Annotated in this window: 49 protein-coding genes and 1 tRNA gene (1 of these 50 running past the window's edge); 26 read left to right on the top strand and 24 right to left on the bottom strand. The window is 74.9% G+C overall.

Annotated features, from left to right (window positions below; translation table 11 throughout):
• Positions 1-67: 67 nt before the first annotated feature.
• Both ACFVVU_RS18980 and thrS read left to right on the top strand, forming a co-directional pair.
• Positions 68-799 carry a leucine-rich repeat domain-containing protein gene (locus ACFVVU_RS18980; RefSeq protein WP_387791043.1) on the top strand — a complete coding sequence of 244 codons (732 nt, stop codon included), beginning with the start codon at positions 68-70 and terminating at the stop codon, positions 797-799.
• Between the two features lie 219 nt (positions 800-1,018).
• Positions 1,019-2,290 (top strand): threonine--tRNA ligase, encoded by a 1,272-nt coding sequence (gene thrS, locus ACFVVU_RS18985; protein WP_380686810.1) that lies wholly within the window; start codon positions 1,019-1,021, stop codon positions 2,288-2,290.
• Positions 2,291-2,311: 21 nt separating this feature from the next.
• Here thrS and ACFVVU_RS18990 read toward each other — a convergent pair whose 3' ends face one another.
• The gene (locus tag ACFVVU_RS18990; RefSeq protein ID WP_387791045.1) at positions 2,312-2,920 is read right to left on the bottom strand and encodes a C40 family peptidase; all 609 of its coding nucleotides are present in this window, start codon (positions 2,918-2,920) and stop codon (positions 2,312-2,314) included.
• Positions 2,921-3,131: 211 nt separating this feature from the next.
• On the opposite strand from ACFVVU_RS18990, the gene ACFVVU_RS18995 reads away from it, so the two are divergent.
• Positions 3,132-3,536 (top strand): RidA family protein, encoded by a 405-nt coding sequence (locus ACFVVU_RS18995; protein ID WP_380686814.1) that lies wholly within the window; start codon positions 3,132-3,134, stop codon positions 3,534-3,536.
• A gap of 175 nt (positions 3,537-3,711) precedes the next feature.
• On the top strand, positions 3,712-4,416 hold the full coding sequence (locus ACFVVU_RS19000; protein WP_380686816.1) for a ScbR family autoregulator-binding transcription factor: 705 nt from the start codon (positions 3,712-3,714) through the stop codon (positions 4,414-4,416).
• 133 nt (positions 4,417-4,549) lie between these two features.
• On the opposite strand, the gene ACFVVU_RS19005 is transcribed toward ACFVVU_RS19000, so the two are convergent.
• Positions 4,550-5,617 (bottom strand): TIGR03617 family F420-dependent LLM class oxidoreductase, encoded by a 1,068-nt coding sequence (locus ACFVVU_RS19005; RefSeq protein ID WP_380686818.1) that lies wholly within the window; start codon positions 5,615-5,617, stop codon positions 4,550-4,552.
• 62 nt (positions 5,618-5,679) lie between these two features.
• Entirely contained in the window at positions 5,680-6,135 is a 456-nt protein-coding gene (locus ACFVVU_RS19010; protein WP_355361052.1) for a MarR family transcriptional regulator, read from the bottom strand.
• Between the two features lie 157 nt (positions 6,136-6,292).
• Between ACFVVU_RS19010 and ACFVVU_RS19015 the strand changes: the two genes are divergently transcribed.
• On the top strand, positions 6,293-7,759 hold the full coding sequence (locus ACFVVU_RS19015) for an MFS transporter (protein WP_387791048.1): 1,467 nt from the start codon (positions 6,293-6,295) through the stop codon (positions 7,757-7,759).
• 157 nt (positions 7,760-7,916) lie between these two features.
• On the top strand, positions 7,917-9,578 hold the full coding sequence (locus tag ACFVVU_RS19020) for an AMP-binding protein (RefSeq protein ID WP_380689523.1): 1,662 nt from the start codon (positions 7,917-7,919) through the stop codon (positions 9,576-9,578).
• 54 nt (positions 9,579-9,632) lie between these two features.
• On the opposite strand, the gene ACFVVU_RS19025 is transcribed toward ACFVVU_RS19020, so the two are convergent.
• Complete coding sequence (locus tag ACFVVU_RS19025) at positions 9,633-10,784, bottom strand: N-acetylmuramoyl-L-alanine amidase (protein ID WP_387791049.1); 1,152 nt, start codon at positions 10,782-10,784, stop codon at positions 9,633-9,635.
• Positions 10,785-11,069: 285 nt separating this feature from the next.
• Between ACFVVU_RS19025 and ACFVVU_RS19030 the strand changes: the two genes are divergently transcribed.
• Entirely contained in the window at positions 11,070-11,282 is a 213-nt protein-coding gene (locus ACFVVU_RS19030) for a hypothetical protein (RefSeq protein WP_380689519.1), read from the top strand.
• Between the two features lie 96 nt (positions 11,283-11,378).
• On the opposite strand, the gene ACFVVU_RS19035 is transcribed toward ACFVVU_RS19030, so the two are convergent.
• The 3 genes from ACFVVU_RS19035 to ACFVVU_RS19045 form a co-directional block, all read right to left on the bottom strand.
• A complete protein-coding gene (locus tag ACFVVU_RS19035; RefSeq protein WP_387791051.1) occupies positions 11,379-13,583 on the bottom strand; it encodes a hypothetical protein in 2,205 nt (734 codons plus the stop codon).
• 348 nt (positions 13,584-13,931) lie between these two features.
• Positions 13,932-14,453 (bottom strand): hypothetical protein, encoded by a 522-nt coding sequence (locus ACFVVU_RS19040; RefSeq protein ID WP_387791052.1) that lies wholly within the window; start codon positions 14,451-14,453, stop codon positions 13,932-13,934.
• Positions 14,443-15,171 (bottom strand): 2OG-Fe(II) oxygenase, encoded by a 729-nt coding sequence (locus ACFVVU_RS19045; protein WP_387791053.1) that lies wholly within the window; start codon positions 15,169-15,171, stop codon positions 14,443-14,445. The genes ACFVVU_RS19040 and ACFVVU_RS19045 overlap by 11 nt, the downstream gene beginning before the upstream one ends.
• Positions 15,172-15,433: 262 nt before the next feature.
• Between ACFVVU_RS19045 and ACFVVU_RS19050 the strand changes: the two genes are divergently transcribed.
• Together ACFVVU_RS19050 and ACFVVU_RS19055 are read left to right on the top strand one after the other, a co-directional pair.
• Entirely contained in the window at positions 15,434-15,589 is a 156-nt protein-coding gene (locus ACFVVU_RS19050) for a hypothetical protein (RefSeq protein WP_380689648.1), read from the top strand.
• Between the two features lie 40 nt (positions 15,590-15,629).
• On the top strand, positions 15,630-15,983 hold the full coding sequence (locus tag ACFVVU_RS19055) for a VOC family protein (protein ID WP_380689650.1): 354 nt from the start codon (positions 15,630-15,632) through the stop codon (positions 15,981-15,983).
• Between the two features lie 151 nt (positions 15,984-16,134).
• On the opposite strand, the gene ACFVVU_RS19060 is transcribed toward ACFVVU_RS19055, so the two are convergent.
• The 4 genes from ACFVVU_RS19060 to ACFVVU_RS19075 form a co-directional block, all read right to left on the bottom strand.
• The gene (locus ACFVVU_RS19060) at positions 16,135-17,046 is read right to left on the bottom strand and encodes an ornithine cyclodeaminase family protein (protein ID WP_387791056.1); all 912 of its coding nucleotides are present in this window, start codon (positions 17,044-17,046) and stop codon (positions 16,135-16,137) included.
• 81 nt (positions 17,047-17,127) lie between these two features.
• A tRNA-Glu gene (locus tag ACFVVU_RS19065) sits at positions 17,128-17,199 on the bottom strand.
• Between the two features lie 70 nt (positions 17,200-17,269).
• Positions 17,270-19,879, bottom strand: coding sequence for a class IV lanthionine synthetase LanL (lanL, locus tag ACFVVU_RS19070; RefSeq protein WP_387791058.1), 2,610 nt, complete (start codon positions 19,877-19,879; stop codon positions 17,270-17,272).
• 149 nt (positions 19,880-20,028) lie between these two features.
• Entirely contained in the window at positions 20,029-20,196 is a 168-nt protein-coding gene (locus ACFVVU_RS19075; protein WP_380687141.1) for an SflA family class IV lanthipeptide, read from the bottom strand.
• Between the two features lie 191 nt (positions 20,197-20,387).
• Here ACFVVU_RS19075 and ACFVVU_RS19080 point away from each other — a divergent pair, with 191 nt between their 5' ends.
• From ACFVVU_RS19080 to ACFVVU_RS19095, 4 genes are all read left to right on the top strand, one after another.
• On the top strand, positions 20,388-20,786 hold the full coding sequence (locus tag ACFVVU_RS19080; protein WP_380687139.1) for a DUF4440 domain-containing protein: 399 nt from the start codon (positions 20,388-20,390) through the stop codon (positions 20,784-20,786).
• 112 nt (positions 20,787-20,898) lie between these two features.
• On the top strand, positions 20,899-21,372 hold the full coding sequence (locus ACFVVU_RS19085) for a DUF3093 family protein (RefSeq protein ID WP_380687137.1): 474 nt from the start codon (positions 20,899-20,901) through the stop codon (positions 21,370-21,372).
• A gap of 54 nt (positions 21,373-21,426) precedes the next feature.
• Positions 21,427-21,765 carry a hypothetical protein gene (locus ACFVVU_RS19090; protein WP_387791059.1) on the top strand — a complete coding sequence of 113 codons (339 nt, stop codon included), beginning with the start codon at positions 21,427-21,429 and terminating at the stop codon, positions 21,763-21,765.
• Between the two features lie 102 nt (positions 21,766-21,867).
• Positions 21,868-22,710 carry an inositol monophosphatase family protein gene (locus tag ACFVVU_RS19095; RefSeq protein WP_387791062.1) on the top strand — a complete coding sequence of 281 codons (843 nt, stop codon included), beginning with the start codon at positions 21,868-21,870 and terminating at the stop codon, positions 22,708-22,710.
• 51 nt (positions 22,711-22,761) lie between these two features.
• On the opposite strand, the gene ACFVVU_RS19100 is transcribed toward ACFVVU_RS19095, so the two are convergent.
• A complete protein-coding gene (locus ACFVVU_RS19100; RefSeq protein ID WP_387791064.1) occupies positions 22,762-26,652 on the bottom strand; it encodes a tetratricopeptide repeat protein in 3,891 nt (1,296 codons plus the stop codon).
• Positions 26,653-27,175: 523 nt separating this feature from the next.
• Here ACFVVU_RS19100 and ACFVVU_RS19105 point away from each other — a divergent pair.
• The 4 genes from ACFVVU_RS19105 to ACFVVU_RS19120 all read left to right on the top strand — a co-directional run bounded on the left by ACFVVU_RS19105 (position 27,176) and on the right by ACFVVU_RS19120 (position 30,757).
• Positions 27,176-27,253 carry a tryptorubin family RiPP precursor gene (locus ACFVVU_RS19105; protein ID WP_350540985.1) on the top strand — a complete coding sequence of 26 codons (78 nt, stop codon included), beginning with the start codon at positions 27,176-27,178 and terminating at the stop codon, positions 27,251-27,253.
• A gap of 116 nt (positions 27,254-27,369) precedes the next feature.
• A complete protein-coding gene (locus ACFVVU_RS19110) occupies positions 27,370-28,416 on the top strand; it encodes a cytochrome P450 (protein ID WP_380685818.1) in 1,047 nt (348 codons plus the stop codon).
• 181 nt (positions 28,417-28,597) lie between these two features.
• Positions 28,598-29,494, top strand: coding sequence for a glutaminase (locus tag ACFVVU_RS19115; RefSeq protein ID WP_355361529.1), 897 nt, complete (start codon positions 28,598-28,600; stop codon positions 29,492-29,494).
• Positions 29,495-29,686: 192 nt separating this feature from the next.
• A complete protein-coding gene (locus tag ACFVVU_RS19120) occupies positions 29,687-30,757 on the top strand; it encodes a phosphatidylinositol-specific phospholipase C domain-containing protein (protein ID WP_387791066.1) in 1,071 nt (356 codons plus the stop codon).
• A 67-nt stretch (positions 30,758-30,824) separates the two neighbouring features.
• Here ACFVVU_RS19120 and ACFVVU_RS19125 read toward each other — a convergent pair whose 3' ends face one another.
• Entirely contained in the window at positions 30,825-31,385 is a 561-nt protein-coding gene (locus ACFVVU_RS19125) for a GNAT family N-acetyltransferase (RefSeq protein ID WP_387791068.1), read from the bottom strand.
• 63 nt (positions 31,386-31,448) lie between these two features.
• Between ACFVVU_RS19125 and ACFVVU_RS19130 the strand changes: the two genes are divergently transcribed.
• The gene (locus ACFVVU_RS19130; protein ID WP_387791071.1) at positions 31,449-32,486 is read left to right on the top strand and encodes an LLM class flavin-dependent oxidoreductase; all 1,038 of its coding nucleotides are present in this window, start codon (positions 31,449-31,451) and stop codon (positions 32,484-32,486) included.
• A 269-nt stretch (positions 32,487-32,755) separates the two neighbouring features.
• Here the strand turns inward: ACFVVU_RS19130 and ACFVVU_RS19135 are convergent, their stop codons facing one another.
• Genes ACFVVU_RS19135 through ACFVVU_RS19150 form a run of 4 tightly spaced genes read right to left on the bottom strand, consistent with a single transcriptional unit; the run spans position 32,756 to position 36,265 of the window.
• Positions 32,756-33,733 (bottom strand): hypothetical protein, encoded by a 978-nt coding sequence (locus ACFVVU_RS19135; RefSeq protein WP_387791072.1) that lies wholly within the window; start codon positions 33,731-33,733, stop codon positions 32,756-32,758.
• The gene (locus ACFVVU_RS19140; protein ID WP_387791074.1) at positions 33,730-34,563 is read right to left on the bottom strand and encodes a hypothetical protein; all 834 of its coding nucleotides are present in this window, start codon (positions 34,561-34,563) and stop codon (positions 33,730-33,732) included. Before ACFVVU_RS19140 ends, ACFVVU_RS19135 begins: the two co-directional genes overlap by 4 nt.
• A complete protein-coding gene (locus tag ACFVVU_RS19145) occupies positions 34,560-35,372 on the bottom strand; it encodes a hypothetical protein (protein WP_387791076.1) in 813 nt (270 codons plus the stop codon). The genes ACFVVU_RS19140 and ACFVVU_RS19145 overlap by 4 nt, the downstream gene beginning before the upstream one ends.
• 41 nt (positions 35,373-35,413) lie before the next feature.
• The gene (locus ACFVVU_RS19150) at positions 35,414-36,265 is read right to left on the bottom strand and encodes a hypothetical protein (RefSeq protein WP_387791078.1); all 852 of its coding nucleotides are present in this window, start codon (positions 36,263-36,265) and stop codon (positions 35,414-35,416) included.
• Between the two features lie 342 nt (positions 36,266-36,607).
• Here ACFVVU_RS19150 and ACFVVU_RS19155 point away from each other — a divergent pair, with 342 nt between their 5' ends.
• Positions 36,608-36,775, top strand: coding sequence for a hypothetical protein (locus ACFVVU_RS19155; protein ID WP_355360977.1), 168 nt, complete (start codon positions 36,608-36,610; stop codon positions 36,773-36,775).
• A gap of 162 nt (positions 36,776-36,937) precedes the next feature.
• Here ACFVVU_RS19155 and ACFVVU_RS19160 read toward each other — a convergent pair whose 3' ends face one another.
• The 5 genes from ACFVVU_RS19160 to ACFVVU_RS19180 all read right to left on the bottom strand — a co-directional run bounded on the left by ACFVVU_RS19160 (position 36,938) and on the right by ACFVVU_RS19180 (position 42,457).
• Positions 36,938-39,133, bottom strand: coding sequence for an MMPL family transporter (locus ACFVVU_RS19160; protein WP_387791080.1), 2,196 nt, complete (start codon positions 39,131-39,133; stop codon positions 36,938-36,940).
• A gap of 136 nt (positions 39,134-39,269) precedes the next feature.
• Positions 39,270-39,659, bottom strand: a complete 390-nt coding sequence (locus tag ACFVVU_RS19165; RefSeq protein ID WP_387791082.1) for a DUF302 domain-containing protein — start codon at positions 39,657-39,659, stop codon at positions 39,270-39,272.
• Positions 39,660-39,739: 80 nt separating this feature from the next.
• Positions 39,740-40,021, bottom strand: a complete 282-nt coding sequence (locus tag ACFVVU_RS19170) for a metal-sensitive transcriptional regulator (RefSeq protein WP_387791083.1) — start codon at positions 40,019-40,021, stop codon at positions 39,740-39,742.
• A gap of 32 nt (positions 40,022-40,053) precedes the next feature.
• The gene (locus ACFVVU_RS19175) at positions 40,054-41,439 is read right to left on the bottom strand and encodes a rhodanese-like domain-containing protein (RefSeq protein WP_387791085.1); all 1,386 of its coding nucleotides are present in this window, start codon (positions 41,437-41,439) and stop codon (positions 40,054-40,056) included.
• A gap of 127 nt (positions 41,440-41,566) precedes the next feature.
• Positions 41,567-42,457, bottom strand: a complete 891-nt coding sequence (locus tag ACFVVU_RS19180) for an SDR family oxidoreductase (protein ID WP_387791086.1) — start codon at positions 42,455-42,457, stop codon at positions 41,567-41,569.
• Positions 42,458-42,506: 49 nt separating this feature from the next.
• On the opposite strand from ACFVVU_RS19180, the gene ACFVVU_RS19185 reads away from it, so the two are divergent.
• From ACFVVU_RS19185 to ACFVVU_RS19195, 3 genes are read left to right on the top strand one after another with little or no spacing between them, the layout of a single operon-like run.
• Positions 42,507-43,544 carry a zinc-binding dehydrogenase gene (locus ACFVVU_RS19185; RefSeq protein ID WP_387791088.1) on the top strand — a complete coding sequence of 346 codons (1,038 nt, stop codon included), beginning with the start codon at positions 42,507-42,509 and terminating at the stop codon, positions 43,542-43,544.
• On the top strand, positions 43,541-45,664 hold the full coding sequence (locus ACFVVU_RS19190; protein WP_387791090.1) for a beta-galactosidase: 2,124 nt from the start codon (positions 43,541-43,543) through the stop codon (positions 45,662-45,664). The genes ACFVVU_RS19185 and ACFVVU_RS19190 overlap by 4 nt, the downstream gene beginning before the upstream one ends.
• Entirely contained in the window at positions 45,661-46,629 is a 969-nt protein-coding gene (locus ACFVVU_RS19195; protein WP_387791093.1) for an ROK family protein, read from the top strand. The genes ACFVVU_RS19190 and ACFVVU_RS19195 overlap by 4 nt, the downstream gene beginning before the upstream one ends.
• Before the next feature lie 24 nt (positions 46,630-46,653).
• Here ACFVVU_RS19195 and ACFVVU_RS19200 read toward each other — a convergent pair whose 3' ends face one another.
• Positions 46,654-47,706, bottom strand: a complete 1,053-nt coding sequence (locus ACFVVU_RS19200; RefSeq protein WP_380684750.1) for a polysaccharide pyruvyl transferase family protein — start codon at positions 47,704-47,706, stop codon at positions 46,654-46,656.
• Complete coding sequence (locus ACFVVU_RS19205) at positions 47,703-48,830, bottom strand: hypothetical protein (protein ID WP_387791095.1); 1,128 nt, start codon at positions 48,828-48,830, stop codon at positions 47,703-47,705. The genes ACFVVU_RS19200 and ACFVVU_RS19205 overlap by 4 nt, the downstream gene beginning before the upstream one ends.
• Before the next feature lie 361 nt (positions 48,831-49,191).
• Here ACFVVU_RS19205 and ACFVVU_RS19210 point away from each other — a divergent pair, with 361 nt between their 5' ends.
• The 4 genes from ACFVVU_RS19210 to ACFVVU_RS19225 all read left to right on the top strand — a co-directional run.
• Positions 49,192-50,829 carry a carbohydrate binding domain-containing protein gene (locus ACFVVU_RS19210; RefSeq protein ID WP_387791097.1) on the top strand — a complete coding sequence of 546 codons (1,638 nt, stop codon included), beginning with the start codon at positions 49,192-49,194 and terminating at the stop codon, positions 50,827-50,829.
• A gap of 114 nt (positions 50,830-50,943) precedes the next feature.
• Entirely contained in the window at positions 50,944-51,285 is a 342-nt protein-coding gene (locus ACFVVU_RS19215) for a PadR family transcriptional regulator (protein ID WP_387791099.1), read from the top strand.
• Positions 51,282-52,184: a hypothetical protein gene (locus tag ACFVVU_RS19220; RefSeq protein WP_387791101.1), complete on the top strand. Its 903-nt coding sequence runs from the start codon at positions 51,282-51,284 to the stop codon at positions 52,182-52,184. Before ACFVVU_RS19215 ends, ACFVVU_RS19220 begins: the two co-directional genes overlap by 4 nt.
• 145 nt (positions 52,185-52,329) lie before the next feature.
• Positions 52,330-55,997, top strand: the 5' portion of a protein-coding gene (locus tag ACFVVU_RS19225; RefSeq protein WP_387791103.1) for a glycosyl hydrolase family 18 protein. 2,548 nt of this gene lie beyond the right edge of the window; only the first 3,668 of its 6,216 coding nucleotides appear in the window; its start codon is at positions 52,330-52,332; the stop codon falls past the right edge of the window.

The following is a 55,997-nucleotide window of genomic DNA, read 5'->3' on the forward strand; positions in this document are numbered from 1 at the left end:
GCGGCCGGGGCGGCCGGGAGGTGCGGACCGCGGCCGCGGGCGGGTACGGGTGCGGCAGGATGGCCGGGTGACCGACACCATCCTCAACCTCTGGCGCCACCGCCTCGACGCCGTGCCCGCCGACGTCTGGGACCGCACCGACCTCACGGTGCTCATCCTCGCGGAGACCGGCATCGCCGAAGTCCCCGCCGCCATCGGCCGGTTGCGGCGGCTGCGCACCCTCGACCTCGGCCACAACCGGATCGCCGCGCTCCCCGAGGAGATCGGCGGCCTCACCGGCCTCACCGACTTCCTCTACCTGCACGACAACGCGCTCACCGCGCTCCCGGCGGCCCTCGGCCGGCTCACCGCGCTGCGCTACCTCAACATCGGCGAGAACCGGATCGCCGAACTGCCCGACGCCCTCGGCGCGATGGCCGGCCTGGTGGAGCTCCGCGCCCAGCACAACGCGCTCACCGCACTGCCCGGCTCGCTCGGCGGCCTGCACGCGCTGCGCGAACTGTGGCTGCGCGGCAACGCGCTGACCGCGCTGCCGGACTCCTTCGCCGGCCTCACCGAGCTGCGCGAGCTCGAACTGCGGGAGAACGCGTTCCCCGAGGTGCCCGCGGTGCTGGCCGGGCTGCCGCGGCTGCGCCGGCTCGACCTGCGCGGCAACCGGATCACCGGTCTGCCGGACTGGCTGGCGGACCCGACGGCGCTGCCCGCGCTGGAGAAGCTCGACCTGCGCTGGAACGCGGTCGACCCGGCCCCCGCGCTGCTGGCGGCGCTGGCGGCGCGCGGCTGCACGGTGCTGCACTGAGCCCGCGCGGGCGGGTCCGTCCGGGGAAAACCGCTCGCCCGGCGGGTCGTTCGGGTGCTAGCGTCGATGACATGAAGCGCGCCGCAGCCGTCCTCACGACGACGCCGGAGAGAGTCCCGGCGCGCTGACTGCTGACCTAGTCCGAAGCCCCGGGGCGAGTGCCCCGGGGCTTCGCCGTACCGGTCCACTCGCCCGTCGAGCCGAGTGGAGACCACCGCCATGAGCAGCAACCCCGTCGGATCCCCGGCGGCCCCTGTTTCCCCCGCCCCCGCCGCCGACCACCGTCGGCTGGGCCGGGAACTCGAACTCTTCGACACCGACCCGCTGATCGGCTCCGGCCTCCCGTACTGGCTGCCCGACGGCGCCGCGATCCGGCACGCCCTGGAGGAGTTCATCCGCGACCGCGAACGGCGCGCCGGCTACCGCCACGTCTACTCGCCCGTCCTCGGCAAACGCGAGCTGTACGAGATCTCCGGCCACTGGCAGCACTACCGCGACGACATGTTCCCGCCGATGGAGCTGGGCACCGAGCAGGTCGTGCTGCGCCCCAGCCTCTGCCCCCACCACGCCCTGATCTACCGCTCGCGCGCCCGCAGCCACCGTGAGCTGCCGCTGCGGATCGCCGAGCTGGGCGGCATGTACCGCTCCGAACCGTCCGGCGTGCTCGGCGGGCTGACCCGGGTGCGGGCCATCCAGCTGAACGACGCGCACGTCTTCTGCACCCCCGCGCAGGCCGCCGACGAGGCGGTCGCCGCCCTGGAGCTGATCGGCGAGGCGCACCGCGCCCTCGGCATCCGACCGGTCCGCCACCGGCTCTCACTGCCGGGCGAGGGCGGCAAGTACGTGGCCGACCCGGCGCTCTGGGAGCGGGCCACCGCGCTGCTCACCGAGGTGCTGCGGCGCTCCGGGGTGCCGTTCGAGGCGGCGGACGGCGAGGCGGCCTTCTACGGACCGAAGATCGATGTCCAGATCGCCGACGCCGCCGGGCGCGAGTCCACCCTCTCCACCGTGCAGATCGACTTCCACCAACCGGAGCGGTTCGGCCTGCGCTACACCGGGCCGGACGGCACCAAGCACCGGCCGGTGATGGTCCACCGCAGCGTCATCGGCAGCGTCGAGCGGGTGGTCGCCCATCTGATCGAGCTGTACCGGGGGGCCTTCCCGGCCTGGCTGGCGCCGACCCAGCTGGTGCTGCTGCCGCTCTCCGAGGGGGAGCGGGAGCGGGCCGAGCGGGTGCGCGGGCGCTGCCTGGACCTCGGGCTGCGGGCCGAGGTCGCAGGACCGGAGCGGGGCAGCCTGGGCGCCCGGATCCGGGAGGCGCGGTTGGCGCCCTACCAGGCGGTCATCGGCCCCCGGGAGGCGGCGGACGACCTGCTCGCGCTGCGCCTGCGCGACGGCCGCCGGCCCGACCCGCTGCCGGTGGCCGAGGCGCTGGCCCGGATCCGCGCCCAGGTCGACGCCTGCTCCGCGCAGCTGTGGGACGAGGCGTAGGGACGGGCGTCCTCCGGACGTTCAGGGCGACGGCAACGGGCGGCGGGCGCCGGCGAACTCGCGGGCCCACCGGGGGACGTCGAACACGCCCTCCAGGCGGGCCACCAGGGTGCCGGTGTGCTCGGCGTGGATCATCGCGCCGTCCCCGGCCCACAGGCCGACGTGGTGCAGCGGCGCGTCGGGCCGGGAGAAGAACAGCAGGTCGCCGGGGATCAGGGCGGAGCGTTCCACCGGGGCGGAGCGGTGGAACTGGGCCACGGTGTAGTGCGCCAGCTCGACGGCGCCGGCGCTCGCCCGGTACCAGCAGTACAGCGACAGTCCGCTGCAGTCGTAGCCGACCGTGCTCTCGCCGAGGCACTGGCCGTCGAGGTAGCCGTTCTCCTCGTCGCAGAAGCCGAGGCTCGCGCCCAGCCGGTCCCCGCCGCCCCAGGCGTAGGGCACCCCGATCTGCGCGGCGGCCACGGCGGCCACCCGGTGGCCGAGCGCGAGGTCCCCGCCCTCGTCGTCGGGGCGGGCGGCGGCGCGGGCGGCGGCGGGCCCGGTGCCCAGGGCGGGGGCGAGGCCGGCCCCCAGGGCGAGTCCCAGCATCCGGCGGCGGCCCCAGACCCCGGTGAGGTGCGGAAGCGGCATGTGGACCCCTCGGTCGTCGACGAACCGGGCGAACCGGGCGAGCCACCAGGATCCCGGCCGGGGCGGGCGGCCCGCCATCACCCGCACCGGTGAATTCGCCGGCCGCCGGCCCCGATCCGCCCGGGTCGGCGCCCGGAAATCGGTTGACGCTCCCGCGGGCGGATCCAACGATGGGGCGCGGTAGGGCCGAACGACCGTCCGGGAGGGACCCATGAGCAAGTCCGTCAGGCTGATCCGCAACCACCGCCTCACCCAGGCGGTCGACTACGCCTACGCGGCGGCCGTCGACGCGCCGGTCCGCTCGCTCTGGCTGGCAGGCGCCTGTCCGCTGGACGCCGAGGGGCGCACCGTGGCGGTCGGCGACTACGCCGGCCAGGCCCACCAGGTGATGCGGAACCTGGTGACCGTCCTGGAGGACGAGGGCGCGGCGCTCACCGATCTGGTGCGGACCACGGTGTACGTCGCCTCCTCGCGGCAGGCGGACCTGGTGGCGGTCTGGAACGTCTACCGCGAGTACCTCGGCGAGCACGACGTGCCGAGCACCCTGCTCGGTGTCTCCGTGCTCGGGTACCACGACCAGCTCGTCGAGGTCGAGGCGGTCGCCGTGCTGAGCTGACCTCCGGGTTCCGGAGCGCCCGGGTGCCGGGCCGGGGCCGATCGTTCCGTCGGTATCCTCTGACACCGCGTGTCCGGGGCCGCTCCGGGGGAGCGCCCCCGGGTCGGCCCGGTGCCGCGGGTAAGATACGGGCTGTTTGGTTTTGTTTCGGTGTGTGTGGGCGGGGGTGGTCGTGGTGGCGCGACAGGAGCGGGCGTTGCGGACGCGGCGGCTGATTCTGGAGGCCGCGGCCTCGGTGTTCGACGAGTGCGGATACGAGCGCGCGACCATCGGCGAGGTGGTGGCGCGGGCCGGTGTGACCCGGGGCGCCGTCTACTTCCACTTCGCGTCCAAGCGCGAGCTGGCGCAGGGGGTCATCGAGGGGCAGTTCGAGGCCGAGGCCGTGCCGGAGCGCTCGTGCAAGCTGCAGGAGTTCGTGGACACCGGGATGGTGGTCACCCATCTGGTGCCCATCGACCCGCTGGTCAGCGCCGGTGTGCGGCTCTCGGTGGACCAGGGCGCGGAGGGCCATCTGGGGTTCGACGCCGCACCGGGGTGGATCGCCAGGCTGGAGCGGCTGCTGGTGACGGCGGGCGAGCGGGGCGAACTGCTGCCGCACGTGGTGCCGGCCGACACGGCGGGGCTGATGACGGCCTCCTGGGTGGGCGTGCAGCTCCAGTCGCAGCGCTTCACCGGACGGGCCGACCTCGCCGATCGGGTCGCCACGCTGTACCGGCACCTGATGCCGAGCATCGCCGTCCCCGGGGTGCTGGCCTGCCTCGACCTGGCCCCGGACCGGGGCGCGCGGGTGTACGCCGAGATGGTCGCCGCGCGCGGCGGCTCCGAGGCGGAGGGCGCCGCCACCCGCGAGGCCCGCGAGCCCGGCATAGCCGCCGAATGAGACCGCGCGTCCGGTTTCCCGTGCCCGGTGAGCCGTCCGGCGGCGGCTGCGGAGCGTAGCCGCTGCCGACGCTCGACGAGCCGTCAGTGGATGCCCGGCAGCGTGGAGTTGACGGCCCCCCGGCCGTTGGGCCTCAGCGCGGCGCGGGCCGCTCGATCGCGCGCAGGGCGTCCAGGACGTCCAGGCCGAGGTCCGGCGCCGCGTCCTCCGGGAGGCTGACCGAGACCCGGGTGGCCAGGCCCGCGTACCGGCGGTGGATCTCCCGCGCGGTCTCCTCGACCGTGCCCGTGACGGCGAAGGTGTCGAGGACCCGGTCGTCGATCAGCGCGGCCATCTCGGGCCAGCGGCCGCGCAGCGACAGCCGGTGCAGCGCCTCGTGCAGCTCCTCCCAGCCGTGCTGGGCCAGTACCGGGCGGTAGGCGGGCGTGGAGGCGTAGAAGGCGAGCCGCTCGCGGGTGGCCGCCAGGTTGGCGCGCAGCTCCTCCTCGGTGCGGCCGGTCGCGGTGAGCACGCTGCCGACGACCTCGAAGGGCCGCCCGGTCCACGCCGCGCCCTCGGCCTCGGCCCGTCCGCGCTCCTCGGCGAGCGCCGGAAGCACCTGTCGGGTCAGGTAGTCGACGGAGGTGAACGGGTGGCTGAGGAAGCCGTCCGCCACCGCGCCCGCCGTGCGCACCATCAGCGGACCGACGCCGGCCAGCAGGATCCGCGGCACCCCGGCCGGGACCGGATCGGGGGAGAAGACCGGCGTCATCACCGTATGGGTGTAGAAGTCGCCCCGGAAGCGCAGCCGTTCGCCGGTCTGCCAGCTGTGCCAGATCGCCCGCACCGCGTGCACGTACTCGCGCATCCGTGCGGCGGGCCGGTCCCAGGGCATCCCGAAGCGCTTCTCGATGTGCGGCTTGACCTGCGAGCCGAGCCCGATGACGGCCCGTCCGCCGGAGGCCGCGTGCAGGCCCCAGGCCTGGTAGGCGAGGGTCATCGGGGTCCGGGCGAGGGCCACCGCGACCCCGGTGGCCAGCTCGATCGAGCTGGTGCGGTCGGCGGCGCGGGCCAGTTGGAGGAACGGGTCGTAGGCGGTCTCGGAGACCACCAGCCGGTCCGCGCCCCGCCGTTCGGCCTGCTCGGCGGCGTCCAGGATGCCGGTCGGATGGGCGGGGGCGAGGGCGTCGAGGAGGAGGGCGGGGGCCTGCGGGCGGTCCATCTGTCGGGCTCCTGGAGGGCGGCGGGGCGGCGGGTGCGGCGGGGCGACGGTACCGCGCGGTGTCAGGGCCGGGGCCAGGGCCGTCCGTCGAGCCGCTCGATGCCGGTGTTGAAGCGCCGCAGGAACCCGGCGAAGGCCTCGACGTCCTCGTCGGGCCAGTCCTCCATCACCAGGCCGAGGGCGTGGGCGTGCGCCGCGCGGTCCTCGTCGAGCCGCCGCTCGCCCTCCTCGGTCATGCGGAACTTGCGCGCCAGCCCGCCCTCCGGGTCGGGGATCCGTTCGACCAGCCCGGCCCGGGTCATCGCGGCGGTCTGCCGGTTGAGGGTCGAGGCGTCGAGTCCGAAGGCGTCGCTGAGCTCGCCGATCGACATCGGGCCCTGCATCCGGATCCGGCTCAGCAGGATGTAGGCGCTGCGGTCGAGGCCGCTGCCGTGCGGCCGGACGCCGACCGGGCTGAGGTAGTGGTGCCGGCTGAGCACCATGTACTCGAACGCCACCTCGTCCGTGGGTCCGCTCATGACGTCGTCCTTCCCGCCCCTGGCGTCGGTGCCCTGACCTGCGATGTTTGCGCACAGTATGGCAGGTGTGCGCCCGTCGGAGTCGTTATGCATCATGCATATCATGTGTAGGATGCATATCCGTCGACCGTCGTACGGAACCGAGGAGCCCCCGCCCATGGCCGCCCCACAGACCACCGCCCCCGACCGGACCGGGAGGATCGTCGCCACGCTCGCCCTCACCGGTACGGTGGCCGCGATCATGCAGACCCTGGTCACCCCGCTGATCGGCGAGCTGCCGAAGATCCTGGACACCTCCGCGTCCAACGCCTCCTGGGTGATCACCGCGACCCTGCTGTCGGCCGCCGTCTTCGTGCCGATCAGCGGTCGGCTCGGCGACCTGCTCGGCAAGCGGCGGATGCTGCTGGCCTGCTGCGCCCCGCTCCTGGTCGGCTCGGTGATCTGCGCGCTGACCTCCTCCGTCCTGCCGATGATCGTCGGGCGCGGACTGCAGGGCATGGGCATGGGCGTGGTCCCGCTCGGCATCAGCCTGCTGCGCGAGGTGCTGCCGCCCGAGCGGCTCGGCTCGGCGATCGCCCTGGTCAGCGCCTCGATGGGAATCGGTGGCGGCCTCGGCCTGCCGATCTCGGCGGCGGTCGCCCAGTACGCCAGCTGGCGCGCGCTGTTCTGGGGCGCGGCGGTGCTCACCGTCGCGATCGCCGCGATGATCCGCTTCCTGGTGCCCGCCCCCGCCACCCCGCCGGCCGGCGGCCGCTTCGACGGCCTCGGCGCGCTCGGCCTGGGCGCGGGCCTGGTCTGTCTGCTGCTGCCGGTCTCCAAGGGCGCCGACTGGGGCTGGACCGACGGCACGACGCTCGGTCTGTTCGCCGCCGCCGTGGTGCTGCTGCTCGGCTGGGGCGTCTGGGAGCTGCGGATCGCCGAGCCGCTGGTCGACCTGCGGGTGACCGCCCGCCCGCGCGTGCTGTTGACCAACGCCGCGTCCGTCCTGGTCGGCTTCGGGATGTACGCGCAGGCGCTGATCATCCCGCAGCTGCTCCAGCTGCCCGAGGCCACCGGCTACGGCCTGGGCCAGTCCATGCTGGCGATGGGTCTGTGGATGGCCCCCTCCGGCCTGATGATGATGGTCGTCTCGCCGCTCGGCGCCAAGCTCTCGACGGCGCGCGGCCCGAAGTTCACCCTGGTCGTCGGCGCCCTGGCGATCGCCGCCGGGTACGGGCTGTCGATGCTGCTGATCGGCTCCACCTGGGGCGTGCTGGTCGTGACCCTGGTCTGCAACGCCGGGGTGGGCCTGGCCTACGGGGCGATGCCGGCGCTGATCATGAGCGCCGTGCCGATGTCCGAGACCGCCTCGGCGAACAGCTTCAACACCCTGATGCGCTCGCTCGGCACCTCGGTCTCCGCCGCCGTGGTCGGTGTGGTGCTCGCCCAGCTGACCACCACCATGGGCGGCCATGTGCTGCCCTCCGAGACCGGCTTCCGGGTCGGTCTGCTGATCGGCTGCGGAGTGGCGCTGGTCGCCGCGGCGGTGGCCGCCACCATCCCGCTGTCGCCCGGCCCGGGAGCCCCGAAGGCCGCCCCCGGCGCCCCCGGGCGCGCCGCGCTGCGTGACGCCGCCTCCGCCTGACGGGCGGGGGACGCCGGGGCCGCCGGTGAGGCGGCCCCGGCGTCGCATCCGCCGCCCGTTGCCCGTCGGGAGGGGGTGGTGCGCAAGTGGGTGACGGGGCGGGACGTGCGGCGTAGAGTCGGTCGACCCGCGCCGGACGAGTCCAGGAGCCCTCACCATGACCTCGCCCTCCCCGTCTCCCAGCATCAGCACCGGCGACACCTCGGTGCCGCTGCTGGAGCACACCATCGGTGCCGCGCTCGACCGCGCCGTCGCCGCCTTCCCCGACCGGGAGGCGCTGGTGGACGTGCCGAGCGGCCGGCGGTGGACGTACCGGGAACTGGCGGCGGAGGTGGACCGGGTCGCGCTCGGGCTGCTCGGCCTCGGGGTGCGGACCGGTGACCGGGTCGGGATCTGGGCGCCGAACTGCCCGGAGTGGGTGTTCACCCAGTACGCCACCGCGCGGATCGGCGCGATCCTGGTGACCGTCAACCCCGGCTACCGCGCCCACGAGGTCGAGTACGTGCTGCGGCAGTCGGGGATCCGCACGGTCGTGGCGGTGCCCGCCTTCAAGACCTCCGACTACGCGGCGATGCTCGCCGAGGCCGGCCCGCGCTGCCCAGGGCTGCGGGACGTGCTGCTGATCGGCTCCGCCGGCTGGGACGAGCTGCTGGCGGCGGGGGAGCGCGGCGACCGCGACCGGCCGGCCGGGATCGGGGCCGGGCTGAGCCCGGACGACCCGATCAACATCCAGTACACCTCCGGGACCACGGGCTTCCCCAAGGGCGCCACGCTCTCGCACCGCAACATCCTCAACAACGGGTACTTCGTCGGCGAGCTCTGCGGCTACACCGAGGCGGACCGGATCTGCGTGCCCGTGCCCTTCTACCACTGCTTCGGCATGGTGATGGGAAACCTGGCGGCGCTCTCCCACGGGGCCTGCGTGGTGATCCCCGCCCAGGCCTTCGAGCCCGTCGCCACCCTGCGCGCGGTGGCCGCCGAGCGCTGCACCTCGCTCTACGGCGTGCCGACCATGTTCATCGCCGAGCTCAACGACCCGGGCTTCGAGGAGCACGACCTGTCCAGCCTGCGCACCGGGATCATGGCCGGCTCGCCCTGCCCGATCGAGGTGATGAAGCAGGTCGTCGACCGGATGGGCATGCGGGACGTCGCCATCTGCTACGGCATGACCGAGACCTCCCCGGTCTCCACCCAGACCCGCGCCGAGGACCCGCTGGAGCGGCGGGTCTCCACCGTCGGGAGAGTCGGCCCGCACCTGGAGGTCAAGGTGGCCGACCCGGAGAGCGGCGAGACCGTCCCGCGCGGCGCGCCCGGGGAACTGCGCACCCGGGGCTACTCGGTGATGCTCGGCTACTGGGACCAGCCCGACCGCACCGCCGAGGCGGTCGACGCCGACGGCTGGATGCACACCGGCGACCTCGCGGTGATGGACGAGGAGGGCTTCCTCACCATCACCGGCCGGCTCAAGGACATGGTGATCCGCGGCGGCGAGAACATCTACCCGCGCGAGATCGAGGAGTTCCTGTACACCCACCCGGACGTCCAGGACGTCCAGGTCATCGGGGTGCCCGACGCCAAGTACGGCGAGGAGCTGATGGCCTGGGTCCGGCTGCGCCCGGGCGCGCCCGAGCTGACCGCCGAGGCGCTGCGCGCGTACTGCGCGGGGCGGATCGCCCATTACAAGGTGCCGCGCTACGTGCACCTGGTGGACGAGTTCCCGATGACGGTCACCGGGAAGATCCGCAAGGTGGAGATGCGCGAGCGGGCCGTCGGCCTGCTGGGCCTGGACGGCGGCGCGGACGGAGTCGAGCGCGGCTGAGCGGTCGGGCCCGGCCCGGGGCGGCGGAGCCCGGGCCGGGCCGCGGCCGTGCCGTCAGAGCGCGGCGACCTCGGCCCGCAGGGCGGGCAGGGTGGCGTACATCGTGCCGCCGGGGCAGTCGGTGGCCAGCCAGTCGCGGTGGCCGCTGATCAGGTCGACCGGCTTGGTGACGCCGTTGACCGGGTTGACGAAGGTGACGTGCGCCTGCGGGTCGAGCCCGTGGGTGCGGGTCAGCAGGGCGAGCAGCAGGGTGAGCGAGTGGCGGGCCGCGGCGGTGGGCTCCTGGCCGGTCAGGGTGCCGAGCAGGGCGATGCCGAGGTTGCCGGAGTTGAAGCCGGAGGTGTGGAAGGCGGTCACCACGTTGCCGTTGGCGTCGTGCGCCGGGAGGCCGTCGTCGCCGGACCAGCGGCCCTCGTAGATCCGGCCGGCCTCGTCGATCAGGAAGTGGTAGCCGATGTCGCCCCAGTCCTGGGTGACGGCGTGGTACTCGTATATCGCCCGCACGGTGGCGGCCGGGTCGGCGTCCGCGTTCGGGGTGTCGGTGTGGTGCACCGTCAGGGTCTGCAGCGGGTAGTACTTGGCGGGGGAGTTCTCGACGCCGTTCTTGAAGCGCTTGGACTCGTCGGCGCCCCAGGCGGCGCGGCCGAGGTACTCGACGCCGCAGAGGGTGACCGGCGCGGTCGGCGAGAGCGTGGCGGCGCGGGCCGGGCCCTGGGTGGTGTCCAGGGCGGTGGAGCGAGGGTCGGTGGCGCCGTCGGGCAGCCGCAGGTCGTAGCCGACCGCGCCGCCGGCCGGGACCAGCACGGCCGCGCGCCGGGAGGCGTCGGCGCCGGCCGAGCCGGCCGGCAGGTCGGGGCCGCCCGCGCAGCCGGCGGTGAGCGGCTGCCAGGCGCCGGGGCCGGTGCCCTCGTGGTGGAGCCGGATCGAGCCGCCGCGGCGGGGGCCGTCCCAGCTGACGCCGACGTAGTGGATCGGGAAGTCGGTGCGTGCGGCGGTGGCCGCGCGACCGGTCGCCGAGCGGGCCCGGGTGGCCGGCACGGTGACGGTGCGGGCAGGGGTCCCGGCCGGCGCCGGAGCGGTGGGAGCGGCGGCCTGAGCGCCCGGCGCGGCGGCGTGGGCGGCCGGGGCGGTGGCGAGCGCGGCGGCGGTGGCGCCGATGGCGGTCACCAGGGTACGGCGGCTGACGGCGGAGCTGGGCTCGGTCATCGGGATCCTGTCTCGGTGCGTGCGGGGAACGCGGTCTGACTCCTCGGAAGTCGATCATGAATGTACCCACCTGCCCGTTTCCGGTGGCAGCCGCGGCGGATTCATCTGCCCGAACGGGCACGCGCCGCCCGCTTCACCCTCCCGGGGGAACTTCCCGCCCCGCCGCCCGCGTCGGGTTGCGAATACCTCCGGCTCCCCGTCTTCGTGTGCCAACGTGTGTGCCGCCCGGCCGTCCCACGCGACGGCCGGCGCAGACTGCTGACCAACCATCAAGGAGTACCTGAGATGTCGGTTCGTGGAAAGCTCCGCAAGTTCGCCGTGGTCGCCACCGTCGTGGCCGCCGCCGCCGTGATCGCGCCGACCGCCGCGGTGGCGCACGGTGGGGGCGAGGAGCCGCAGCCCTCCTACTCGGCGGGCCTTGAGGCCGGCAACGCCGCGGTGGGCCTCGTCGGCCCGCGTCTCAGCTGGCTGGCGGCCTTCGAGAGCAGCAACGGCTGATCCCTTCCGCCCCGCGCCCCGGAGCCGCCGGTTCCGGGGCGTTCGCGTGCCCGTACCCCGGCCGGCCCCGAGCGGGCCGGCCGGGGGCGCGCGGGATCAGCTCACGGTGATGCCGACGACCGAGTACTGCGCGACCGTCAGCGGCACGCTCAGCACCGCCCCGGTCACCGTGAACGGCACCGGCCGCGGCGCCGGATCGGTCCCGTCCGGGGTGGCCACCGTGACCGCCGCGACGGTGCGCCCGGCCGGGACGGCGTACGTCAGGGTGCAGGAGGCCGGCGTGGTGCGGAACGCCGTCGGGGTGTCCCCGAAGTTGCTGAAGTTCACCAGGTGGACGACGGTCTCCGCGCCCAGCCGGCGCGCCTCCAGGTGGATCCGCCGGTCGCCGGCGAGGCCGAGCGAGGGCGGTGCGGCCTCGCGGACCGGGGCCAGCAGCCGGTCGCCCGCGGCCTGGTCGGCGGTGCGCAGATAGGCGAGCCCCGGCAGTTCGCCGCCGAGGTACCAGCAGACGCCCGCGCCGAAGGCGGTGCGCCGGCTCGCCGGCAGCGGATCGGCCCGGCGCAGCCCCAGCACGTCGGCCAGCGCGTACTCGGCGCGGGCCGTGCCGTACTCGTCCAGGCCCGTCGGCGCGGGCCCGGTGAGCACGATCGTGCCGCCGCCCGCGACGTACCCGCGCAGCACCGCCGCCTCCGCGTCGGAGACCGCCTGGAGGTTCGGCAGCAGCACCACCTTGAACCGCGCCAGGTCCTCGGCCGCCAGCCCCGGGCTGGTCACCGTGTCGAACGGGATGTGCGCGTACACCAGGGCCTTGACGGTGCCGCGGAAGTCGCCCAGCCACGGCATCGTGGTGCAGCTCATCGCCGCGTCGTCGCCGCCCCACCAGTCGAGGATCCCGGCGGGCGCCGTCGCGTTGGCGTACATGCCGTTGCCCTCGCCCGGGCCGACGTAGTCGCGCGAGGCGCTGGAGTGGTAGACGCCGACCTCGGCCGCCGGGGCGGCGTCGTAGAGCCGCCGCTCGTTGGCCTTGACGAAGCCGAACATCCGGGTGCGCATCGCCGCGTCGGTGGTGTCGTTCTTGTACGGCGTCTTCACCTCGTACGGGTTGCAGCCGGCCGCGATCAGCTCCGCCATCACCAGCGAGGCGTCGTCGGCCTTCCAGCCGTAGGAGAAGGCCCAGGCCGGCTTGCTGCCGCTGGCCGCCCGCGCGTACTTGTACATCGAGATCAGGCAGGTCCAGTCGGTCGCGGTGGCGTGCCGCATGCCGTCCTCGTTGGCGAGGATGTCGACCTCCCAGACCTGGCTGACGTTGCCCGCCGCCTGCCGCAGGTAGGCGCCGTCCAGGCCGATCGAGGTGGCGTAGCGGTAGTCCATCGAGACGGTTTCGACGAAGGTGACCAGGTCGGGGTTGACGCTGCGCCCGGCGGCGGCGATGTCCAGCTGGAACTGGAGCAGGTTGCGGTGGCGCCATTCGACGTAGCGGCGGAAGACCGGGTCGTTGTAGTTCGCGGCCTTGGGCAGGGCGGGCAGTCCGGTGTCCGCGGTGAACGCGGCGGCGCCCCAGGTGGAGGCGTCGCACCAGGTGAGCACCCCGTCGAAGTAGATCGGCACGTCCGGCCAGATCCCGTCCACGCCGGTGCCGGCGAGCTGCTTGATCCGCTTCAGGTAGTAGTCCCGCCAGGGGGAGTTGGGGCTCACCCAGCAGCTCTCGTCGCCCGGGTCGACCCAGACCACCACGCTGCCGTAGAAGACGTTGGGCTTGCCGTCGAGGGAGCGCTGGACCCAGTTGCGGCCCTGGTCGTTCTTGTAGAACGAGCGGCCCTTCTCGCCGCCGGGCGAGATGACCTCCAGGGACGGGTAGTACATGACGACCTTCAGACCGGCCGCGTGCGCCTTGCCGGCGAAGGTCTTCACCAGCGCGGCGTGGGCGGTGAACTCGGCGTCGGTGTGCCAGTCGGACAGCACGGTGTCCAGCTCGATCACGCTGACGTTCTGGGCCTTGAGCGTGTCGATGGTGCCCTGCATGTCGGCGACCTCGTCGAAGGTGCCGTCGGCCAGCCGGGCGAACCGCGCCCAGTCCGGCCACGCGGCGGGGACGGCGGCCGGTGCCGGCGCGTACCCGCCGGCGGGCGGGCGGACGGCGATGGTGGGCGCGGCGCCGGCGGCCGTCGCGGGAAGCAGCCGGACGGCGGCCAGCGCGCCGCCGGTGGCCAGCCCGGCGCGCAGCAGGCGCCGGCGGCCGATCCGGGAGACGGGGAGCGGGTCGCCGGGGGTGCTCGGCGAGGGGTCGGTGTACTCGGGCATGACAATCCCTTCGGCGTGCTGTGGTGCCGGGGCCGCCGCGCGGGCCGTCCCGGGGTGACGGAGCGTCGGAGAGCGAGGAGCAGCGGTGAACGTCCGTGGGCAGCGGTGGACATCCGTGAGCAACGGTGAACGTCCGTGAGCAACGGTGAACCACGGTGCCCGGGGCGGCCGTACCGTGACCGATCGCGAGAACGACGGCCGCACCGGGGACGGCTCCGGCGCGAACCCCCACCCGCGCGGCCGTCCCGGGGCCGACCCTATGTCACGATCCCGGCCCGCCGACCGCCCCGAATCGGCCGACTGTGACCGGCGTTTCCGTCGGGGCGGCCGTCGGGGCGGCCACGCCGCTCAGAGCTCCGGCGGAGCGGGAGGCCCGCCGTGGCTCCCGCCGCCGCCCACCTGCCAGGTCCGGCCGTCCGCGGTGGCGCCGCGCAGGCCGTCCAGGGTGCCCGGACCGGCCAGCGCGAGCGCGAGCGCGCTGCCGGTCGTGGCGAAGCCGACGGTCCGCGCCGGGTCCCAGTCGGTGCTGCGCCGCAGCCGCCGGCTCATGCCCGCCCAGCCGCGCGGTCCGGCGGCCACCACCCAGGCGTCCGGCGCGGGGGCGGTGAACCGGCGGGCCTGGCGCAGCCAGGAGGCGGCCTCCTCGGGCCAGTCGACGACGTCGAGCACGCTCCCGCCGCAGGCCCGCCGACGCTCGGCGAGGACGCGGGCGAACGCGCGGGCCGCCGCGACGGAGGCCTCGTCGCGGCCGTGCCCGATCACCACCGCGGCGCCCGGGGCCAACAGGCCCAGTACGGCGTCGAGTTCGGCCGCCGTGTGCGGCTCGGGCCAGGGGGTGGCGGGGCCTGGAGGGCGGGCGTCAGGCGGCATCGTGGAACACCAGGCCGAGCGTGTGCCGCAGTCCCGAGCGCACCGTGCTGACGCCGTGCCGGACGGGGGCCGCCGACCAGCCGCGGGCGGAGCGCACGGGGCGGTCCCGGGTGGTGAAGACCAGGCCGTGGCCCTGGGGAAGGGCGACGGAGCTGCCGCGCGACTGGGCCCGGGGGCGCTGCTCGACGGTCAGGAACTCGCCGCCGGTGTAGTTGACCCCGGGGGCGTCGAGGCCGATCACCACCTGGAGCGGGAACACCAGGTCGCCGTACAGGTCGCGATGGAGCGCGTTCCAGTCGCCGGCGCGGTAGCGCAGCAGGATCGGCGTGGGCCTGGTCTGCCCGGCGGCGTGGCACTGCTCCAGCCACTCGGCGAGGCCGTCCGGCCACGGCGCGGGCCGGCCGAGCCTGGCCGCCCACTCCCGGGCGATCGGCAGCAGCCGCGGGTAGAGCGCCTCCCGCAGGGCGGCGACCGGCGTCGGGAACGGCTCCCGGAAGTACCGGTACTGCCCGGAGCCGAACCGGTGCCGCGCCATGTCGACGGTGCTCCGGAAGCGCTCCACCTCGTCGTAGAGCCCGGCCACCTCGGCGCACTCGGCGGGGTCGAGCAGCGGCGGCGTCAGCGCGCTCCCGTGTTCCCCGACCTCCTCGCCGATCGCCGCCCAATCGGCGCCGCCGACCCGCTGCTCGGGGGTCCTGCTCCTGGTGTGCACGCTCACGTCCGCTCTCCGGTCACTCGTCCGACCCGTCCCACGCCTCCCACTCTGCGCTCCCGCCCCGGGGCCGGGCTGGCGGAAATCGGCCCTCGCGTTCCGCCCCGTCCGGGGCCGCGGGATCGTCGTGGCCGTGATCGGGGCATGGGTGAGGAGGACGGCGGCGCCCCCGCGCCGGCCGGGCCGGGGGGCGTGGAGATCCTCCGGCCGCGGATCGGGGCCGGGCGCCCGGAGACGTGGCCGACCGGTCCGGCCGGCCGTTCGGGCGATGGTGGTCCCGCTGGAGGGCGAGGGCGACCCGGACGAGCACGCCGCGTACCCCGACCGGGACACCGCTCCGCTCGCCGAGGCGCTCCGGATCGTCGGCCACATCGTGGCCACCGGCTCCTGGCCCCCCGACACGCCCCGGGTGGCCGACCGTTGACCGATCGCTGACCGATCGCCGTCCTGGCAGGATGGCGGGCATGGAACGTGTGCTCGGAATCGGCGGCTACTTCCTGCGCGCCGGCGACCCGGCGGCGCTGAGCGCCTGGTACCGCGACTGCCTCGGCCTGGACGCCGACGACAACGGCCTCTGGCGGCAGGACGCCGGCCCGACGGTGTTCGCCGCGTTCGACTCCGGGACCGACTACTTCGGCTCCCGCGAGCAGCAGACCATGCTCAACTTCCGGGTCCGCGACCTGGACGCGATGCTCGCCCAGCTCCGGGCCAGGGGCGCGGCGGTGGACGAGCGGACGCAGGAACTGGCGGGGATCGGTCGTTTCGGCTGGGTCACCGACCCAGAGGGCCACCGGATCGAGCTCTGGCAGCCCGCCTGACGGCCGGGCGGGGTCCCCGCCGGGCGGGACGCGGCGCGTGGCGGGTCGGCGTGTCGGGTCCGGGGTGTCGGTGTCCGCCCCGGAAACGGTAGCCGTCGGGGAGGCGCTCCCAGAAGTACGCCTCCCGGGGACGACCCGGGCCGGGGGCCGCTCAGTGGAAAGTGAAGGAGGGTGACGCGGCGTCGGACCGGGCGGCGAGGTAGACGGGCCAGGCGAGGGCGAGGTCCTGCCAGGGGAGGCCGACCGGGGCGTAGACGGTGGGGCGGTCGTCGGGGCGGGCCGGGGCGGTGCCGCGCAGGACGTCGGCGAGCGGGGTGGCGAGGGCCGGGTCGACGGCGGCGCCGTGCAGGACGCCGGAGGTGGCGGCGAGCACGGGGTCGTCCACCACCAGGCGGCTCGCGCGCAGCAGGGCGGGGGAGAGCTCGGTCTTGCCGGGCTCGTCGAAGCCGAGGGCGGTGAGGTGCAGGCCCGGTCGCAGGACGTCGGCGTCGAGCAGTGGCTCGCGTGACCAGGTCGCGGTGAGCACGATGTCCGCGGCCATGGCGGCGGCCCGTGCGCTGGGCATCACCGTGCCGACGGCCGCGGCGCGCTCCGGGTCCAGGTCGTAGGCGTACACCTCGTCGATCGGCCGCAGGGTGCGCAGGGCCCGGAGCGCGGTCCGGTTCTGGGCGCCGGCGCCGATGACGGCGACCGTCCGCGCGTGCCGCGGCGCGAGCGTGTGGGTGGCCAGCGCGGCGGCCAGCCCGGTGCGCCAGGCGGTGACGGAGGCGGAGTCGAGCAGTGCGAGCAGTTCGCCGTCGGCCAGGGCGTGCAGGCAGACGATCCCGCGCAGGGCGGGCGTGGCGGCCGGGAACTTGGCGTTGACCTTCACGGTGTACGCGGGCACGTCGGGGAGCAGCCCCGGGATCAGGCACATGGCGGTGCCGGGGCCGGGCAGGCGGGCGCCCACCCGTTGGGCGGCCGGGAGCCGGTCCGCCGTGCGGAAGCCCGCGTCGAGGGCGGCCACGACGGCCGGGATGTCGAGGGCGGCTTCGATGTCCGTCCGGGAGAGCAGAAGGGTCACGGGGAGCGGTCTCCTCCCGGCACGGGGGCGTGGGAAACGGACCGGGGGTGGCATCCGTCATACGGATGCCACCCCCGAGGATGGAGCGCCGGGCCCGAATCGAACGAACTCTTCCCGCTGAAAGCGGGCGTGCTGCCAATGCACCACCGACGCCTGGCCGACCGGGCTTTCCGCGTCCTGCGCGGCCCGCCCTCTCGACGAGGAAGAAACTACCAACGGATGATCAGAAACCAAAATCGTCGGGTCGGGCCGGGAACAGTCGGCCCGGACGCGGTCCGCCCCCGTGGTGCAGGCGGCGCAGGAAGGCGAGCACGCCGGGCGTGCCGACGGCCCAGGCGTGGGACTCGGCGGTGGGATCGGCGCCGGGCAGCAGCGGACGGCCCCGGTGGCCGCCGGCGCGGGCCAGGATCAGGCCCGCGACCTCCTCGGCGGCGTGCCGGTGGCGTTCGTCCCCGGTGGCCGCGGCCAGGTCGACCAGCAGTTCGCCGACGCCCGCCAGCCCGCAGCACTGGCCGGTCATGCCCATTCTCGGCGCCAGCGCGCGGCAGGCCCGCGCCGCCACGGCGGCGGGGGCGAGCAGCGCCGGGTCGCCGAGGCGGTGGGCGGCCTGGACGAGCACGGTGCCGATCCCGGCGAGCCCGCGGCACCAGGAGCCGTAGCGGCGCGTCGCTCCGGGGGCACCGGCGGCCGCCGCGAGCCGGGGGACGTCGGCGGCGAGGCCGTCGACCAGGCACCGGGTGGCCTCCGCGGGCTCGCCGGGCAGGTCGAGGAGGAAGTGGGCGAGACCGGCCCGGCCGTGGGCGAAGCCCTCGACGAGCGCCGCCGTACCCGGGTTGGGGGTCTCCCGGGGGTCGGTGGGGCGGCCGTCGGTCAGCCGGCGGGCGCACTCGGCGGCGACGGCCAGGTGCCGCTCGGCCTCCTCCGGGCGGCCGTCGGCGCGGGCCGCGCGGGCCAGCAGCAGCCGGGCGGTGCCGACCCCGGCGGCCCCGGAGATCTGGTCGGCCGGAAGGTCGTCGCCGAGTGGTTCGCCCCGCGCGGCCGGTCGTTCGGTGCCGAGCGGGCGGGCGGCGTGGGTGAGGAACAGCTCGACGCCGGCCCGGCCGTCGTACAGCCCCGGGCCGAGCCGGCCGAGGGCGGGGTGAGCGGCCGTCCAGCGGGCGAGGGCGGTGGCGGCCGCGCGGGCCCGCGGCCGGTCCGGGTGCTGGAGCAGTTCGAGGCCGAGGCCGGCGGCACCGTCGTAGAACGACAGCAGGGTGCGCGGCTGCCCGCCCCGGGGGTCGGCGTCGACCAGCTCGTGGGCCATCCGGACACAGCGGTCGAGGGTGTGCCGGACGGCCTCGTCGAGCAGGTCCCCGGTCACCGTCGGCGGCCGGTGGGCCCGGCCGGTGGAACGGGTGGCGGGCCGAGTGATGCGGCCGCGCCGCAGCTCGGCGGCGGCCGCAGTCCGCTCCCCGGCGTCGAGAGCGAGCAGCCCGGCCACCACCGTCACCACCGCGTCCGCGTCCGCCGGCGCGTCCCCGGGGAGCGCGCCGGCCAAACAGGCGAGGGTGCGCTCGCGGTTGACGGCCGGGTCCGGGTCGATCACCACGGGGTCGAGTCCGGTGGCGGCCCAGTGCAGGGTGCTGCCGAGCGCGTAGTAGTCGTCGGCGGGCCGTGCCTCGCCGGCGGTGGGCAGGCCGTAGCCCAGGGTGGCGCCCTCGGGCCGTTCACCGGCGAGGGCGCTGACGCCGAAGTCGACGAGCGAGCAGCCGCCCGAGCCGTCGAGAACGACGTTGGCGGGCTTGAGGTCGCACACCACCACGCCGCGCGCGTGCACGGCGTCCAGGACGGTCAACAGCCCGTGCGCCAGCGCCCACCAGCCCCGGCCGCTCGCCTCCCCGGCGCCGACGGGGTACGGGCCCGCGGCGAGGACGTCGCGGCGCAGGTCGTGCGGTCCGCGGACGGTGCTCACCAGGTACTCGTCCTGGCCGTGCCGGAAGTAGTCGACCGCCCGCGGCACCCCGGGCACCCCGTCGAGCGCGTCGAGCACCCGCCGCTCGTGCCGGAGCCGGCCGCGCGCGTCGGTCCCGGACGGGTCCTCGGCGACGAACGCGCGGGCCTGCTTGACCACCACCGCCCGCCCGGTGGCGAGTTCGACCGCCCGGTAGACGTGCCCGTTCGGTGAGCGGGTGATCCCGGCGGTGATCCGGTAGCGGCCGTCGCCGACCCGGGTGGTCGTCTCCCGGCGCGCGGCGCCGGCGGCGAACGGGTCGGCCGTCCACGGCGGTTGGCGGTAGGCGCCGTCGGCGAGGCCGGGGAAGGCCTCCCCGTCGGGGCCGGTCATGACGAGGTCGGGGTCGTCGCCGGTGACCCGGAACGGCCCGTAGCGGTAGTAGACGGGGGCGTCCGCCCGCAGCTGCCGGTCGCTGACCACCCGGGGGCCGGGGCGGCCCGCCAGCACCTCGGCCAACTCGGCCGCCAGCGCCTCGATCCCGCCCGGGGCCGGGTAGACCGTGACCGCCTTGCCGACGGCGGCGGCGCCGCGCAGCCCGGAGTTGAGCCGGCCCAGTACGGCGGCGTCGGCGGCGAACTTGGCGTCGCAGCGGTGCCGGAGCAGGACGGGGAGCACCAGGTCGACCAGGTCGGGCAGGTGCTCGGGGCGGGCGGAGAGGTGGAGCTTCCAGCCGTGGGCGAGGGCCGGCATCTCCGGGTCGTGCAGGTACAGCCAGCCGTCGCCGGCGTGCAGCCGGTGGTGCGCGCCGTCCGACGCGGCCAGCCGGGCCGCGATCCGGGAGCGCACGTCCTCGGCCGTCCCGTGGCCGGGCTCCCGGCCCGGTGGTGCCGCTGTCGCCATGGTCTTCGCCGCTTTCTCCCTGATCCGCCGTGCCGGGCGGTCCCCGCCGGTGTCGTGCCGGGCCGGGAACCGTCCTCCCGGCCCGGCACACCGCAACCGCCGGGCGGGCGCCCACCCGGCGGCCGGCTACGCGGACTGCCCGGTGGAGGTCAGAAGTCGAGCCCGCACTCGAACCGGGTGGGGACGTAGGTGACCCACGGGTCGTCGATACACGCCACCGGCGTGAGGTCCGCGTCGAACTCGTCCTCGAAGGCGATGGTCTCCTCGTCGATGTCCAGCGGGCCGGCGTCGCGGATCTCCAGGACCTGTGCGCTCATGGTGGGCTCCTCCCGTAGAGGGTCGGCGGATACCTTTCGACGGCATGTTCATGCTAGCCAGCGATTCGCGTTCACCATAGGGGCGCGACATCGTCACATCCGGAACACCCGGAACGGGGACCTCCATTGACGGTGCGTGACCGTTCACCGCGGCGCGGACCGGCGGACCGCCCGGTGCTACGGTCGGGCCCATGTCCAAGACCGAGATCGACCAGCTGACCGCCGAGTTCTTCGGCGCCTTCGACAACCGCGCCGGCCAGGGCGCCGACGTGGCCCGGCTCCGGCGGCTGATGCTCCCGCAGGGAGTGATCGTCTGCACCGCCCCGACGTTCACGGTCTACTCCGTCGAGGAGTTTGTCGAGCCGCGCGAGCGCCTGCTGAACGACGGCCGGCTGGTCGGCTTCTCGGAGTGGGAGACCTCCGAGCGGACCGAGATCGTGGGGGCCGTCGCCTCGCGCACCGGCGAGTACCGCAAGTCCGGCACCCTGGACGGCGAGCCCTACGGGGGCGGCGGGACGAAGACCTTCCAGTTCGTGCGCACCCCCGAGGGCTGGCGGATCGCCGCCTTCTCCTGGTACGACGAGGCCTGAGCCCGCGCGGACCGGTGCCCGGCGGCGAATCCGGCGCTGCCGCGCCACGCCCGCACCGCCGCCGGGCGGCCCGGCTGCCGGGACCGGGCGACGGCGTGGCAGCATCCCGGATGTGGTGATCTACGACGAACGACTCTCCGTCCCGCTGCGCTGGTGGCTCGCCGCCCTGACGGCCGCCACCGCGCTCTCCTGCGCCCTGGCCCCGCTCGGCCCGCTGCCCGCGCTCGCCGCCGGCGCCCTGCTGCTGGCGCTCGTGGCCCCGGCGCTGAACGGCTACGGCGCGGTCCGGATCCGGGTCTGCGACGGCGTCCTGGTGGCCGGGCCGATCGTGCTGCGCGGCGAGCACACGGGCGCCGTCGAAGTCCTCGACCAGGCCGCCGCCTTCGCCTGGCGCACCCGGCTGGCGGGCCCCCGGGCCCGTCTGCTGATCCGTAGCTACCTCCCGCGCGCCGTCCGCGTCGAGGTCGCCGAGCCCTCCCTGCTCTGCCCCTACCTCTACCTCTCCACCCGCCGCCCCGAGGCCCTCGCCGCCGCCCTGGCCGAAGCCCGCGACCACTGCTCGCTCCCGGCCGCCACCGGCCGCTGACGCCCGGTACGGTACGGGCGGGCCGGGCACACGACGCACAGGGGAAGAGCCGCCATGACACGGAGGACCGCCGAGCGGACCGTCGAACGGACCGCCTGGGGAGCGCTCGGGATCCTGCTGCTCGCCTGGACCGTGTTCGAGGCGGTCGAGCACGCGGGCCTCACCGCCCCGCTCGCCGTGCTCGGCCTGCTCGTGCCGTGGACGGACGCGCTCGCCCCGGGGCGGCCGGTCGTCCGCCGGGCGCTGCAACGCGTCTGGACCCCGCTCGCCGTCATGGTGGTCTGCTCACTCGTCCCCGGCCCCGCCGACGACACCGCCGCGCCGTTCACCTTCGGCATGGCCTGGCTGACCCACCTCGCGCTGCGCCGGGCCCTGGGCCGCGCCCCGCGCTGACCCCGCAGAGCGGCGTCGGAGGGGCCGGACGGACCGGGTCTCCAGGCCCGTCCGGCTGTTCGGTCGGGACCCGGAGAGCCCAAGCTGTGATGTGATGGACAGATGATCGACGAACGATTCGCCGCGGACTGCCTGGGCCCGGTGGAGGAGGCGGTCCGGCGGGCGGCGGCCGCCGAGATCATGCCGCGCTTCCGCGCGCTGACCGCCGACCAGGTGGCCGAGAAGCACGGCCCGCACGACCTGGTGACCGTCGCCGACCGGGGCGCCGAGGCGCACCTGACGACGGCTCTGACGGCGCTGCTGCCCGGCTCGGTCGTGGTGGGGGAGGAGGCGGTCGACGCGGACCCGGGTCTGTACGCGGAACTGGCCGGCGACCGCCCGGTCTGGATCGTCGACCCGATCGACGGCACCCGGACCTTCGTCCGCGGCGACGAGGGGTTCTGCACACTGGTCGCCCTCGCCCACCGCGGGGAACTGCTGGCCTCCTGGACGTACGCCCCGGTCCACGACCGGATGGCGACGGCCCTGCGGGGCGGCGGCGCCCGCCTGGACGGCGTCCCGCTGCGGACGGGCTCCCCGGCCGACGGCGCGCCGCTGGAGATCGCCGCGTCCTTCCCCTTCCACGCCACGCCCGCGGCGAAGCGCGCGCTGCTCCACCTGCGGACCGAGGGCGTGCACACCCGGCCGTGCGCGGGCTCGGCGGGCCTGGAGTACGTGGCGATCGCCCGCGGCGTCCTCGACGCGACCGTGTTCGCCTGGGAGAACGCCTGGGACCACGCGGCCGGCCTGCTCCTGGTCGCCGAGGCGGGTGGCGCCCACGCCACCCTGGACGGCTCGCCCTTCCGCCTCGCCGGGGACAACCTCCTGCCGTTCACCACGGCCCGCGACGTGGCCACCGTCGGCCGGATCCGCCGCCTCCTGCTCGGCGACCGTCCCGTCCGGTAGCCGCGGGCCGCTCCCCTCCCACGGCCCCGACAAGGATCCACCAGGCAGGCCCTAACCGCCGACGTGGTCCCGGACGGCGTCCGGCAGCCGACGGCCGGTGACGGAGCGCCAGGCCCGCTCCACGGCCCGCGGCCCGAGGTCCCGGGCCAGCAGCCCCAGGTTGACCACGCTCGGCCAGGTCAGCGGGTGCGGGAACTCCTCGAAGCAGGTGATGCTGCGCACCAGCCACTCCATCGCCTCGCGGGGCCGCCCCTGCTCCGCGGCGAACAGCCCGAACTGGCCGAAGGTCCGCGCCAGCCCCGGGGTGTCGCCGATCCGGTGCGAGACGTCCAGCGCCTTGCGGTACCGGGCCTCGGCGTCCACCGCCCGGCCGCCGGTCTGGGCGGTCACCCCGAGCTGGTGATAGCTGACCGCCACCCCGGCCTGGTCGCCCAGCTCCTCCCGGACCGTCAGGGCCCGCGCGTGCCAGGCCTCCGCCCCGTCCAGGTCGCCGAGCCGGGCGGCGACGACGCCGAGTTGGTGCTGGCTGGCGGCCGTGCCGGGCCGGTCGTCGAGGTCCTGGCGGATCTCCAGCGCCTTGCGGTGCCAGGTCTCGGCCTGTTCGAACCGCTCCTGGGCCGTGGCCAGCACGCCGAGCTGGTGGTAGCCGCGGGCGGTGTCGGGCAGGCTGCCCGACACCTCGGCGAGGGCCAGCGCCTCCGTGCACCACTTCTCGGCCGCGGCGAGGCGGCCCAGTTCGGCGGCGACGGCGGCGAGCCGGTGGTGGAGGTCCGTCGCGAACGGCCGGTCGGCCGGCTGGTCGGCGTCGGCCAGGGCGCGCCCGTACCACAGGTAGGCGTCCTCGAAACGGCCCTGTTCCTGGGCCAGCACGCCGAGTTGGTGCCGGCAGGCGGCGGCCCACCGGGACTCGCCCTGCTGCTCGAAGGCGTCGAGCGCCTCCCTGGTCCGGCGCTCGGCGTCCGCCGGGCGGTCGAGGCGGTGGGCGATCACCCCCAGCTGGTGGCGGCCGATGGCGATGCCGTGGGCGTCGTCGAGCCGCTCCAGGAGCGCGAGCGCGTGCAGGTACCACTGCTCGGCCTCGGCGAACTCGCCCCGGTCCACCGCGATCCGGCCGAGGTGCTGGTAGCCGTCGGCGAGGTCGTCGAGCTGGTCCGGATCCGGGGTCTGCCGGTCGACGGCGTGGTGGATCTCCCGGAAGGTCCGCTCGGCCTCCTCGGTGCGCCCGGCCCGCACCAGGCGCCGGGCGTCGGCGCCGAGCACGGAAAGCCAGAGCGCGCCGGCCGGGGTGCCGGCCGTCGGCGGTCCGCCGTCGACGGCCTCCAGGGCGGTCCGCACCCGGTCGGTCCAGCCGCGCGCCTCGGCGTCCAGCCCGTGGGCGCTCCAGTGGGCCTGCAGCGGCCGCACGAGCGCCAGGGCCTGCAGCCACCGCCCCTGCTCGACGGCCCGGCCGAGCAGGCCGCCGATGGTCCGGCGCTGGAGGTCGAGCGCGGTCAGGACGAACTCGGTGCTGCCGCTCCGCAGTTCGCGGGTGAGCAGGAGGCAGAAGTTGACCTGGGCGCCGAGCAGGGCCTCCTCGGCGGCGGCCCGCTGCTCGGCGAAGCCGGGTTCCTCGGCCCGCCACCGGGCGGTGAGCACGGCGGCGATCGCCGGGTGGACCAGGAAGGCGGTGCCGGCGCGGGCGGTGAGCAGACCGAGGCCGGCCGCCCGCTCCAGTAGCCGCTGCCACTCCTCGGTGCCGCGGTCGCGGAAGCGCTCTGGAGCCGGCGGCTGGCGGGAGAGCAGGGCGAGCACGGTGGCGTCGGCGGTGCCCCGGAAGAGCGTGACGGCGGCCAGCGCCCGCCGGTCGGCGGCGGTCAGCCGGTCCAGCGCGTGGGCGGCGCTCACCGCGAGTGCCGTGTGCCCGTTTCCTTCCGGATGCGCCTCGGCGTCGCGGGTGAGGGCGTCCAGGGCGTGCCAGGGTTCGTGCGCGTCGAGCGAGGCCAGCACGAGCCGCAGGGCCAACGGGTGCCCGTCCGGCCACTCCAGCAACTGGCCGAACACCCGCAGCCCGCGTTTGCGGGCCGTTTCGGGGTCCCCGGGGAGGAACTGCTCGGCGTACTCGACGGCCTCCTCCGGGGCCAGGCCCGGTACCTCGATCCGCAGCGGCCCGGCGCCCAGCCAGTCCTCGGGGGTGCGGCTGGTGAGCACGACCGCACCGCGCCCGTGCCCGGCCACCCGGCCGAGGAACGCCCGCAGTTCGGCGCGCTCGTCCTCGTCCGGAGCGGGGGTGCCGCCCGCCGGGTCGTGCGGCGTGTGCAGGGACTCCACGCCGTCCCAGATCAGCAGCACGTCCCGGGCGGCGAGCTCCTGCTCGACGGCCTCCCGGCGCTCGGCGGGCGTGAGCGGGTCGAACTCCTCGGCGGCGAAAAGCCGGTGGCCGATCCGGTCGACCACCCCGGCCAGTCCGAACGAGGCCACGCCGGGCTCGAAGGAGTGCAGCACGACGGCGTCCGGCCCGTCCACCGCGCCGGTGTCCCGGCACCAGCGGCCGAAGGCCTTCGCCAGCTCGGTCTTGCCGACGCCCGCGGGGCCGTGCAGGACGACCACCCGGTGGTGCCGGGCGCCCGTGTCCAGGTCGAGCAGCAGGCCGTCCCGGCCGACGAACGCCCCGACGGGGGCGAGGCCCTCCAGACCGTCCCGGGCGTCGCGGTCCACGGTGCTCCCGTGCCCGGCCGTGCGGGCGTCGGGCAGTTCGCCGTGCTCCGGCGCGGACCGCTCGGCCGCCAGTCCGGGGAAGGCGACCTCGGTGCGGCGGTAGAGGGCGGGGACCGTCCAGTCGGCCAGCGGCAGCGGGCCCCTGGCGGAGGCGCGCCGGTCCTGTTCGGCGAGGTGCCGACGACCGGCCGCCACCGCTCGCGCGATCGGCTCGCCGCGGCGGAGGTGTTCGTAGACCACGGTCAGGAACGCCGTGGTGGCGGTGGGGCCGGGGCCGTAGGGCAGGGCGAGCACGGCGCCGGCGCCGTCCCGGAGCAACCGGAGGGCCGCCGCGGCCTCGGCCTGTCCGGCCGGGCTCCCCGACCGGTGGGGGCTCAGGACCACCAGCGGGACCGCGGCGGCGGCGAGCAGCCGGGCGACCCGCTGGACCGGTACGGGGTCCGGGCCCCCGTCCGGACGCTCGAACACCAGCACGTCGTCGGGGTCGTGGCCCCGGGAGGCCAGCGGACGGCGGGCGGGACCGTCGAGGTCGCCGGCGCCGGAGAGCACGCCGGAGCCGTCGAAGTGCACGATCTGGAACGGGCGGCCCTCCTCGCGTGCCGCACGGAGCGTCTCGCCGAGCGCGGCGAGGGTCGGCGGGCGCAGCACCCGGAGCTCGACCGCGTCGCGCCCCGGTCCGAGCCGCCGCAGCAGGGGGAGGGCGCTCGTCCGTGCGGCGGCGTCGAGGGCGGCCTCCTCGGCGGTGTCCGGCCGGGTGACCACCAGCAGTACCCGCAGCCGGGACCCGTCCGTCGCGGTGAGCGGGTCGAGGGCGTGGAGCGGGTCGGCGTCCGCCGGGCAGCGGCTCACCGTCACGTCGTCGAGCACCAGCGGTGCCCGGCGCCCCGGATCCGTCATCAGCTCCCAGGGCAGGCCGAGCAGCGGAGTGGAGTCCGAGCGCAGCACGATCTCCAGCGCGCCGCCGCGGGCCCGCGCCCGTTGGTAGGCGTCCCGGCCGGGGCCGTCGCCGAGCAGCGCGGAGAACATCCGGACCCCCCAGTCCGGGAGCCGGTGGGCGATGTGCGGGCCCCGCTCGCCGTACGGCCCGAACGGGGTGCGCAGGTGGTCCTCCAGGTACCAGCGCAGGTCCTCCAGCGCCGTGTCGTCCAGGGGCCTGCGCAGCCATCCGGCATCGACGGCGGGCGCCGGGACGTCGGCCCCCGGCGGCCACTCCGTCACGGACATCCGGCCGTCGGCGTGGAGATCCACCACCAGACGTTCGACCACAATCGCCCCCAGCGAGTGCTTGGCGGCCGGTCGGCCGTTCCGCTGCGGAGCACAGGGTAGCGGCGTCGCCACCGAAGGCGGGCGCCCGGGGGCGAAGTGTGCGGTGACGACCCGTCGCGGGCCCGTGCGGCGGGGTGCGGAACGGAAGGGGCAGCCGGGTTGCCCCAAAGGGCAGACCGAACGTTTCGTCGGGAGCGTTCGACCCCTCCCGGCCCCCCGTGCAGAAGCCGGCGTTCACCTGGGGGCCACCGGCGGGCGTGGCCCTGACCAGCGCTGTCGCGCTCGCGTCAAGATCGCCCCGGCCGGCCGGGAGGCGTCAAACCAGCCGGGTCGACCGCACTCCGGGTGACCTGCGTCACTTGACCGTGTTTTCCGGCTGGGATTCACTTTTTCCGGCGGCGGAATGCGGAGGGTCGAATTCTGCGGAACCCCCCGGGACCGTCCTCGCCGACCGCTCGCCGAACAGTTGTTCGTCATCGTTCCCTGTCGACATGGAGGTGCTGTCATGAAGCTCGTTCACTTCGTGAAGAAGGTCATGCCGGAGAAGAGCCTGAAGGCCTACGCCTGGTACGGCTGGATCTAATTCCCCGGCGGTTCTTCCGCCGTCGGACACGTGCCCGGCGAGTGCCACCCGCACTCGCCGGGCACGGCCGCTCACCACGAGCCGGCCACCACAGCCGCTCACCCTTGGAGTCACGGATGGCTATGTCCAGCACCGGCCGGAGCGCCCGGGTCACCCTCTTCGCGCCGCGGATCGACGACCTCCTGCGCAGGTACCGCGGTCAGGACCTGTTCCGCCTGGAAGCGGACACCGTCGGGGTCGCCGGCGTCGACCTCATGGACGGACTGCTGCGCAGCCGGCCGGCCAACGCCGAGGAGCGCCCGACCTTCAAGCCCGTGCAGGGGCGGTCGGTCACCCGGGCCGACGCCGCCGCGCTCATGCAGGCCGTCTCGGCCGACGTCCGGGCGGCGCTGAAGAAGCCGCTGGGCGAGCGGACGGACCTCTCCGGAAAATGGCCGCACACGCCGCACGTGTATCTCCGTGACCTCGTTTTCGGACAGGAGAGTTTCCGTTTCCGGGTCCTCGTCGACCGTCGGCTGGAACTCACCCCGAAATTGACCTGGATGGCGGTCGCGGCCGGCACGGCGATGCTCGGAAAGCCGGGTACCGAAATTCCGCTGTCGAATCTGGCGGCCCGGGTGCTGGACGCCGAGACGTACGACGACCGCCGCTACGCGATGTACCTCTACCGGCGGGTGGCGGGGCCGATCTGCTTCACCGTGGCCGCGCTGGTGACCAACGCGGTCTGGCTCGGCGCCCCCTTCGACGACGACGTGCCCAATCGGGACGTCCTGCTGGAGGCGCTGCGGCTGCTGCCGCCGTCCTGGAACATCCTGCGGGTCGCCTCCCCGGAGTTCGGCGTCGTCGACGGCCGGATCGGTCGCAAGGACGACATCCTGATGCTCCCGCTGCTGAGCCATCGTGACCCCCGGCTGTGGGACGACCCGGAGGCCTTCCGCCCGGAGCGCTGGAAGGACCTCGACCCCGACACCCAGCCCGGCTACCTGCCGTTCGGGCACGCCAACGAACGCTGCTGGGGGCGGCACATGGTGATGCCGCTGGCCGAGCGGATCCTCGACCTCGTCCGCCGCGACGGGCTGGTGGTCAGCCCCGAGCAGCGGGTCGGCCGGGTGGAACTGGACGGCCTGCTGGAGGTCTCGGGCGTCCGGATGGTCCGCCGCTGAGGAGAACCCGGGGGCGCGTCGGGCGCACGGCGCGCCGGGGCCGACACCCCGGCGCGCCGCCGACCCCGCCCGCGGCCTGCCGGGCGGCGGGGTCGACAATGGCGCGGTGAACGACACGAGCGGCCTGACCCAGCTGACCGGCCCGAACGACTCCGACGGCGCCGGTGCGGACCACCAGGCGCTGGTGCGCGACGCGATGGCCGCCGCCGTGCGCTCGCCGTTGCGCGGCCGGGTCGCCGACTACATCCCGGCACTCGCCGAGGCCGACCCGGCGGCCTTCGGCATGGCGATCGCCACCGTGGACGGCCGGGTCTTCGGCGCGGGGGACTGGCGGCGGCCCTTCTCCGTCCAGTCGGTGTCGAAGCTGTTCACCCTCGCCCTGGCGCTCGCCGAGGGCGGTGACGGCCTGTGGACCGGGGTCGGCCGCGAGCCCTCCGGCAACCCGTTCAACTCGCTCGTCCAGCTGGAGTCCGAGCACGGCATCCCGCGCAACCCCTTCATCAACGCCGGCGCCCTGGTGGTGACCGACCGGCTGCTCGACCTCACCGGCGACGCGGCCGGCGCCGTCCTGGACCTGCTGCGCGCCGAGTCCGGCGATCCGACCGTGGACGTCAACCGGTCGGTGGCCGCCTCCGAGGCCGAGCACGGCCACCGCAACGCCGCCATGGCGCACTTCATGGCCAGTTACGGCAACCTGCGCAACCCCGTCGAGGACGTGCTCGCCCACTACTACGCGCACTGCGCGATCGAGGCGGACTGCCGGGACCTGGCACTGGCCGGCCTCTTCCTGGCCCGTCACGGCGTGCGGGCCGACGGCTCGCGGCTGCTCTCGCGCAGCGAGGCCAAACGGATCAACGCCGTCCTGCTCACCTGCGGCACCTACGACGCGGCGGGCGAGTTCGCCTACCGGGTGGGCCTGCCCGGCAAGAGCGGCGTCGGCGGCGGCATCCTCGCGGTCCTGCCGGGCCGGGGCGCGGTCTGCACCTGGAGCCCCGGCCTGGACGCCGCGGGCAACTCGGTGCTCGGCGTCGCCGCCCTGGACGCCCTGACGACGGCCACCGGCTGGTCGGTGTTCTGACGGCGGCACGGCCGCGGGCCGCGACAGCCGGCCCGGACAGCTCCGCCCGGTGACGGTCCGGAAGCTGACGGTCACGAACTTGTTATGTCCTCTTCACCGTTTCGACGGCCGGCCGGGTCATGCTCTGCACCGGCGGAAGCCACCGCCGAAGGCGCGCCGGCCCGCCGGCGCACTGACAAGGGGACTGACACCGTGACCGTCCGCCGTACCCTCATCGGCACCCTCACCGCCGGCCTGCTCGCCGCGGCCGCCGCCGTCCTGCCCGTCGGCGCCGACGCGCAGGCCGCCGGCGGCGGCACCCCGGGCGAGCTCCCGTTCGCCTCCGCGACCACCGTCGGCCTGCACAACACCTACGACCCGGCCGCCTTCGGCTACCTCGCCCAGGGCCTGGACACCGGCACCGGCATGATCGAGCTGGACGCCTGGCCGAACGTCGTCACCAAGGAGTGGAAGGTCAGCCACTCCAACCCGCTGGGCAACAGCAACAACTGCGTCAGCGCCACCTCGGCCGCCCAGCTCTACTCCGGCGGCACCAACAAGAACCTGGACGCCTGTCTGGACGACGTGCGGATCTGGCTCGCCGCCCACCCCGGTGCGGGCCCGCTGGTGATCAAGCTGGAGCTCAAGCCGGGCTTCTCCGGGAACCTCGGCATGGGCCCCGCCCAGCTCGACGCGGTGATCGCCGCCCACCTCGGCCCCGCCGCGCTGCGCCCGGCCGACCTGCTCGCCAAGCCGGGCGGCGGCTCCTACCCGACCCTCGACGACGCCGTCCGGGCCGGCAACTGGCCGACCAGGTCGGCGCTGGCCGGACGCGCCCTGGTGTACGTGATCCCCGGCACCGTGGAGCTGGACAACCCGTTCGACACCCTGCACACCGACGTCGAGTACGGCCGCCACCTGCGCGACCTGGCCGCGGCCGGCCGGATCGGCGAGGCCCGGATGTTCCCCACCGCGCTCGGCGCGGCGGCCGGCGACCCGCGCACCCGGTACAGCGAGACCTCGATCCGCCCCTGGTTCGTGGTCTTCGACGGTGACGCCGCCACCTACCTCAACGGCATCGACACCGGCTGGTACGACACCAACCACTACCTGCTGACGATGACCGACGCGCACAACGTCGCCCCCGCCATCAGCAACACCGACCCCACCGCCGACCAGGCCCGTGGCCGCACCGAACAGCTCGCCCGCGCGCACGCGACCATCGTCTCCAGCGACTGGCGCAAGCTCCCCGACGTCCAGTCACTCGTCCTCACCCGCGGCTGACGCCCGGCACCCCGCAACGCGGACGCTCGGCCGGGGCTCCCCGGCCGAGCGTTCTGCCCGGGCGGACTCAGGCCGGGGAGTCGGCGGCCGGCTCCGGCTCGTCGGTCCACTCCGAGGCCAGCAGCCCGAGGACGACCTCGTCCTCGAACGCCCCGCACACCCAGGCGGCGCGCCGCAGCGTGCCCTCGACCACGAAGCCCGCCCCGGTGGCGGCCTTGATCATCGGCACATTGGAGGCGAGCGTCTCCACCTGGAGCCGCTGCAGCCCGCGCACCGTGAACCCGTAGCGGCAGAGCAGCCGCACGAGGTCGCCGGCCAGGCCGCGCCCGCGGAACCCGGGCCGCAGCGCGAGGCCGAGGTGGGCGCGCCGCTGGTGGGCGTCGATGCCCCACACCAGCGCCTCCCCGGCCAGCTCGCCCGAGGACAGGTCCACCACCGAGAAGAAGGCGACCCCGTCGTCGCCCGGGCCCACGACGAACGGGGACTCCGGGGAGCCGGGCGCGAGGGGCCGCCAGGGGCGGGTGTCCGCTCGCGAACGGGTGGCGACGTCGTCGTAGAGCTTGGTGTGCAGCACCGGGATGTCGTCGTCGTGGCGGGCGCGGAGCGCGATGCGGGAGGTGCGTAGCATGTCACATTGTTAACAGGGGTCACTGCCGCCCCGCAATCGAATTTCCACCCGGCCTCCCGGGGAATGACGGTGCGCCGGTCGGCCGTTGGCACCGAGGTGACCGCCGCGCCCGCCCTCCGCCTCTCCGTCCTGGACCGATCCCGCACGCGTCGAGGGGAGCAGCCCGCCCGGGCGCTGCGCGACACCGTCGCGTTCGCGGTTGAGGCCGAGCGGCTCGGCTACCACCGGTTCTGGGTCTCCGAGCACCACGGCGTGCCCGGAGTGGCCGGCTCGGCGCCGACGGTGCTGGCCGCCGCCGTGGCCGCCGCGACGTCCCGGATCCGGGTCGGCACCGGCGGGGTGATGCTCCCCAACCACCAGCCCCTCGTCGTCGCCGAGCAGTTCGGCGTCCTGGAGGCGCTGTTCCCCGGCCGGATCGACATGGGCCTCGGCCGGTCGGTGGGCTTCACCGACGGCGTGCGCCGGGCCCTGGGCCGGGAGAAGGACGCCGCGGACCGCTTCCCCGAGCAGCTCGCCGAACTGCTCTCCTGGTTCGACCCCGCCGCGCGCGGCCCCGGGGGCGTGCACGCCCGCCCCGCCGAGGGCCTGGACGTCCCCGCGTTCGTACTGGCCACCGGTGCGGGCGCGGACGTGGCCGCCGAGGCGGGGCTGCCGTTGGTGATCGCGGCGGTGCGCGGGGAGGAGGCGATGCGGGCGGCGATCGACCGCTACCGCGAGCGCTTCCGCCCCTCCGCCCGCGCCGGGCGGCCCTACGTGGTGGTCTCCGGGACGGTCGCCGTCGCCGGGAGCGAGGAGCGGGCCCGGGCGCTGCTCGTCCCGGAGGCCTGGTCGAGCGCGCACAGCCGGACCCACGGGGAGTTCTCACCGCTCGAACCGGCCGAGGAGATCCTGGCCCGGTCGATGACCCCGCGCGAGCGGGCCGCCTTCGAGCAGGCGCTGACCGGCCACCTGGCGGGCACCCCCGAGCGCGTCGTCGCCGAGCTCGCGGCGCTGATGGAGCGGACCGGCGCCGACGAGTACCTGGTCACCACCAGCACCTACGACCGGGCGGAGCTGCTGGCCTCCTACCGGCTGCTCGCCGAGGCCGCCGGGCTGTCCTGAGCCCCGGCGGCGGTGGCCGCTTCCCCGATCACTCGTCGACCTGCCGCGCTGCCGCGCGGTCCGGCCGTCCTTCCCCGGTCGCGGTCCGTTTCCACGACGTCGGCGTCGGCGGCGGTCGGCCGGAGGTGCTCCGCCTCGCGCGGTCGGTCGTTCTCCACGGCGTTGTCCATGGCCGCCACTCCGGTGGCGCCCGGCCATCAGCAGAACTGCCGATCTGCTGAACACGTCATCAGCTGAGCTGTTGACCGGGCGCCATCCAGGGGCAGGGTTCAGGCCAACAGGTCCGACTGGAGCGTCACCACCTGCCGGAACGCGGCCGCGGGCACGCCCTTGGGGTTGGACAGGGTGACGACACCCACGAGGTCGCCCGCCGCCAGGTACGCCACCCGGACGGGCGGCGCCTCCTGGGGCGTGGCGGTCCGGGTCGCGAGGGTGATGCCGTAGACCTCGTCCCAGCCCGTGGGCGCGGCCTCGCCGACGGTGGGGACGTCCTTCGGGCCCTTGCCGTCACGCAGGCCGGCGAAGGCGGAGAACGCCTCGCCGGAGGAGCCGAACGAGAGCAGACGGATCTGCGTGCGGGTGCCGTCGGAGGCGGTCCACTCGCGGACGACGGCGGTGCGGCAGGCGTACTGCAGGAGCAGGGCGCGGGCCTCGGCCTGGTCCGCCTGCTCGGCGACGAAGGCGTCGCAGTCCCCCGGGCCGGCGGCCGCTCCGGGCGCGGGGGAGGCGTTGGTGGTCGTGGCCGAGGCGGAGGGGGAGGGGGAGGCCGAGGTGGTCGGGCTCGCACTCGCGCTCGGGGTTCCGCCACCGGTCACCGAGAGCGGCGCCGGCTGCGTGGTCGGCGTGAGCGAGCCGCCCGCCTCCTTGGGCACGGGCAGCAGCAGTTGCCGCAGGTCAGCCGCGTGCCGGTTCTTGTTGTCCTTGGGCGCGGCCTTGCCGGAGGGCAGCGCCGGCAGGACCAGCGCCGGGAAGGTGTAGCGCCCGTCGCTCTTGGTGGCCAGCCCCGGCAGGTCGGTGCGGTCCTGCGCGGTGACGGCGAGCGCGCTGCCCGTCCCGGCCAGCGCGCACACCACGGCGGCGGCGCCCCAGCGCAGCGCGGCCTTGCGGCGCAGGCTGCCGCGGGCGGCGCGCTCGTCCTCGGTCGGTGCTCCGGCCGCGGGCGCCACGGCGGGAACGGGCGGCACCGAGGGGACGTCCCCCACGACGGGGGCGTCCGGCACGGCGGTGCTGTCGGTGCTGTCGGTCATACGGAGGCTCCCGGGCGGGCGAGGCGGTCGAGCTGCTGGGCCAGCAGGGCGACGATCGTGTCCTTGGGCAGCGGCGCCAGACCCTCGGCGTCCATCACCACCAGGAGGTCGCCCTCGGCGGCCGAGCACTCCATGCGGTCGAGCGGCGCGGACGGCGGCGCGGGCATCAGGTAGCAGTGCGCCTCGGGGTGGCCGGGGACGGCGGGGCCGAGGCGGAAGATGCCGGTGTCGCTGAACACGGCCGTGTACTCGTTCGCCGACTTCACCTCCTGCTGGTTGAACTGGTGCAGTTTCATCCCGATGACGAGGTCGCCCTTCTGGCTCTTGTAGGTCCGCACGCCGCCGGCCTTGACGTGCAGGTCCTTCCAGGCCTGACGGAGCTTCTCCCGTTCTTCCTTGGGGAGCGTCCCGAGGTCGTCGTCGAACGCGGCGGTGAGCTGGTCGGCCGTCAGCTCGGTGTTGTTGCCGTCGGGGCCGTCGTCCGGCCCGGGCTCGAACTCGGCCGGGACCGGCAGCATCAGGTCGAGCAGGGAACCGAAGTGGTTTCCGTTGGACTTCGCGCCGAACGGCGTGGCGGTCGCCGTCGGGGCGGGTGCGGCCGTGGAGGGGGCCGGAGCCGCGGCGGGCGCCGGGTCGTCGTACCGGACCTCGATGATGCCGACACCGATGGCCACGCCGACCAGGGCCGCCGCCGCGGTCGCGCCGCCGACGCGCAGGGCGCGGCGGGTCGTGGCGGAGGCCGCCGGGGCCCCGGTGACGGCGGGCCCGGTGACGGCGGGCTCGGCCTGCGGGCCGGGGAGCACGGGCTCGGTCACGTTGTTGTCGGTCATACCAGCCGCTCCCACTGCTGCTTGGCGAGGCCCTTCACGAACTCGGCGTCCACCGGCTTCGTGCCGAAGACCTTGATCTCCATCAGCACGGTGCCGCGCTGCGCCACGGCAATGCCGGGGTAGTACTGCTCGGTCGTCTCGGCCCAGTACGCGGGCTTGTCGCTGACCTCGTAGCCGCCGTTGGCGTTGTCGGCGAACGGTTGCAGGCGGGTGATGCCGCGCTTGGCCGCCTTCTCCACCTCCGCGGCGGAGTCGGGCCCGAACTGGACCAGGGAGACGCGCACGCTCATGTCGCCCTGCTGCCAGTCGACCTCCACGGCACGCCGGAATCCGCTCCGGTTGAGCTCGCTGAAGACCGAGGCAGCCTTTCCGGAGGTGTCGGCGCGTTCGCCGACCGTGATCCAGCTCGGCGTGTCCGGGTAGTCGTCCCAGGCCTTGCTGCCGCTCGGCGCGGTGATCAGCAGCTTGCGCAGGTCGCCGTCGATGGCGAGTGGCGAGGGCGTCGACGCGGCGGCGGGCGGGTCCTGCACCCCGGCGGGGTACGTCGGCAGCGCCACCTGGACCGGCGGCAGCGGCGTCGGCGGGCGGCCTGCCTGGACGGCGTAGCCGATGCCTCCGCCGGCGGCGGTCCCGAGCACCAGGCCGGAGACCAGCAGCAGGACCGGACGCGGACGGCGCGGGCGCCGGGCGGGCACCTGGTCGGCGGCGGGTTCGGTGCCGGGTTCGGTGGCGGACTCGGGCGCGGGCGGTGCGGCCGGCGGGGGCGGCGGTCCGTCGACCGGCGACGGCACCACGGGTTCGGTGGTCACGCAAGGCTCCAGAGAGGAAGAATGGGGAGGGCCGGTCGGCTTCAGCGGCCGGAGGTCAGCCAGTCGCGCTGGCGCTTCATCAGCTCGCTGAGCAGCGCCTTGTCGGGGTCGCCCTTCACCTCGACGTCGACCGTGTACTGCACGTCGCCCTGGCTGGAGATCCCGCTCAGCGAGCCGGTGTACGCCTGCTGCTTGGGCTTGCTGATGTACCCGTGGGCGGCGGAGTCGCCGGTGACCTCGACGGTGGGGAGGTCCCTGGTGTCGTTCTTGGCGAAGAACTCCGCCTGCGCGGCGGTCGCGAAGCGCAGCAGGGTGACGGTGACCTCGGCCTTGCCGTCCGCCGTGCGGTACGTCCGGGTGGCGGCGTCCTTGTAACCGAGCGTGTGGAGGGCGCGCATGACCTCCGCCCCGTCGCCGAACTCCTTGATCATCTCCTCGTCGGTCAACGGCATGCCGTCGGCCGGGCCGTAGGACTCGCCGCCCGCGGGGATCGGGAGCAGGAAGTACCGCAGGTCGCCGTCGTGCCGGCCGCCGCTGACGCTGCCCTTGAGGGTGCTCGTCGGCGTGGGGACGGGCGCGGGCGGCGGGACGGTCGCCGGAGCGGAGGCGGAGGGCGTGGGCGACGCGGTCGGGCTCGCCGAGGTCGGCGCGGCCGTCGTCGCGGCGGTGACGGCCGGCCGGTCGTCGGGCTTGCCGACGGCCACCGTCACGGTGGCGCTGATCGCCGTGACGGCGAGCAGGCCCGCGGTGGCGAGTGCGACGGCGGCGGCACGCGAACGCTTGCGACCGGTGGCCGACTCGACGGCGGTCGGGTCACCGGTGGCCGGAGCGGCGACGGCCGGAGCGGCTGCCGCCGGGTCGGCGACGGGCGGCACGTGATCGTGCGCGGACAAAGGGATTCCCCCCAGGGAAGGATCGGGAAGTGTGCGCTCGGGCCTCTCAAGGGCACTCCACGGCGGCTCTCACGGCCGCCCGTCGCGCGTATGGCTGGAATTATGAGAGCGCGCCGCTCCCACCGCCAACATGATCAATCACCGCACTTCGTCCCAAGATCCGATCAAAGGGACACGCCGTGATCGAACCGAAATCGATTCGCGGGTTGAAGCGATGCCCATGGCACCGGCGTACGCGTCCGAGTGGCCGGAGCCGTCCCTTTCCTGCCGGAAAGATACCCCCACCGGTATAGTGGAGGGGAGGGAGAATCCCTCGTTCCCCCGGACGTGAGGAGTCCTGAGATGTGTCGACGTACGACGTGCCGGAGCTGCGGCAAGGCCACCTACGCGGGGTGCGGCATGCACGTCGACCAGGTGCTGGCCGGCGTCGCCAAGGCCGACCGCTGCGCCTGCGACCGCAACGCGCAGAAGGGCGGGGGCTTCTTCGCGAAGCTCCTTGGCCGCCGCTGAACCCACGGACCCCCGACGGGCCGTGCCGGACATCCCCGGCACGGCCCGTCGTGTTTCCGTGCCCGCCTGCGTTTCCGTGCCCGGCCACCGAGCGCGACCGACGCCGACGGCCCGGCCCGCCACAGGGGCGGACCGGGCCGTCGGGAGCAGGACACGTCCTGGCTAGTCGTGCGAGAAGGAGATCTTCGGCAGCACGCGGTCGAGCCAGGCCGGCGTGCGCCAGGCGGCGGCGCCGGTGAGCCGGAGCAGTACCGGCAGCAGCACCAGGCGGACCAGCGCGGCGTCCAGCAGGACGGCGACGCCGAGCACGATGCCCATCTCCTTGGGCGGCAGCGGCCCGGACAGGGCGAAGGTGAAGAACACCGCGACCATCACGCCCGCCGCCGCGAAGATCACCCGGCCGGAGTGGGCCAGCGCGCCGACCATGGCCTCGCGCGGGTCGCCGGTGCGCTCGTAGTGCTCCTTGGCGGACGCGAGCAGGAAGACCGTGTAGTCCATGGCGATGGCGAAGATCATCGCGAAGAAGAACACCGGCGCCCAGCCGTCCAGGAAGCCCTGCGGCGTGAAGCCGAGCAGCCCCGCGCCGTGGCCGTCCTGGAAGACCAGCCGGGCGACGCCGAAGGCCGCGCCGGTGGACAGCAGACTGGCGGCCGTGCCGAGCGCCGAGATCAGCGGGGCGCGCAGGGCGACCAGCAGGAGCAGGAAGCCCAGGCCCATCACGACGCCGATGACCAGCGGGGTCTTCTCGGTCAGCAGGTGCTGGAGGTCCAGGTTCTCCACCGCGGCGCCGCCGACCAGCGTGTCGGCCGGGAGGTCGGCCCGCAGTGTGTCGACGGTGCGGCCCAGGTCGGGGCTGGAGGGGTCCACGGCGGGAACGGCCTGGACCATCGACCAGCCGGAGCCGTCGGCGGCCGGCTGCGCGGGCATCACACCGGCGATGCCGGGCGTGGCGGCGATGTCGGCGGCGACGCCCTCGGCCCTCTGGGTCGGGGTGAGGATCTGCAGGGTGCCGGGCGCCCCGGGGCCGAAGGCCTGCTGGACGGCGGTGTAGCCGGCGCGGGCGCTGGCGTCCTCGGGCAGCACGGCGATCGAGGGCATGGCGGTCCGCAGCCCGATGACGGGCGCGGCGAGGGCGATCAGCGCGGCGAGGGCCAGCGCGCCGTAGCGCAGCGGGTGCTTCCACAGCCGCTCGCCCCAGGCGGCGAAGCGCGCCGAGCGGTGCTCACCGGTCTTCACCCACGGCAGGGCGAGGGCGTCGACACGGTGGCCGAGCCGGCCGAGCACGGCGGGCAGCAGGGTGAGGGTGGCGGCGAGCACGAACAGGACGGCGAGCATGATGCCGCCGGCCATCGAACGGAACGCGGGGGACGGCACAAGCATCACGGCCGAGAGGCTGACCAGCACGGTCGCGCCGGACAGCAGGACGGCCTTGCCCGCGGTGTCCATGGTCTCGGCGACCGCCGCGGCGCTGCCGAGCCGGTGTCCCGGCGCCGGGTTCCGGCGGGCGGCGGCGGCCCGGGCGCTGCGGAAGCGGACCACCAGGAAGAGCGCGTAGTCGATACCGAGCGCGAGCGCGAACATCATCGCGAAGTTCATCGCCCAGACGGAGATCGGGAACAGGTGGCTGAGCAGGACCAGCGAGCCGGCGGAGGCGGCGAGTCCGGCCATGGTGAGCAGCAGCGGGAGCCCGGCGGCGACCAGGGAACCGAAGGCGAGCACCAGGATGGCCAGGGTGACCGGCCAGGACATGATCTCGGACTTCATCATGGCGTCGTGGTTGGCCTTGTTGAAGTCGCTCCACAGCACCGAGGCGCCGGTGGCGTGCACGTCGACGCCGTTGCCGGAGAGGGCGCTCAGCGGGGCCTTGAGGTCGTCGGCCGCGCGGACCATGTCGTCGGGGGAGGCCTTGGCGCCGGCGAGCAGGACGGCGGTCCGGCCGTCCTGGGCGATGGTCGCGCCCGGCTGGGGCGCCAGCACGGTGGAGACCCGGGGGTCGGCCGCGGCGAGCTCGCCCGCCCTGGTGATCACCTGCTGGACGTCCGGCTCGGTGACCGGGCGGTCGGCGGCGACCACGATCTGCAGCGCGCTGGAGGCGTTGCCGGCGAAGTGCTGTTCGGCGACCTGCCGGACCTTCACCGACTCGGAGCCGTCGGCCTGCCAGCCGGCCCCGGAGAGCGCCGAGGTCACCTGCGGCGCGAACGCGCCGAGGCCGACGACGACCAGCAGCCAGCCGGCCAGGACGGCCTTGAAGTGGCGGACGGACCAGAGGCCGAGCCGTCCGAGCAGGCCCGGGGGAGGGGCCGGCTCGGACGGCGCGGCGGTGGCCGGCCGGCTGATGGTGGTGTCCGGGTGCTTCACGGGGTGCTCCGTTCCTGGTGCGCCCGCCAGGGACGCGGGGCGCGAAAATACGGGTGGGGGTATATGGAAGGTCAAAAGGGAGGGGCCCGCTCCGGGCGGGCCCCGTCGTTCAGGAGTCGCGCGGCCGGTCAGCCGGTCAGCCGGTCAGCGCGGCCAGGGCGGCGCGCAGCCGGGTGGCGGCCTCGTCGGCGACGGCCTGCAGCGCGGGCTGCCCGGTGACCCGGACCATCAGCTGCGGGTCCATCGCCTCGACGACGGTGCGCCCGGCGTCCGCGCGGACCACGACGTTGCACGGCAGCAGCAGTCCGATGTGCCGGTCCGCCCGGAGGGCGCGGTGGGCCAGCGGCGGATTGCAGGCGCCGAGGATCAGGTAGTCCTCGATCTCCTCGCCGATCTTGGCCCGCAGGGTCGCGCGGACGTCGATCTCGGTGAGGATGCCGAAGCCCTGCTCGGCGAGTGCGGCCCGCACCCGTTCGACGGTCTCGGCGAAGGGCAGGTCGAGGGTGACGGGGATCCCGTACTCCATGGGGTGCTCCATTCCTGGGTGGCTCGGTGGCCTGCTGTCTGCTGTCCGCTGTCTGCTTGTTCCGGTGGGCGGGGGACGGGTCAGGCGAGGGTGAGGAACAGCTTCTCCAGCTCGGTCTCACTCATCGCCGGCGCCTCGCCGTCCGCGGCCGTGCACTGGCGCATGCCGCTGGCCACGATCTTGAACCCGGCCCGGTCCAGCGCGCGGGAGGCCGCGGCCAACTGCGTCACGATGTCCCGGCAGTCCCGTCCGGACTCGATCATCGCGATCACGCCGCTGAGCTGCCCCTGCGCCCGGCGCAGGCGGTTGAGCACCGCGCCGACCGCGTCGTCGTCGACCCGTACGGTCGGTTCCTCCACCATCTCGTCCTCCTCGATCGTTCCGCCCGGGCGGCTCAGACCGCCGTCGGCCGGTGCGCCTGGTCCCACGCGGCGTAGCCGCCGAGCAGGTCGGAAACCTCGTCGAGGCCGTGGTGGCGCAGCAGGCTGGCGGCGATGGACGAGCGGTGGCCGCCGGCGCAGTGGACGACCAGCGCGCGGTCCCGCGGGATCTCGGCGAGGCGGGCGGGGAGCTCGTTGAGCGCGATGTGCACGGAGCCCTCGACGGTGCCCTCCGCGCGCTCGCCGCAGGTGCGGACGTCGAGCACCAGCGGGGGGCGGTCGCCGGCGAGGGCGGTGCGCAGCTGGTCCACGGTGAGGCGGGCGGCGGGGGCGAGCTGGTCGGCGAGCGCGGGCAGGCTCGCCTCGGGCTCGGCCAGGTGGCCGACGGTGCGGTCGAAGCCGATGCGGGCGAGGCGGGTGACGATCTCGCCCTCGCGGCCGTCCGGCGCGACGACGAGCAGTGCGGCGTCCGGCCGGAGCACGGCGCCGGCCTGCTCGGCGAAGCGGCCGTCGGCGGGCACGTTGACGGCCCCGCGCAGGTGTCCGGCGGCGAACTCCTGCGGGCTGCGGGCGTCGACCACGACCGCTCCGTCCTGCCGGCGGGCCGCGAACTCCTCGGCGGTCAGCGGACGGTGGGCGAGCGCGGGGTCGAACAGGTCGCGGTCCTGCCGGTTGAGCGCGGCGTCGTGGCCGAAGTACCCGGGGGCGGTGGACTGGCCGGCCGTGACGATCGCGACGAACTCGTCCTCGCTCATCGGCGCGCAGGCGTAGTTGGTGGCGCGCTGGGCGCCGATGGTGGACTGGCGCTCGGTGGACAGGTTCTTGCCGCAGGACGAGCCGGCGCCGTGCGCGGGGAAGACCCGGACCTCGTCGGGCAGGCCCATCAGCTTGTGCTGGACGCTGTGGTGGAGCATCCGGCCGAGCTCCTCGGCGGTGGTGCCGGCCGAGGCCAGCAGGTCGGGGCGCCCGACGTCGCCGATGAACAGCGCGTCGCCGGTCAGCACGCCGTAGGGGACGGCGTCCCCGGAGCGCTCGAACACCAGGACGCTGATCGACTCGGGGGTGTGTCCGGGGGTCTCCATGATCTGCAGCGTGACCTCGCCCAGGTCGATCCGCTCGCCGTCGGCGAGCTTGCGGATCGGGTACTCGGTCACCGCCCGGTGGCCGTAGCCGATCCACGCGCCGGTGCGGTCGGCCAGCTCCAGGTGTCCGGCCAGGAAGTCGGCGTGGAAGTGGGTGTTGATGACCGCCTCGACGGTGAAGCCGTGCGCCTCGGCGTCGGCGACGTACTCGTCGATGTCCCGGCGCGGGTCGATCACCACGGCGCGGCCGGTGGTCTCGTCGGCGACCAGGTAGGAGGCCTGGGAGAGGCAGTCGAGGTAGTACTGGGCGAAGAACACCGTGGGTCGCTCCTGTGTCCGATGATCAGATTCCAAAATACCCAGTGGGGTATCCGTTCGCTCTCCACCATACCCCCGGGGGTAAATTTCGGCGAAGCGGGACGCCCGAGGAGTCGGATGCCGTCGATCACGACGTGCCGGGACCGCGGCCCTGGGCCGTCAGGTGGGCGAGCGCGGTGTCCAGGGCGGGGCCCAGCAGGCGGTGGCGGGTGCTGCGCAGGACGAGCCGAGGCGGGCGGGGGCACTCGGCGTGGGCCTGCGGGCCGCGGACGGGCACCACCCGGGTCGGCAGGTCCAGTGCTCGCTGGACCCGGGACATCAGCTCGAAGCGGGTCACCACGTCGGCGCCGCCGTAGTGCAGGACCCCCGTGCGGTGCCACAGCCGGGCCAGGGCCGGCCCGATGCTGGGGAGGTAGACGGGGGCGCAGACCAGGTCGGTGCGGGCGGGGGTGGTCGGCGCGGCCAGGCGGGCCAGGAAGGTGTTCGCCCAGGGGCCGCGCCCGAAGACCAGCGGGAGCCGCACGACCAGGTGCCCGCCCTCGGCGAGCAGCAGGTCCTCGGCCGCCGCCTTGGTCCGCCCGTAGACGTTCACGGGGGAGCGCGGGTCCGCCTCGGTGTACCGGGGGCGGGTGCCGTCGAAGACGTTGTCGCTGGACAGCAGGACGAGCTTCGCCGCCGAGCCGCGCAGGGCGTCCAGCAGCACCTCGACGGGGCGGACGTTGAGGAGGCGGGCCAGGGCGGGATCGGCCTCGGCCGCCTCCAGGGGGACCAGGCCGGCCGCGTGCACGACCAGGTCGAAGCCGTCGGCCGCGAGCGCCGCCAGCCTGGTCTCGTCGCGCAGGTCCAGCCGGACCAGGCCCGGGGCCGCCCGGGTGGCGTATGTGCCGACCACCGCGTGGCGGGGGGCCAGATGGCTCCAGAGGCCGCCGCCCACGAACCCCGACGCGCCGAGCAGCAGGATCCTCGGACCGGGGCCCGCCGGTGCCTCCCACCCACTCGGCCGCCCGTACCGGTTCATATCGGACACCCTATGGCACTGTTGGGGGACGAACCGGTGGGAGGCTGCGATGAAGGCCGTCGTGTTCGAGGACGTGGGCCTGCCCGGCATCCACGATCGCGCCGTCCCCTCCTTCGAGGCGGACGAGGTCCTGGTCGAGGTCGCGGTCAGCGGCATCTGCGGCACGGACCGGGCGATCCTGCTGGGAGAGTTCCCCGCCCGGCGGGGTGTCGTACTGGGGCACGAGGCGGTCGGCGCGGTGGCCGCGGTCGGGGCCGGGGTCACCGCCGTGGCGCAGGGCGACCGGGTGGTGATCAACCCGACGTACCACTGCGACCGGTGCCGCCCCTGCCGGCGCGGGATGCCGGCCCACTGCGGGGCCAAGGAGGGCCGGGAGCTCGGCGTCGACCGGGACGGCACGATGGCCGGCTTCGCCGTGGTGCCCGAGCGCTTCGTCCACCGGCTGCCCGACGCGGTGTCCTACCGGCGCGGAGCCCTGGTGGAACCGCTCGCCTGCGTGCTGAACAACCTGGCGGCGGCCCGGCCGCGCTGGGACGACCGGGTGCTCGTGGTCGGCGCCGGGCCGATCGGCGCGCTGTGCGCGCTGGTCCTGGCCCGGCGCGGCGCCCGGGTCACGCTGGCCGAGCGCGATCCGGGCCGGGTGGAACTCGCCCGCCTGCTGCTGCCGCGCACGGTCCGGGTGCTGGCCGCGGCGGAGGCGGACGCGGCGGGCGCGCCCGATGTCGCCATCGACACCACCGGCGCGCTGCCCGGGGACGTGCTCGGCACGATGGCGGCCGGCGGCACCGTCGTGGTGATGGGCGAGAAGGAGGCCGGCGTCGCCACCGTGCCGCTGAGGTCCCTGGTGACCAGGGGGATCCGCCTGGTGGGGGCGGGACCGTACCGGCCGGCGGACTTCGCCCTGGCGGTGGACCTCGCGCGGGAACTTCCGCTGGAGACCCTGGTGACCCATGTGCTGCCGCTCGAACGGTACGCCGAGGCCCTCGCGCTGCTGGCCGTCGTCCCGCCGGCGCCGGGCCGACCGGAAGCGGACGGGTACCGCGCCATGAAGGTGCTGCTCGGCACGGACGGGAGCCCCGCCCCGTGAGGCCCCGCTTCCTGGACGGCACCCTGTGGCTGGACGGCCGCCCCCGGTTCCTGATCACCGGCGAGTACCCCTACTACCGGGACCGCCCCGGCCGCTGGGCGCCCAAGCTACGCGCCCTGCGCGAGGCCGGCATCGAGGTGGTGACCAGCTACGTCCCCTGGCGCCACCACGAGATCGCCCGGGGCGGCGGCCGCCGGTGGTGCTTCGACGGCGACGGCAACCGCGACCTGGCCGGCTTCCTGGAGCTGGTCGCGGCGACCGGGCTGCTCGCGGTGCTGAAGCCCGGCCCCTACGTGCACGCCGAACTGCCCTTCGGCGGGCTGCCCGACCGGCTCAGCCCGACGCTCGACCCGGAGCGGCCCGCCGCCCGGTCCGCCGACGGCCGGCCGCTGCCCTGCGACCGGTTCACGCTGCCCTCGGCGCTGGACCCGGGCTTCCTCGCCGACGCCACGGACTGGCTGCGCGCCGTCGGGCTGTTCCTGCGGCCGTTCGCCCATCCGCACGGGCCCCTCGTCGCCGCCCAGATCGGCAACGAGGGCCACTACGGCGAGACCGCGCTGCCGATCGACGCGCTCGACTACTCGCGGCCGGGCACCGAGGGCTTCGCAGGCTTCGCTCCCGGTGTGGCCGCGCCCACCCGGGCGGAGGACCGGCTCTCCGCCGAAGGGCTGCGCTCCCTGGTGAGCTGGGGCCGGTGGTCCGCCGAGTCGCTCACCGCCGGAATGGCGCGGCTGGCCGAGGCGCTCGGCGCGGACCTCCCCGTCTTCACCAGCTACTCGCCGCCGGCCAGGGCGGACCGCGTCCCCGGCCGGGCCGCCGGACGTTACGACGCCTGGCTGGCCAGGAACCGGGTGGGCGCGGCGCCCGCGCTGCCCCGCGCCTACACCAGCTGGACCGGCCCGGTGCTCCGCGAGGAGGAGGCCCTGGTCAACTACGTCCTGGCGGCCAAGGGCGGGCCCGGCCCCAACATCGAGGAGAACTGGGGGCTGGGCTGGGCGGATCCGGGCTGCGCCTTCCCGGTGGTGCCGATCCATCACACCCTGCTCGGCGTGGCCTGCGGGGCGACCGGCATCAGCGTCTACCCGGCCTGCGCCACCGAGGGCTGGGGTCCGCACCTCGCGGTGGACGGCTCCCGGCTCGCCGGCCCGGCCGGTGACCCCGCGCAGTTCTCTCCGCCGTACGGGGACGCCGCCCCGATCCGCCTCGACGCCGGCCCCGGCCCGGCCTTCGCCGCGCTGCGGGTGCTGACCCACTTCATGGCCGGACGGCAGGAGCCGCTGGCCCTCTCCCGCCCGGAGCCCGGCGTGTGCTGGGGCGTCCACCCGCCGTACGCGGCGGTCGGGGCGTGGGACGGGACGGCGGACGGCGAGCGGCCCGTGCCCCCGGCCGCCCGCACCCTGGTGCCCTTCGTCGCCCACTGCCTGCGGCGGAACCTGCCCTTCCGGCTGGCCGAGCTCTCCGGCCGGGCGGGCCCCGGCCCCGGGTCGGGGCCGCTGGTCACCGTGTCGGGCCGCTTCATGGAACGGGCCCTGCAACGGCGGCTCGCCCGGTTCGCCGAGCAGGGCGGATCGCTGCTCCTGGTGGGCGAACCTCCCGCGCTGGACGAGGACCTGCGCCCCTGCGCCGAGCTGGCCGCGGCGGTCCGCCGGCACGGCGGCGCCCGCGTGCGCACGGCGGCCCCCGGCGGGCGCTCCCTCGGGGCGGCCGTCGAGGACTGGCTCCACGCGAGCGACGCCCCCGTGCGGGCCGGACCGGGACCGTGGCTCGAACTGCGCAGGACGGCCGCGGACCCCGAGGAGGTGCTCGTCTTCCTCTTCAACCGCACGGACTCCCCGCTGCGGGCCCGCACCGCGTGCGGGGAACACCAGGTCACCGCCGACCTGGTGGGCGGCGGCTGCGCCGTCGTCCAGGTGTCGCACGGGCGGCTCGCGGCGTGCTACGTGAAGGGGCTCGACGAGCGGTCCGGTGCCGGGCTGCCGGTCCGGGTCCGGGTGGGCGGAGATCTGCTGGCCTCCGACCGGCCGTGCGACCTTTCTGCCCTGCGCGGACCGGGCGGCTTCGAGGTGCGGACCGCCGCGGGGCCGGACCGGGCCCGGGTGGTCCTGCCGGAGGCGGCATGACCGCCGCCCCGGCCGAGGCGGTCGGCATCGACGTCGGCGCCACCAAGATCGCGGCGGTGCGGGTGGCGGCCGACGGCGCGGTGTCGGCGCGGGCCCGCCGCGCCACACCGCGCCGTACGGCGGAGGAACTGGTCGCCGCCGTGGCCGGTCTGGTGGCGCTGGTGGGCGGCGAGCGGGTCACCGCGGTCGGTGTCGGCCTGCCGGGGATGGTCGATTCCCGGACCGGGGCGCTGGCCTTCGCGCCCGGCCTGGACTTCGCGCGGGCGCCGCTGCGGGAGCTGATCGCGGACGCGGTGGGGCTGCCGGTGGTGACGGACAACGACGCCAACGTCGCCGCGTGGGCCGAGTACCGGCTCGGCGCCGGGCGGGGCCACGACCACCTGGTGCTGGTGACGCTGGGCACGGGGCTGGGGTGCGGGGTGGTGGCCGGCGGGCGCCTGCTGCACGGCGGGCACGGCTTCGCAGCCGAGGCCAGCCATCTGACCGTCGATCCCGGGGGACCGTGGTGCGAGTGCGGAAACCGCGGGTGCTGGGGTGTCGCGGCGTCCGGGGCCGCCATCGCGCGACTCGGACGGCAGGCCGCCACGGACCTCCCGGGCTCCCCACTGGCCCGGCTGGTCGACGCGCGCGGCCGGGTCGGTGAGGGCCGGCCGGACGCCGGAGCGGCCGTGACCGAGGCCGCCCGCCGTGGCGACCACCGGGCGCTGGACATCCTGGGCCGGATCGGCACGCTCACCGGCGTCGGCCTGGCCGCCCTGGCCAATCTGTTCGACCCCGCCGTGGTGATCGTCGGAGGCGGCCCGGTCGCCGCCGGCGACCTGCTGCTCGCCCCGGCGCGCGCCGAGTTCGCCCGCCGGCTCTACGCGCCCGGCGACCGCCCGCCGGTGCCCGTGCTGGCGGCCCGCTTCGCCGACGAGGCCGGTGCGATCGGCGCGGCGCTGCTGGCGCTCGACCTCGCCGGCTGAGGCCCCGGACCCCCTTGGCGGTGCTCAGCCGTCCCGGGCCGGCCGGGGCGTGGCCGGGTCGGCGAGCAGCGCGGCGGCCGCCCGCAGGGCCCGGTCGGCGTCCGGCGCCCGCCGGGTGACGGACCGGTGCCGGTCGTGCCCCCAGGTCCGCCAGTAGCCGCCGACCTTGCCGTTCCGGTCGTCGAGCACCACGTGCGGCAGACCGAGCAGCAGACTCAGCAGATGGCCGTGCAACCGGTCGGTGACCACCGCCTCGGCGCTGCCGAGCAGCCGGCAGCCGCGCCGGAGCTGGAGTTCGGCATGGCGGTCCTGGGCCTCGGCGAGGTCGGCGACCGCGCCGCCGGCCGCCGTGCGGCGGACCTCGGCCGAGGCCGCCGCGATCCGCTGCCGGACGGCCAGGGCCTCGGCCGCCCAGCCCGGGTCGGCGCCCTCCTGCCCGGTCCAGTCGGTCCGGTGCACCTCGGCGTGCGGGTCCGGCCCCGGGTGTCCGGCCGACTCGTGGTCCTCGCGCCGCAGCCACAGGATCCGCCGTTCGGGCCGGGCGAGGCGGGGCACGCCGTTCATCGCGAAGGCGCAGTCCGGGGCGAGCAGGGCGGGGGCTCGGAAGGCCCGGCGGGCCGCGCGCAGGCTCGGCCGGTCGCGCAGCAGCAGGACGAGGTCGGGGTGCGCGTCGAAGACCGCCCGGGCCCGGGCGAGCGCGGCCGGGTCGCCGAAGTGCACGGATTGCGGCAACTGGACGATCCGGTGCCCGGGGAAGGCGCTGATCACCTGCTCGCGCAGGCGCTGGTGGCTCGGCCACAGGTCGCCCAGGTTGCCGCCGCCGGTGAGCAGGACGGTGCCGCTCGGCAGCCGTTCGGCCAGGACCGCCGGGTCGAAGTCGTGGTGATCGGCGGTGTAGACGACCTCGGCGCCCAGCTCGGCCAGCAGCGTGCGCGCACCCAGCCAGATGGCGCTGTCGCCGACGTTGCCGTAGCCGGGGAAGCCCAGCAGCGCGCAGCGGCCCGCCGGCGCGACCAGGGTGCCGAGCACCTCGCCGAGCCGGTGTCCCAGGCCGGCCCACCGGCCGAACCCGGTCACCGCGTCACCGCCGCGCGGGGGAGGGGCCCGTGACGGTCCGCCGCCAGCTCGGCCGCCTCGGCGAGGTCCGGGCGCCCGCCGGCCCGGGCGTCGAGGGCGACCTCGCGCATCGCCTCCCGGGCGTCCGCCGAGTGCATCGGGACGGTGCTCAGCCGTTCGAGGTCGAGCACGCCGGGCAGCGTCGCGCAGCGCCCGAGCACCCCGGCCAGCTCAAGCGTGAGCATGGTCCGCAGGCACTTCTCGCACGCCCCGCAGTTCTGCCCGGGGCGGCCGCGCCAGCACACCGTCAGGTGCCGCAGTGCGAGCTCGGAACGGGCCAGTCGGCGTGCCACCTTCTGCGTCCTGGTGGCATCGGCGCCGTCGTGCACGACGTCCAGCGCCTCGGTGGACCACAGGTGGTCCAGCACCGGATGCGAACCGTACGGGGGCAGGTGGCGGTACTCGAAGCCGGCCGCGATCAGGCAGCGGCCGAGCAGGCCCTGCAGGGCCAGCGCGGTGGCGGCGAGCGCCGCCCCGTGGAACTCCTCCCAGCGGACCAGCGGGGCCGTGAGGGCGCGCAGGTTGGTCTCCACCGGGACGGCCCGGCAGCCGCTGTGCCCGGCCACCAGCCGGACCCGGTCGAGCAGGTGCTCGTACTCCGGCCCGGCGTGCTGCTCGAAGTTCACGAACAGCAGCTCGGAGACCGGCCGGTGGGCGGGCTCCGTACGGCGCTCGCGGTCCCTGAGCAGGCTGTAGAAGGAGTCCACGCCCAGGGTGAAGAACAGCCCCGTGCCGTCCTGCCCGCGGCCGTCCTCCCCGCGCTTCGCCTCGACGGGTTCGCCCACCGTCAGCCGGACCTCCCGCAACCGGGCCCACCAGGCCGCGTAGATCTCCATCACGGTCCGCGCCGAGCGCAGCAGCCGGGCGGAGACCGGGGCGTCGACCACCAGCTCCTCGCCGAGGCTCATGGCCGGCATCAGCAGCGCGGCGAGGAAGGCGTCACCGCGTTCCGGCAGCCAGTCGCCCGCGCCGCCGGGCACGGTGAAGTGGAGCCGCACCGGGGGCAGTTCGGCCGTGGAGCGGACCGCCGCCGACAGGCGCCGGCCGACGGCGACAGGCTCGTTCCGGACATCCTCGACGATCATTTCCGCCGTCCTTCCCGCTGTCGGAAGTTCACGCTCCGCTTGTAGCAGGACGGCAGCGGTCCGCCCGGTCACCACCGCACCGCGGGCCCGGTGTTCACCCGTGCGGACCCGCCCGCGTGGCGACCGCCGGGGGGTGCCGATCCGGCTCGGGAGTACCGCAGTTCGATCCGGCATTGGTCCAGACCTATTGACTGGCCTTGCCGTCGCTCCTACGATCCGGACCGGCACATCCCCACATGTCCCCACCCATGAGCCGGGCGCCGCGCCCCCACAGCGACGGTCATGTCCATGACGCCCGGCGGGAAGCGAGCACAGCATGTTCCGTCGGAGGTCGCGTACCCCACAGCCGCCGCGGGCGGTCGTGGAGCGCGCAACGCAGCTGCCCAGGACCAGCGGCGCCCAGCCCGGATCGACCGTCCTGATGCGCTCCCTCGCCGTGGTGAGCGCCGCCGCCGTGATCGGCGCGGGCCTCGCCGTGGCCGGCACGGTCAACGCCGGCGCCGCCACCCCCAACCTGGTGGCCAACCCCGGTTTCGAGAACGGACTCTCCGACTGGAACTGTTCCGGCGGCTCCGGCGCGACCGTCGGCAGCCCGGTGCACAGCGGCACCTCGGCGCTCCAGGCGACGCCGAGCGGCCAGGACACCGCCCAGTGCACCCAGACCATCAGCGTGCAGCCCAACTCGCAGTACACGCTGAGCGCGTTCGTCCAGGGCAGCTACGTCTACCTGGGCGCCACCGGCACCGGCCTCGGCGGCACGACGTCCACCTGGACGGGCAACAGCGCGTCGTACAGCCAGCTCAGCGTCAACTTCTCCACCGGGGCGAACACCACCTCGGTGACCGTCTTCCTGCACGGCTGGTACGGCCAGCCCGCGTTCTACGCGGACGACGTGGTGCTCTCCGGCCCCGGCGGCACCACCACGCCGCCCACCACTCCGCCCACCACGCCTCCCACCACTCCGCCGACGACGCCTCCCACGACGCCGCCGACCACCCCTCCGACGACGCCGCCCACCACCCCGCCGACCACCCCGCCGGGCTCCACCTGCCCGACCAAGCCCAAGCCCTCGGGCAAGGTGCTGCAGGGCTACTGGGAGAACTGGGACGGCGCTTCCAACGGCGTCCACCCGGGCATGGGCTGGACCCCCATCACCGACAGCCGGATGGCCGCGCACGGCTACAACGTCATCAACGCCGCCTTCCCGGTGATCCGCTCCGACGGCACCGTCCTCTGGGAGGACGGCATGGACGCCAACGTCAAGGTCTCCACCCCCGCCGAGATGTGCCAGGCCAAGGCCGCCGGCGCGACGATCCTGATGTCGATCGGCGGCGCCGCCGCCGGCATCGACCTGAGCTCCAGCTCCGTCGCCGACAAGTTCGTGGCGACCATCGTCCCGATCCTGAAGAAGTACAACTTCGACGGCATCGACATCGACATCGAGACCGGCCTCTCCAGCAGCGGCAGCATCAACACGCTGTCCGCCTCGCAGTCCAACCTGATCCGCATCATCGACGGCGTGCTCGCCCAGATGCCGGCCGGCTTCGGTCTGACCATGGCGCCCGAGACCGCGTACGTCACCGGCGGCAGCGTCACCTACGGCTCGATCTGGGGCTCCTACCTGCCGATCATCAAGAAGTACGTCGACAACGGCCAGCTGTGGTGGCTGAACATGCAGTACTACAACGGCAGCATGTACGGCTGCTCGGGTGACTCCTACCAGGCCGGCACCGTGCAGGGCTTCACCGCGCAGACCACCTGCCTGAACAACGGCCTGACCATCCAGGGCACCACCATCAAGGTGCCCTACGACAAGCAGGTGCCCGGCCTGCCGGCCCAGCCCGGCGCGGGCGGCGGCTACATGGCGCCGAGCCTGGTCAGCCAGTCGTGGAGCTCCTTCAGCGGCCAGCTGAAGGGCCTGATGACCTGGTCGATCAACTGGGACGGCTCGAAGGGCTGGTCCTTCGGCGACAACGTCAAGTCCCTCCAGGGCCGTTGATGACCCGCTGAGCCGATGTCGCGGGGCCCCGGGAGCGTTCACCGCCCCCGGGGCCCCGCCGTTCGCCCGGCCGGCCGCGTTGAGACGCTCCGGCCGAGTGACTATCTTCGTCGGGTGAGCGAGCGCGCGATGCAAGAACCGACCGTGATGGTGATGACGGCCCTCGCGGACGAACCCCGGCACGGGTACGCCGTTGCCCAGGAGATCAAGGCGATGACCGGAGGCCGGGTCGCGCTGCGCACCGGCGCCCTGTACGGGGCGCTGGACCGCCTGCTGGCCGACGGCCTGATCGAGATCCACCGCGAGGAGATCGTCGACGGCCGCGCCCGGCGGATCTTCGCCCTGGCCCCGGCGGGCCGGGAGCGGCTGGCGGCGGAGGCCGAGCGGCTGGCCGGGACGGCGCGGGAGGCCCGTCGGCGGCTGTCCGCCGCGCGGCCGTCCACGTCCGCCACGTGATCGAGTACGTGCTGCGGCTGTACCCGGCCGCCTACCGGGACGCCCACGGCGGGGAGATCGCCGCGACCTTCCGCGAGATGACCGCGGGCGAACCGCTGGGCTCGCGGATCCGGGAGGGCGCCGGGCTGGCGGCGCACGCGCTGCGGACGCGGCTGGGCCCGGGGCCGGCCACGCCCGCCGCCAGGGTGCTCGGACTGGCGTACCCCTCCGCGCTGGCCGCCTCGGCGGCGGCCTGCGGCCTGCACCTGCTGGGCTGGTACGTGAGCATCGCGGTCTCGCCCGGCCCGTTCGGGGCGCGGCTGCGCGCCGACCTCTCGGGGATGTGGGGTGTGCTGCTCGTCGCCTCGCTCGCGGTGTTCGCGGGAGCGGCGGCGGCGCTGGCCGGCTGGTGGCGGGTCGGGCTGCCGTGCGCGGTGGCCGGGCTGCTCGCGTTCGCGGCGGGCGCGGTGGTCAGCGGCCCGGCGTTCGGCGACCCCGTCTTCACCCCGGCGGCCCTGGTGCTGGCGGCGGTCGTGCTGCTCGCCTGCCCGCCGGACCGCCGCCCGGAACGCGGTGCGACGGGACCGGCGGGCGCGGCCGGCGCCGTGATCGCGCTGGTGATCGCGCCGCGGGCGGTGCTCGACACGCACCTGGTGCCCTGGGTCAGCACCGACTACGGGTGCTGGCCGCTGCTCGTCCTCGCCACCGCCGGCGTCGTGCTGACCTGGAGCCACGGCTCGGGCGGCGGGCGCGAGTCGGCGGCCATGGCGCTGGCCTGCCCGCCGCTGCTGGCCGACGCCTGCCGCACGGCGCGGGGCGATACGTCCGCCGTCGCCTGCCTGGCGGCCGTCCTGCTGGCCACCGCGGTGATCACCCCGCTGGCCGGGCGCCTGGGCCGGGCCCGGCACACCTCCCGCTGAACGGCCCGCCGGGCGCGTCGGCGTGCCCCTCACCCTCCATGGTCCGTTTGCCGTCGCGTTCTGCCGATTGACGCCGTGTCGACCGGCTGTGTACCGGCCTCGTCCACGATCCGCTCCTGAGCGGTCCCATCGAGGAATGGAGTACATGACCATGCAAGGGCTGAGCGGGCGGACACACCGCCCGGGCCGACGCCGGATCTGGGGGCAGTTGCTGGGACTGGCCCTGATCGCCGGTCTGTTGCAGGCGCTACTGCTGCCGCCGGAACCGGCCTCGGCGGTCGTCGACGGACGGGCGATGGAGCGGCGGGCGGTGACCTTCAACGCCCAGGGCGGTAACAAGTGGGACTTCGTCCGGACCGCGCTGCTGAAGGACGCCGACGTGGTGGCACTCCAAGAGGTCACCACGCCGCCGTTCGAGCTGAAACCGGAGGCGGACGAGTCCATCAAGGACAACGTGGACGACCCGGCGCAGCACCTGTGGAACGGGCGGGGGGATCCGAACCTGAAGTACCGCCTCTACACCACCGAGTGGGGCAAGAGCGGGTCGCGGCAGCTGAACGGACGGCTCTACTACCTGAAGATCCTCTCCAAGAACCTGTGGGGCCCCAATATCGCCCCTCCCGTGGGCGGCGACCCCGAGGACGAGGAGGACCCCGACAACCAGGTTCCCGTCCAGGACAACAACACCACGAAGTCGATGGCGATCTGGTTGCGGGACTCGGCCCCCGTTCCGATCCAGGACATTAAGATCATCACTCCGCCGTCTCCGCGACGGCCCCTGAGGTGGATCAGATCGCGTCCGGCCCTCGGCATCAAGGTGGGTGGCGTCTGGTACTTCGACCTCCACGCCGCGTCGATCCGGACCAACACCACCCCCAACCCGCACTCGGTCGATCTGATGAACGCCATCGAGGCCGAGGTCGGCAACGAGCCGTGGCGCGCGCTCGGCGACTTCAACAGCACCGCGGACAGCTTCAGGACCAGGTTCCCGAACACCTACTACGCGACCGACAACGGGCGGTGGAACGGCGGGTCGGTCCCCACCCAGAACTCGGCCGGTGTGGCGCTGGACTACATGGTGGCCAACCACCCGATCACCGGCCTCTACGTCGCCAAGAGCCCGCAGAGCTACAGTTCCGACCACTACCCGGTGCGCTTCTCCGAGGGCAGACCTCCCGGAGGCTGCACACCGCCGTGGGACGATGTGACCGCGTACGGCGCCGCCGGCCCGGTGGGGCGCGCCGCCACGACCGCCGGCGGCGCCGCCTGCGAGTTCAGACCCCCGGCCATCGTCTCCATGGGCGACAGCTACATCTCCGGCGAAGGCGGTCGCTGGGCGGGCAACGCCCTCACGAAACAAGAGGGGGACGTCTGGGGGACCGACCGGCGGTCGCGCTGCGAGCCGGAGCAGGACTGCGTGTACGACGCGACGTCCTACGACTTCAAGGGCAACAGGTGCGACCGCTCCGACGTGGCCCCGATCAAGGGAACGGAGTACGAGGACGTCCCGTCCGAGCGGCGGTTCAACATCGCCTGCTCGGGGGCGACGACCAAGAACATCCTCTCGGACGGGTTCAAGAACGAGAAGCCGCAGATCCAGCAACTGGCCGACCTCGCCGCCGGCCACGACATCCGGATGGTCGTCGTCTCCATCGGCGGCAACGACCTGAGGTTCTCCGACATCATGTCGACGTGCGCCCGCGCCTTCTTCATGCTGGACGCATCCTGCAAGCACCTGGAGGAGGAGCGGTTCGCCGGCGAGTTGAACGGCGTGCGGGCCGAGGTCGTCAAGACGCTGAACGCGATCCGCGCCACCATGTCGGCCGCCGGTCAGTCGGACTACAGGCTCGTGCTCCAGTCGTACCCCAGCCCCCTCCCAGCCAAGGACGACTTCCGCTACCCGCAGGGCGTGCTCTTCAGCGACCGGTACAAGAAGGGCGGTTGCCCCTTCCTGGACGTGGACGCGGAGTGGGCCCGGACCTCGGTGGTGCCCCGCATCACCGACATGCTGCGGCAGGCCGCGGGGTCGGTCGGGGCGAAGTTCCTGAACGTGCAGGACGCCTTCGCCGGGCACGAGTTGTGCGCGAAGGCCGCGGAGCAGGCGACGGACGCGAACAGCAACGGCTCGCCGCTGCCGATGGCGAAGGCCGAGTGGGTCCGGTGGGTGCCGTACGTTCCCAACCTCGGGTGGCTCAGCGGCACCGCCCAGGGCGACGTCCAGGAGGCCGTCCACCCGAACGCGTTCGGTCAGCAGGCGTTGTCGCGCTGCCTGACGGAGTTCGGGAGCGTGGCGTCCGACCCCAAGCAGTACATCTTCAACTGCGTCGGTTCGGGCGACGGCATGAGCGTCACCCCCGACACGTCCGCACGGCGCGAGGGGATCGTCCGACTGGTCAACACCCGGACGGGCGAGGTGCTGGACGACGAAGGGACCAAGCCCGACAGCTACCTCCTGACCCGCCGCGACGAAGCCAAGCCGGGCCAGCGGTGGCTGCTCCACAACGTGGGTTCGAAGATCTCCCTGCAGTCCCAGCGCAACGGCGGCTTCCTGGAACGGAGCTACGTCACCAGGTGGACGTACCTGGCGGGCGCCGAAGCGGCCTGGACCGTCGTTCCGACCGAGGGGGACGACACGAAGGTCCGGCTGACCAGGGGCGACTCGCCCAAGTGCCTCACCCAGGACCCGGGCACGGACACCGCGACCGGGAAGTGGGTCAGCGTCTTCGGCTGCTCCGAGGACCGCATGAAGGACATGCAGACCTGGTCCATCGAGTACCCCGACGGGAACGTCGTCCCCCCGCGCGACACCGACGGCGGCACCAGCCCGCGCGAGGGCCAGCAGATGGAGCTGCGCTCGGCCGCCGGCACGGCCGTGGACCTCAGCGGCGGCAGCACCGCCGCGGGAACCGGCATCCAGGCGCAGGAGCCCGACGGGTCGCCCGCTCAGCGCTGGGTGACGCGTTCGCTGGGCGGCGGCGCCTGGCGGCTGGCGGCCGCGGCGGCGCCGGAGATGGTCGTCGACCACAACCCGGGCCCGCACACCACCCACCTGGTCCGGGCGCAGGAGGGCAATACCAACCAGGTGTGGCAGATCAAGGGCGCCGGCACCGGCTGGTACACGCTGGTCAGCGGTACCGACGGCGGCTGTCTGACCGCCCGCGGCAAGGGCGAGGCACTCGCGGTGACGGCCTGCGGCGTCGACGACCCGGCCCAGCGCTGGAAGTTCCGGGAGAACGGGACCGGCACCGAGACCGGCACCATCCGCGGCCTGGGCGATAAGTGCGTCGAGCCGCGCGGCGGCAGCCGCGACGACCGGACCCCGGTCCGGCTGGCGGACTGCGCCGGCTCCGACGGCCAGGCCTGGACGGTGGGGACCGACGGCACGCTGCAGTCGCTCGCCAAGTGCCTGGACGTCGACGGCGGGAGGAGTACCAACGGAACGCCCGTCCAGCTGTACACGTGCAACGCCGGCACCGCCCAGCAGTGGATCCACACGGCGCGCCAGGAGCTGAAGAACCCGGCCACGGGCAAGTGCCTGGACGTCCCGGGCGCCGACACCACCCGGCCCCTGCAGATCTCGGAGTGCACCGGGAGCCCCGCCCAGAAGTGGCGGCTGTCCGCCCGCCCGGTGGGCCAGCCCGAGGGCGGCGACGCGGGTGACCCGTTCGACGCCTCCCCGGACGACCGCGGCACCAAGCCGGCCTCGGCGGGGGACTGCCGCCCCGAGGGCATGACCCCGACCCCGGGCGTGTCGGCGCGGTACTGCGACGTGTACGACGGTGCCGGCCGCGAGTGGGTCGGCAACAACCGCAC

It is taken from the genome of Kitasatospora sp. NPDC057965 (assembly GCF_042887135.1).
Lineage (GTDB): Bacteria > Actinomycetota > Actinomycetes > Streptomycetales > Streptomycetaceae > Kitasatospora.

What these genes read in the sequence shown, in the direction of transcription:
- thrS (WP_380686810.1), top strand. Translation starts at nt 1,019, where the DNA reads ATGAGCAGCAACCCCGTCGGATCCCCGGCGGCCCCTGTTTCCCCCGCC.
- ACFVVU_RS18990 (WP_387791045.1), bottom strand. Translation starts at nt 2,920, where the DNA reads ATGCCGCTTCCGCACCTCACCGGGGTCTGGGGCCGCCGCCGGATGCTG.
- ACFVVU_RS18995 (WP_380686814.1), top strand. Translation starts at nt 3,132, where the DNA reads ATGAGCAAGTCCGTCAGGCTGATCCGCAACCACCGCCTCACCCAGGCG.
- ACFVVU_RS19005 (WP_380686818.1), bottom strand. Translation starts at nt 5,617, where the DNA reads ATGGACCGCCCGCAGGCCCCCGCCCTCCTCCTCGACGCCCTCGCCCCC.
- ACFVVU_RS19010 (WP_355361052.1), bottom strand. Translation starts at nt 6,135, where the DNA reads ATGAGCGGACCCACGGACGAGGTGGCGTTCGAGTACATGGTGCTCAGC.
- ACFVVU_RS19015 (WP_387791048.1), top strand. Translation starts at nt 6,293, where the DNA reads ATGGCCGCCCCACAGACCACCGCCCCCGACCGGACCGGGAGGATCGTC.
- ACFVVU_RS19020 (WP_380689523.1), top strand. Translation starts at nt 7,917, where the DNA reads ATGACCTCGCCCTCCCCGTCTCCCAGCATCAGCACCGGCGACACCTCG.
- ACFVVU_RS19025 (WP_387791049.1), bottom strand. Translation starts at nt 10,784, where the DNA reads ATGACCGAGCCCAGCTCCGCCGTCAGCCGCCGTACCCTGGTGACCGCC.
- ACFVVU_RS19030 (WP_380689519.1), top strand. Translation starts at nt 11,070, where the DNA reads ATGTCGGTTCGTGGAAAGCTCCGCAAGTTCGCCGTGGTCGCCACCGTC.
- ACFVVU_RS19035 (WP_387791051.1), bottom strand. Translation starts at nt 13,583, where the DNA reads ATGCCCGAGTACACCGACCCCTCGCCGAGCACCCCCGGCGACCCGCTC.
- ACFVVU_RS19040 (WP_387791052.1), bottom strand. Translation starts at nt 14,453, where the DNA reads ATGCCGCCTGACGCCCGCCCTCCAGGCCCCGCCACCCCCTGGCCCGAG.
- ACFVVU_RS19050 (WP_380689648.1), top strand. Translation starts at nt 15,434, where the DNA reads ATGGTGGTCCCGCTGGAGGGCGAGGGCGACCCGGACGAGCACGCCGCG.
- ACFVVU_RS19055 (WP_380689650.1), top strand. Translation starts at nt 15,630, where the DNA reads ATGGAACGTGTGCTCGGAATCGGCGGCTACTTCCTGCGCGCCGGCGAC.
- lanL (WP_387791058.1), bottom strand. Translation starts at nt 19,879, where the DNA reads ATGGCGACAGCGGCACCACCGGGCCGGGAGCCCGGCCACGGGACGGCC.
- ACFVVU_RS19075 (WP_380687141.1), bottom strand. Translation starts at nt 20,196, where the DNA reads ATGAGCGCACAGGTCCTGGAGATCCGCGACGCCGGCCCGCTGGACATC.
- ACFVVU_RS19080 (WP_380687139.1), top strand. Translation starts at nt 20,388, where the DNA reads ATGTCCAAGACCGAGATCGACCAGCTGACCGCCGAGTTCTTCGGCGCC.
- ACFVVU_RS19090 (WP_387791059.1), top strand. Translation starts at nt 21,427, where the DNA reads ATGACACGGAGGACCGCCGAGCGGACCGTCGAACGGACCGCCTGGGGA.
- ACFVVU_RS19095 (WP_387791062.1), top strand. Translation starts at nt 21,868, where the DNA reads ATGATCGACGAACGATTCGCCGCGGACTGCCTGGGCCCGGTGGAGGAG.
- ACFVVU_RS19105 (WP_350540985.1), top strand. Translation starts at nt 27,176, where the DNA reads ATGAAGCTCGTTCACTTCGTGAAGAAGGTCATGCCGGAGAAGAGCCTG.
- ACFVVU_RS19110 (WP_380685818.1), top strand. Translation starts at nt 27,370, where the DNA reads ATGGCTATGTCCAGCACCGGCCGGAGCGCCCGGGTCACCCTCTTCGCG.
- ACFVVU_RS19125 (WP_387791068.1), bottom strand. Translation starts at nt 31,385, where the DNA reads ATGCTACGCACCTCCCGCATCGCGCTCCGCGCCCGCCACGACGACGAC.
- ACFVVU_RS19130 (WP_387791071.1), top strand. Translation starts at nt 31,449, where the DNA reads ATGACGGTGCGCCGGTCGGCCGTTGGCACCGAGGTGACCGCCGCGCCC.
- ACFVVU_RS19135 (WP_387791072.1), bottom strand. Translation starts at nt 33,733, where the DNA reads ATGACCGACAGCACCGACAGCACCGCCGTGCCGGACGCCCCCGTCGTG.
- ACFVVU_RS19140 (WP_387791074.1), bottom strand. Translation starts at nt 34,563, where the DNA reads ATGACCGACAACAACGTGACCGAGCCCGTGCTCCCCGGCCCGCAGGCC.
- ACFVVU_RS19155 (WP_355360977.1), top strand. Translation starts at nt 36,608, where the DNA reads ATGTGTCGACGTACGACGTGCCGGAGCTGCGGCAAGGCCACCTACGCG.
- ACFVVU_RS19165 (WP_387791082.1), bottom strand. Translation starts at nt 39,659, where the DNA reads ATGGAGTACGGGATCCCCGTCACCCTCGACCTGCCCTTCGCCGAGACC.
- ACFVVU_RS19170 (WP_387791083.1), bottom strand. Translation starts at nt 40,021, where the DNA reads ATGGTGGAGGAACCGACCGTACGGGTCGACGACGACGCGGTCGGCGCG.
- ACFVVU_RS19180 (WP_387791086.1), bottom strand. Translation starts at nt 42,457, where the DNA reads ATGAACCGGTACGGGCGGCCGAGTGGGTGGGAGGCACCGGCGGGCCCC.
- ACFVVU_RS19185 (WP_387791088.1), top strand. Translation starts at nt 42,507, where the DNA reads ATGAAGGCCGTCGTGTTCGAGGACGTGGGCCTGCCCGGCATCCACGAT.
- ACFVVU_RS19195 (WP_387791093.1), top strand. Translation starts at nt 45,661, where the DNA reads ATGACCGCCGCCCCGGCCGAGGCGGTCGGCATCGACGTCGGCGCCACC.
- ACFVVU_RS19205 (WP_387791095.1), bottom strand. Translation starts at nt 48,830, where the DNA reads ATGATCGTCGAGGATGTCCGGAACGAGCCTGTCGCCGTCGGCCGGCGC.